Here is a 53273-nt window from a genome sequence, read left to right as displayed (position 1 = left end):
TCGGGTATGAGGGACTGGTCGTTGTTTGAGAACTGCACAGTGGACGCGAGCATCTGTGGCCAAGTTTTTAAGGGCGCACGGTGGATGCCTTGGCACCAGGAACCGATGAAGGACGTGGGAGGCCACGATAGTCCCCGGGGAGCCGTCAACCAGGCTTTGATCCGGGGGTTTCCGAATGGGGAAACCCGGCAGTCGTCATGGGCTGTCACCCATACCTGAACACATAGGGTATGTGGAGGGAACGCGGGGAAGTGAAACATCTCAGTACCCGCAGGAAGAGAAAACAACCGTGATTCCGGGAGTAGTGGCGAGCGAAACCGGATGAGGCTAAACCGTGATGGTGTGAGACCCGGCAGGGGTTGCCGTCACGGGGTCGTGGGATTTTTCTTGACCGGTCTGCCGGCCGGTCGGCGAGTCAGAAACCGTATGGATAGTCGAAGGACATGCGAAAGGTCCGGCGTAGAGGGTAAGACCCCCGTAGGCGAAATCTGTACGGCTCGTTTGAGAAACTCCCAAGTAGCACGGGGCCCGAGAAATCCCGTGTGAATCTGGCGGGACCACCCGCTAAGCCTAAATATTCCCTGGTGACCGATAGCGGATAGTACCGTGAGGGAATGGTGAAAAGTACCGCGGGAGCGGAGTGAAATAGTACCTGAAACCGTGTGCCTACAAGCCGTGGGAGCGTCGGACATGCAGCTTGCTGTGTGTCTCGTGACTGCGTGCCTTTTGAAGAATGAGCCTGCGAGTTTGCGGTGTGTAGCGAGGTTAACCCGTGTGGGGTAGCCGTAGCGAAAGCGAGTCCGAACAGGGCGATACAGTTGCATGCCCAAGACCCGAAGCGGAGTGATCTAGCCATGGGCAGGTTGAAGCGGAGGTAAGACTTCGTGGAGGACCGAACCCACCAGGGTTGAAAACCTGGGGGATGACCTGTGGTTAGGGGTGAAAGGCCAATCAAACTCCGTGATAGCTGGTTCTCCCCGAAATGCATTTAGGTGCAGCGTCACGTGTTTCTTGCCGGAGGTAGAGCACTGGATAGGCGATGGGCCTCACCGGGTTACTGACCTTAGCCAAACTCCGAATGCCGGTAAGTGAGAGCGTGGCAGTGAGACTGTGGGGGATAAGCTCCATGGTCGAGAGGGAAACAGCCCAGAACACCGACTAAGGTCCCTAAGCGTGTGCTAAGTGGGAAAGGATGTGGAGTCGCAGAGACAACCAGGAGGTTGGCTTAGAAGCAGCCACCCTTGAAAGAGTGCGTAATAGCTCACTGGTCAAGTGATTCCGCGCCGACAATGTAGCGGGGCTCAAGCACATCACCGAAGTCGTGTCATTGCAGCATGAAGGGCCAACGCCTGCTGTGATGGGTAGGGGAGCGTCGTGTGCCGGGTGAAGCGGCGGTGGAAACCAGTCGTGGACGGTATACGAGTGAGAATGCAGGCATGAGTAGCGATACAAGAGTGGGAAACTCTTGCGCCGATTGACCAAGGGTTCCTGGGTCAAGCTGATCTGCCCAGGGTAAGTCGGGACCTAAGGCGAGGCCGACAGGCGTAGTCGATGGACAACGGGTTGATATTCCCGTACCCGCTTTGAAGCGCCAACGCTGAACCAGGTGATGCTAAAGCCGTGAAGCCGGCCCGGAGTCTTCGGACAATGGGACGTGGTGGAGCCGCTGAACCAAGTCTGTACTAGGTGAGCGATGGGGTGACGCAGGAAGGTAGTCCAGCCCGGGCGGTGGTTGTCCCGGGGTAAGGGTGTAGGGCGTTGTGTAGGCAAATCCGCACAACAATAGCCTGAGACCTGATGCCGAGCCGATTGTGGTGAAGTGGATGATCCTATGCTGTCGAGAAAAGCCTCTAGCGAGTTTCATGGCGGCCCGTACCCCAAACCGACTCAGGTGGTCAGGTAGAGAATACCGAGGCGTTCGGGTGAACTATGGTTAAGGAACTCGGCAAAATGCCCCCGTAACTTCGGGAGAAGGGGGGCCATTCCTGGTGACGGCACTTGCTGCCAGAGCTGGGGGTGGCCGCAGAGACCAGCGAGAAGCGACTGTTTACTAAAAACACAGGTCCGTGCGAAGCCGTAAGGCGATGTATACGGACTGACGCCTGCCCGGTGCTGGAACGTTAAGGGGACCGGTTAGCTCTGATTCGTCGGGGCGAAGCTGAGAACTTAAGCGCCAGTAAACGGCGGTGGTAACTATAACCATCCTAAGGTAGCGAAATTCCTTGTCGGGTAAGTTCCGACCTGCACGAATGGCGTAACGACTTCTCGACTGTCTCAACCATAGGCCCGGTGAAATTGCATTACGAGTAAAGATGCTCGTTTCGCGCAGCAGGACGGAAAGACCCCGGGACCTTTACTATAGCTTGATATTGGTGTTCGGTTCGGCTTGTGTAGGATAGGTGGGAGACTTTGAAGCCGTGACGCCAGTCATGGTGGAGTCGTCGTTGAAATACCACTCTGGTCGTGCTGGATGTCTAACCTGGGTCCGTGATCCGGATCAGGGACAGTGTCTGGTGGGTAGTTTAACTGGGGCGGTTGCCTCCTAAAGAGTAACGGAGGCGCCCAAAGGTTCCCTCAGCCTGGTTGGCAATCAGGTGTTGAGTGTAAGTGCACAAGGGAGCTTGACTGTGAGACTGACGGGTCGAGCAGGGACGAAAGTCGGGACTAGTGATCCGGCGGTGGCTTGTGGAAGCGCCGTCGCTCAACGGATAAAAGGTACCCCGGGGATAACAGGCTGATCTTCCCCAAGAGTCCATATCGACGGGATGGTTTGGCACCTCGATGTCGGCTCGTCGCATCCTGGGGCTGGAGTAGGTCCCAAGGGTTGGGCTGTTCGCCCATTAAAGCGGTACGCGAGCTGGGTTTAGAACGTCGTGAGACAGTTCGGTCCCTATCCGCTGTGCGCGTAGGAGTGTTGAGAAGGGCTGTCCCTAGTACGAGAGGACCGGGACGGACGAACCTCTGGTGTGCCAGTTGTCCTGCCAAGGGCATGGCTGGTTGGCTACGTTCGGGAGGGATAACCGCTGAAAGCATCTAAGCGGGAAGCCTGCTTCGAGATGAGCACTCCCACCTCCTTGAGAGGGTAAGGCTCCCAGTAGACGACTGGGTTGATAGGCCGGATATGGAAGCCCTGTGAGGGGTGGAGTTGACCGGTACTAATAGGCCGAGGGCTTGTCCTCAGTTGCTCGCGTCCACTGTGTTGTTCTGAAACAACGACCCCCGTGACATGGCCTGTCGTGGGTGCGGTTGACAGTTTCATAGTGTTTCGGTGGTCATAGCGTGAGGGAAACGCCCGGTTACATTCCGAACCCGGAAGCTAAGCCTTACAGCGCCGATGGTACTGCAGGGGGGACCCTGTGGGAGAGTAGGACGCCGCCGAACAATCATTGTGAAGAACCCCCGTCGGGAAACCGGCGGGGGTTCTTTGCGTTCTGCCCGAATTCCGTCAGAGCGCGAGCTTGAAGCCCAGGTGGGAGGGGACGAAGCCGAGGCGTTCGTAGAAGCGGTGCGCGTCGGTGCGGGTGATGTCGGAGGTCAGCTGCACGAGCTGGGCGTCGAGTTCGCGGGAGCGCTCGATCGCCCACTCGATCAGTTCGGTGCCCAGGCCGCTGCCGCGTTCGTCGCCGTGCACCCGCACACCCTCGATGACGGTCCGGGTGGCGCCCTTCCGGGAGAGGCCGGGGACGACGGTCAGCTGCAGGGTGCCGACGGTCCGGCCGGCGCGTTCGGCGACGACGAGGTGCTGGTGCGGGTCGGCGTCGATGCGCTCGAACGCGGCCAGGTAGGGAGTGAGATCGTCGGGGCTTTCGCGGGTCGCGCCCAGGGGGTCGTCGGCGAGCATCGCGACAATGGCCGGCAGGTCGTCGCCGGTCGCCCGGCGGATCGTCAGATCGTTCATGCCCACACCCTAGGAGGGTGGGTTCCGCCGTCAGCCGGGCGGGGCGCTGGTGACGACGGCGAAGGCCGCGCCGTGCGGGTCGACGAGGCGGGCCAGGCGGCCGACGCCGTGGACGTCCTCGGCGGGGAGCCGGACGGCGGCACCGAGCCCCCGGGCGGTGGCGACGGTGGCGTCCACGTCGGGCACCTCGAAGGAGGGGAGCCAGTGCGAGGAGATGCCGGCGGCGGCGTCCTCGGGCGGGATGGGGCAGATCCCGCCGTGCGCGTCCGCCGTGCCGCCGCCGGACGGGGTGAGCACCGTGTAGAGGTCGAGGCCGAGCGGGACGTCCTGCTCCTGCCAGCCGAACACCGTGCGGTAGAACGTCTTGGCGGCCTCGGCGTCGATGCTGAAGCACTCCGTCCAGCAGAGGCTGCCGGGTTCGGTGACGCTTTCCAGGCCGCGGACGTGGTGCGGTTGCCAGAGCGCGAAGTCGGCGCCGGTCGGGTCGGTGCAGCCGGTCGTGCGGCCGCTGGTGAGGACGTCGAAGGGGCCGAAACGGATCCGGCCGCCGGCCTCCCGGACCAGGCCCGCGGTGCGGTCGGAGTCGAGGGTGCGGAAGTGCACGGTCCAGGCGGCGCGGTCGCCGGTGGAGCCGACCGGGCCGAGCGCGGCGACGGTCCGGCCGTCCTGGCGGAAGAGGCTGTGCCGGGTGGCGCCGGGGCCGGAGGCGGAGGTCCAGCCGAACAGCGTGGTGTAGAAGGCGGCCGAGGCCGGGACGTCCGGGCTGGCGAGGTCGAGCCAGTTGGGGGCACCCGGCCGGAAGGCGGTGGTGAGCACGGTGTTCCGCTCCTTCGACGTCGGACCTGGCCCCTCCCCGCTTGCCCCCCAGCCTGGCACCGCAGTCCGGGATGTCGCACCCGGGCGGTACGGTGCGTAGCGGAAGTCCTTCCGCACGGTGACAGGAGGCCCGGTGGCCAGGCAGACGGCGGCGCGCACCGGTACCGGTACCGGCGGCGACCAGGCGGTGCCGCGCCAGCTCGCCCAGGTCGAGGGTGTGCTGGAGCGGATCACCTACGCGAACGAGGAGACCGGCTACACCGTGGCGCGGGTCGACACCGGGCGGGGCGGCAACGACCTGCTGACGGTGGTCGGCGCGCTGCTCGGGGCCCAGCCGGGGGAGTCGCTGCGGCTGCACGGGCGGTGGGGGTCGCACCCGCAGTACGGGCGGCAGTTCGTGGTGGAGAACTACACGACGGTGCTGCCGGCCACGGTGCAGGGCATCCAGCGCTATCTGGGGTCGGGGCTGATCAAGGGGATCGGGCCCCGCTTCGCCGAGCGGATCGTGGAGCGGTTCGGGGCGGACACCCTGGAGGTGATCGAGAAGGAGCCGGGCCGGCTGATCGAGGTGCCGGGGCTGGGGCCGAAGCGGACGAAGAAGATCGCTGCCGCCTGGGAGGAGCAGAAGGCCATCAAGGAGGTGATGGTCTTTCTGCAGGGGGTGGGGGTCTCGACCTCGTTGGCTGTACGGATCTACAAGCAGTACGAGGACGCCTCGATCGGGGTGGTGAAGAACGAGCCGTACCGGCTGGCCTCGGACGTGTGGGGCATCGGCTTCCTCACCGCGGACCGGATCGCGCAGGCCGTGGGCATCCCGCACGACAGTCCGGAGCGGGTGAAGGCGGGTCTGCAGTACGCGCTGTCGCAGAGCAGCGACCAGGGGCACTGCTACCTGCCGGAGGAGCGGCTGATCGCCGACGGGGTGAAGCTGCTCCAGGTGGACGTGGGGCTGGTGATCGACTGCCTGGCGGAGCTGGTGGCCGCGGAGGGGGTGGTGCGCGAGCAGGTGCCGGGGGCGGCGGGGGAGCCCATCACGGCGGTGTACCTGGTGCCGTTCCACCGGGCGGAGATCTCCCTGGCCAATCAGCTGCTGCGGCTGCTGCGGGCGGACAACGACCGGATGCCGTGGTTCGGGGACGTGGACTGGCCGGCGGCGCTGGGCTGGCTGGCGCGGCAGACCGGTGCGGAACTGGCGCCGGAGCAGGAGCAGTCGGTGCGGCTGGCGCTGACGGAGCGGGTCGCGGTGCTGACCGGCGGTCCCGGTTGCGGCAAGTCGTTCACGGTGAAGTCGATCGTGACCCTGGCACTGGCGAAGCGGGCCAAGGTGGTGCTGGCGGCGCCGACCGGGCGGGCGGCGAAGCGGCTGGCGGAGCTGACCGGGGTGGAGGCCTCGACGGTGCACCGGCTGCTGGAGCTGCGGCCGGGCGGCGACGCCGCGTACGACCGGGACCGGCCGCTGGACGCGGACCTGGTGGTGGTCGACGAGGCGTCGATGCTGGACCTGATCCTGGCGAACAAGCTGGTCAAGGCGGTGGCGCCGGGCGCGCACCTGCTGTTCGTGGGGGATGTGGACCAGTTGCCCTCGGTGGGTGCGGGGGAGGTGCTGCGGGACCTGCTCGCGGAGGGCGGGCCGATTCCCTCGGTGCGGCTGACCAGGATCTTCCGGCAGGCGCAGCAGTCGGGTGTGGTGACCAACGCGCACCGGATCAACGAGGGGCTGCCGCCGCGGACCGAGGGGCTGCCGGACTTCTTCCTGTTCGCGGAGGACGACACCGAGCTGGCGGCGGGTCTGACGGTGGACGTGGTGGCCCGGCGGATCCCGCAGAAGTTCGGCTACGACGCCCGGCGGGACGTCCAGGTGCTGGCGCCGATGCACCGGGGCCCGGCGGGTGCGGGGAACCTCAACACGCTGCTCCAGGCGGCGGTCACGCCGGCCCGGGAGGGGCTGGCGGAGCGGCGGTTCGGCGGTCGGACGTTCCGGGTGGGCGACAAGGTCACGCAGATCCGCAACAACTACGACAAGGGGCGGAACGGCGTCTTCAACGGCACAGTGGGAGTGGTGACGGCCCTCAGCGTGGACGACCAGCGGCTGACGGTGCTGACGGACGAGGACGAGGAGGTGCCGTACGACTTCGACGAGTTGGACGAGCTCGCGCACGCCTACGCGGTGACCATCCACCGGTCGCAGGGGAGCGAGTATCCGGTGGTGGTGATTCCGGTCACCATGTCCGCGTGGACGATGCTGCAGCGAAATCTGCTCTACACCGCGGTGACCAGGGCCCGAAAACTGGTTGTGCTGGTGGGGTCACGGAAAGCGATCGCACAGGCGGTTCGCAGTGTCAGTGCAGGTCGGAGGCATGCCGCGCTCGACCACCGGTTGGCGTCTGGATGATTCTCCAAAGGATGCTTGCCTCTATTGTTCTCTTGACGTGAAGAGATTTACGGCAGAGCCTGGTGGGGTGCCGATCTTGTCCGGTTCGTACCGGCTGCGGCGGCAGGTTTTGTAGGGGCGGGCCCTTTCGGGTCACCCCGGGTGCGCGGCTGTCCGCCGGATGGGGGATGGTAGAGACAGTCAGGGCACCTTGGAAGAGGATTCATTTCGTCGGTGAGGAAGACGTGAGCGACAACTCGGTAGTACTGCGGTACCAGGACGGCGAGTACGAGTACCCCGTCGTCGAGAGCACTGCGGGCAACGCCGGCTTCGACATCTCGAAGCTGCTCCCGCAGACCGGCCTGGTCACCCTGGACAACGGCTTCGGCAACACCGCCGCCTACAAGTCCGCGATCACTTTCGTGGACGGCGACAACGGCATCCTGCGGTACCGCGGTTACCCGATCGAGCAGCTCGCCGCCAAGGGTGACTTCATCGAGACCGCCTACCTGCTGATCAACGGCGAGCTGCCGAACGCGGAGCAGCTGGCGGACTTCAACCGCGAGATCACCCAGCACACCCTGCTGCACGAGGACGTCAAGCGCTTCTTCCAGGGCTTCCCCCGGGACGCCCACCCGATGGCCATGCTGTCCTCGGTGGTCGGCGCGCTGTCGACGTTCTACCCGGAGAGCCACAACCCGTTCGACGCGGCCCAGCGCCACCTGTCGACGGTCCGCCTGCTGGCGAAGCTCCCGACCATCGCGGCGTACGCGTACAAGAAGGCGATGGGCCAGCCCTTCGTCTACCCGCGCAACGACCTGAGCTACGTCGAGAACCTCCTGCGGATGACCTTCGCGGTCCCGGCCGAGGACTACGAGCTCAACCCGGTCATCGTCAACGCGCTGGACAAGCTGCTGATCCTGCACGCGGACCACGAGCAGAACTGCTCGACCTCCACCGTGCGCCTGGTCGGCTCCAGCCACGCGAACCTGTTCGCCTCGATCTCGGCGGGCATCTCGGCGCTGTGGGGCCCGCTGCACGGTGGCGCCAACCAGGCCGTGCTGGAGATGCTGGAGAGCATCCAGAAGGACGGCGGCGACGTCGACGCCTTCATCACCAAGGTCAAGAACCGCGAGTCCGGCGTCAAGCTGATGGGCTTCGGCCACCGCGTGTACAAGGCCTTCGACCCGCGCGCCGCGCAGGTCAAGCTGCTCGCCCACGAGGTGCTCGGCCAGCTCGGCAAGTCGGACGAGCTGCTGGAGATCGCGCTCAAGCTGGAGGAGCACGCGCTCAAGGACGACTTCTTCGTCTCGCGCAAGCTCTACCCGAACGTGGACTTCTACACCGGTCTGATCTACCGCGCCATGGGCTTCCCGACCAGCATGTTCACCGTGCTGTTCGCCCTCGGCCGGCTGCCGGGCTGGATCGCCCACTGGCACGAGATGATCAACGACCCGACCAGCCGGATCGGCCGTCCGCGCCAGATCTACACCGGCACCGAGATCCGCGACTACGTCGCGATCGACGCCCGCTGACGCTGACGCCATGCGCACGCCCTGACACCGTGCCACGAGGGCCCGGCCGCACTCCTGCGGCCGGGCCCTCGGTCTTCGCTCCTCCATGTCCGGCGCACGACTCCGGGGGCGGCTGCGGGCCCGGGACGGCCGCTCAAAGCGTCCCCGGCCCCTGCCACACCCCGGCGTCGTGCGCGAAGGCCGCCAACCTCGGCGACCGACCCGGGGCCCGCCGGAGCCCCGTCGGCGACAGTGGTGGCCGCGCGTCGACGTTATGCCGTTCGCCACGTCTTCGCCCACCGGAAAAAACTGCCGCACTACCAACCTAAGACGTATCAGCGTGCGAGAAGTTACGCCCGGGGGGTGTGAGCTGCCTCTCGCCACGCTCCGTGTGCGTGCGGTGCCGCCCCCATACCACACCTTCCGGCGGCGGCGACGTCACCCTCCCCGCAGTCACGGCAACCGAGCGTGATAGGAATCGTGGCATTCCGGTACGGACCGCCCCGCAGCTGGCAGCGTGGCGGCGGAGCTGGGGAGGGAGTGCGCAGATGACCAGGAACGTGGTTGTCACCGGCGGTGGCACGGGGATCGGGTACGAGGTGGCGCGGCGGTTCGCCGAGGCCGGCGAACAGGTCGTGATCGTCGGCCGGCGGCGTGCGGTGCTGGAGGAAGCCGCCGCCACCCTCGGGCCGAACGTGACCCCGCTGGTCTGCGACCTGGCCGATCCGGACGCCGTGGAGTCCGCGCTCGCCGACCTGCCCGAGCGGATCGACGTGCTGGTGAACAACGCCGGCAGCCGGGAGACCGTGATCGGCGCCGGGCCGCACGCCCTGCTGGCCCGCTGGCGGGGCGACTTCGAGCGCAATGTGCTGACCGTGGTGCTGCTCACCGAGTCGATCCGGGACCGGCTGACCCCGGGCGCCGGCCGGGTGGTCACGATCAGCTCGATCGCGGCACTGCGCGGGGCGGGCTCGTACGGGGCGGCGAAGGCCTCGCTGCACGCCTGGAACAACTTCCTGGCCGCCCAGCTCGGCACCTCGGGCATCACGGCCAACATCGTCGCCCCGGGCACGGTGGCGGGCACCGAGTTCTTCGGGCCGAGGCTGGACGAGGCGGAGGTCTCCCGCCGGGCGGCCCGCACGCTGCTCGGGCGGATCGGGGAGACCGGCGAGGTGGCGGCGGCGGTGCAGTTCCTGGCCTCGCCGGAGGCCGGGTTCATCACCGGGGAGATCCTGCACTGCAACGGCGGCGAGCTGCTCGGCCGCTGAGCGCTGTCGAACGGCCGAGGGGCCCGTACCGCGTCCGCGGCACGGGCCCCTCGGGGCGTCTCCGCGGCCCTAGCCGGCCTGGAAGGTGCGCAGGCGGAGGCTGTTGGTGAGCACGAACACCGAGGAGAAGGCCATCGTGGCGCCGGCGATCATGGGGTTGAGGAGTCCGGCGGCGGCGAGGGGTATGGCGGCGACGTTGTAGCCGAAGGCCCAGAAGAGGTTGCCCTTGATGGTGGCGAGGGTCCTGCGGGAGAGGCGGATGGCGTCGGCGGCGGAGCGCAGGTCGCCGCGGACCAGGGTGAGGTCGCTCGCCTCGATGGCGGCGTCGGTGCCGGTGCCCATGGCGAGGCCGAGGTCGGCCTGGGCGAGGGCGGCGGCGTCGTTGACGCCGTCGCCGACCATGGCGACGATCCGGCCCTCGGCCTGGAGGATCTCCACCGTGGCGACCTTGTCCTCGGGCAGTACCTCGGCGTGGACGTCCTCGGCGGGGATGCCGACCTCGGCGGCGACGGCCTCGGCGACGGCGCGGTTGTCGCCGGTGAGCAGGACCGGGCGCAGGCCGAGGGCGCGCAGTGCGGCGACGGCCTCGGCGCTGGTGGGCTTCACGGCGTCGGCGACCTCCAGCACGGCGCGGGCGGCGCCGTCCCAGCCGACCGCGACGGCGGTCCGTCCGGCGGCCTCGGCGGCCCGCTTGGCCTCGGCGAGCGGGGCGGGCAGCGGCTGGTCGTGCCCGGCGAGCAGGGCCTCGCGTCCGGCGACGACCGTGTGGCCGTCCACGACCCCCTGGACGCCGAGGCCGGGGACGTTCTCGAAGTCCTGGACGGGCGGCAGGGTGGTGAGGCGTTCGGCGGCGGCGCCGGCGATCGCGGTGGCGACGGGGTGTTCGGAGGCGTGTTCCAGGGCGCCGGCCAGGCGCAGGACCTCGTCCTCGGTGGTGTCCCCGGTGGTGCGGACGGCGAGCAGGGTCATCCGGCCGGTGGTGACGGTGCCGGTCTTGTCGAGGACGACGGTGTCGACCCGGCGGGTGTTCTCCAGGACCTCGGGGCCCTTGATGAGGATGCCGAGCTGGGCGCCGCGGCCGGTGCCGACCATCAGGGCGGTCGGGGTGGCCAGGCCCAGGGCACACGGGCAAGCGATGATCAGCACCGCCACCGCGGCGGTGAACGCCTCGGTCGCGCTGTCGGTCGCCAGCAGCCAGCCGATCAGGGTGCCGAGTGCGATCAGGATGACAACGGGGACGAAGACGGCGGAGATCCGGTCGGCGAGCCGCTGGGCGGCGGCCTTGCCGTTCTGGGCGTCCTCGACCAGCCGGGCCATCCGGGCGAGCCGGGTGTCCGCGCCGACCCGGGCGGCCTCCACCACGAGCCGGCCGCCGGCGTTCACGGTGGCGCCGGTGACGGTGTCGCCGACGGCGACCTCGACGGGTACGGACTCGCCGGTCAGCATCGAGGCGTCGACGGCGGAGGCGCCCTCGACCACCACCCCGTCGGTGGCGATCTTCTCCCCCGGGCGGACCACGAACCGGTCGCCGACGGCCAGCAGGTCGACCGGCACCCGGACCTCGCGGCCGCCCCGGAGGACGGCGACGTCCTTGGCGCCGAGGTCGAGCAGGGCGTGCAGCGCGGCCCCGGCACGCCGCTTGGAGCGGGCCTCCAGGTAGCGGCCGAGCAGGATCAGCACGGTGACGGCGGAGGCGGTCTCCAGGTAGAGCATGGAAGAGGCGTCGGTGTCGCCGACCGAGAGCGAGAACTCGTGCCGCATCCCGGGCATGCCGGCGTCGCCCCAGAACAGCGCCCAGAAGGACCAGCCGAAGGCGGCCAGGGTGCCGAGCGAGACCAGGGTGTCCATGGTCGCGGCGCCGTGCTTGAGGTTGGTCCAGGCGGCCCGGTGGAACGGCAGGCCGCCGTACACCACGACCGGCCCGGTGAGGGCGAAGGCCAGCCACTGCCAGTTGGTGAACTGGAGGGCCGGGATCATCGACCAGAGGACCACCGGCAGGCTGAGCAGGGCGCTGACGAGCAGCCGGTCGAGCAGGGGGTCGGCGGCCGGTCCGGTGCCGGCGGCGGCTCCGGCGGGTGCCTCGGCCGGGTCGGCGGGCACGGGCGGCGGAGGGAGTTCGGCGGTGTAGCCGGTGTTCTCGACGGTGGCGATGAGGTCGGCCACGCTGACGTCCGGCCCGAAGTCGACTCTGGCCTTCTCGGTGGCGTAGTTGACGGTGGCCTCGACGCCGTCCATCCGGTTGAGCTTCTTCTCGATCCGGGCGGCGCAGGCGGCACAGGTCATGCCGCCGATCGACAGTTCGACGCGTTCGCGGACGGCGGTCGGTCCCGCCGGGTCGGCTATGGCGCCCGTCGCGTCCGGGGATGCGGAGCCCGGGGTGGAGGTGCTCATGTGCTGATCAGCTCCTAGTGAGGGCGCGGCGGGGGCGTGGTCCACGGCCCCCGCCGCACGGCGGGGGCTCTCAGGCCGAGCGGCCGACCAGCTCGTAGCCGGCCTCGTCGACGGCGGCACGGACCAGCTCGTCGTCCAGCTGGTCGCTGGTGGAGACGGTGACGGTGCCGGCCTTGGCGTCGGCGGAGACCTCCGTCACCCCGGCGAGGCCGGAGAGCTCCTTGCTCACCGAGTTCTCGCAGTGTCCGCAGCTCATGCCGGTCACGGTGTAGGTGATGGTGCTGGACATCGGGGCCTCCGGAAGGTCGGTACGGCCGCGAGCGTACGCCCGGGCCCTGCTCTTGGGAACACCATACCCTTGGGGGGTATTCCGTACGAGTGCGGATCGTGTGGTGTGGATCGCATTCCGCTTGTCGCGCCGAGCGCGACCGGAACGCATTCCGAGAGCAGAGCGTAGGCGTCCGGACACGCTGCGCTCGAATCCGCGCCGTGGCTCGGGTGGATTCGAGTGCGACCGGTCCGGTCGTGTGCGCCCGTGGAGCCCCGTTCCGGACGGGTCCCCTCCCAGTAGTCGGACGGCGGGCCGTTCTGGTTCGATCCGGAACGGGGCGGATCGGAGCAGGAGGGGGCGGGCGGTCAGAGCGGGGCGGACGGGAGCTGGGTCGGGATCGGCGAGCGCCGGTCGCCGCGGACCAGCAGTCGCAGCCAGTACAGTCCGCCGAGCGCGACCAGGACCAGTCCGGCGGTGTCGTACAGGGTGTAGAGGTGGACCTGTTCGGTGGTCGGGCTCGGCAGGCGGCCGAGGTCGAACAGGGCGCGCTGCCAGTCGGCGGAGGTGCTCCGGGCCACCAGCCAGACCGCGATCCCGCTCGTCGAGTCCCAGAGCGCGTGCAGCAGCGAGACGCCCAGGTAGGTCAGCAGGACCGGCGGAGCGAGGCGGAACCGGCCGCCGCGCCGCTCGCGGAACAGCACGCCGCCGAGCAGTGCCGTCCACAGGATGTGGCCGACGGGCGCCAGGACGCCGCGCAGGATCTCGGTCTCCACCAGGTTGCGCAGCGAGAGCCCGTCGGTGGTGAGCACGGCGTTGAAGGCGTATCCGGCGCTCTCGAAGGCCGCGAAGCCGGCGCCCACGGTGGCGCCCAGGACCAGCCCGTACCGCAGGCCGCTCACCCGAAGTCGCCGGCTGACCAGGACCAGGGCGGCCAGCTTGGCCGCCTCCTCGATCAGGCCGACGCCGAGGTGGGTCCAGGCCGAGGGGGAGGGCAGGCAGGTCTCCAGGACGGAGGCGCCGAGGACGCCGACGAGGCCGCCGATGCCGAAGCAGCCGAGGATCCGGTCGGCGCCGAGGCCGGCGGCGTGGCGTTCGTACGCCCGGGTCGCCACGGTGACCGGGACGAGGAAGCTGCCGAGCAGGACGATCGTCGGGACCAGATTGCTGTTGCCGGTGAGGAAGGTGACGGCGACGGTCGCGATCCACAGCAGCAGTCCGCCGAGAAGGATCCGGGGCCACTGGGCGGGGCGGGCCGAGGGGCGGACGGACGGGGCGGAGAGGTGGGGGGTGTTGCGGTATCCGGACACCGGTGAGGGCTCCCTTGTGTGATCCGCTTTCGTCGCACTGTATGACGAATTGGGTGCTTTGGTACCTTCTGGCACAGTCCGTGGAGTGACGGGTGCCTGCGTCCGGGGGTGCTCCGCGGTCGGCGGTGCGGGGGTGGGCGGGGTGATCGTCCGTTATGTTCGATATGTGTTCCCGATCCGTCGAGCCCAGTCGCCGTCCGATCCGACCGGCGCCGGGCAGCCGCCGGCCCGGCGGCGCGGCGCGCTGCTCGCCGTCGACCTGCTCGACATCCCGTTCTGGCGCCGGGCCTCACCCGCGCTGCTCGCGATCGTGCTGGTCGGGATCGCCGACCTCTACTCCGGCCGGGACCGCTACCTCGCGCCCCTGATGACCGTCGTCCCGAGCATCGCCGCGCTCACCCTGCGGCCGCTCGAACTGCTCGGTGTCTGCTCGCTCGGCCTGCTCGCCGTCTTCGGCCTCAGCCACTACGACCAGGTCGACACCATCAACGACGCCCGCTTCCTCTGGGGCGCGATGATCAGCTACCTGCTGCTCACGATCTTCTCCGCCTGGGTCGCCAAGATCAGGATGCGCCGGGCCGCCGCCTTCGCCGCGGTCAGTTCCGTCGCGGAGGCCGCGCAGCGGGCCCTGCTGCGGCTGCCCGGCCCGGTCGTCGGGCCGCTGCGCCTCGCCGTCCGGTACGTCTCCGCCGCCGACGCCTCCAAGATCGGCGGGGACCTCTACTCCGTCCTGGAGACCCCGCACGGCACCCGGGTCGCGGTCGGTGACGTGCGGGGCAAGGGACTCGGGGCGGTGCAGACCGCCGCCGTGGTGCTCGGCGCCTTCCGCGAGGCCGCCTACGACGAGTCCGGGCTGCCCGGGGTGGCCGCCAGGATCGAGGCCAGCGTGGAGCGGCACGTACCGGACGGCGAGTTCACCACCGCGCTGTTCGCCGAGTTCCGCCGTCCCGGCGTGGTCGAGCTGCTCCAGTGCGGGCACGTCCCGCCGATCCGGGTGGACCGGGACGGCCGGGCACACGTGCTGGACGCCCCCGACCCCTGGGTGCCGCTCGGCCTCGGCCGGCTGGCGTTCGGCGGGCCGAGCACCTGGGACCAGTCGTTCGGGATCGAGGACGTGCTGGTGCTGTGCACCGACGGGGTGATCGAGGCCAGGCACCGGAAGAACGGCGGGTTCTACCCGCTGGAGGAGCGGGTCGGGCCGCTGGTGCGCGGCGCGGCCCGCTCCGCCGCCGAACTCGAGGCGGCCGTCGGCCGGGTCTACGCCGACCTGCTCGCGCACACCGGGGGCGAGCTGCGGGACGACGCGCTGCTGCTGCTCGTCACCCGCACCGACCCGGTCTGGACCGCGGGTCCCTGAGCCGGACCGCAGGGATTGTCGAGGAAGCGTGCACGCCGCGCACACCCGACCGCGCCGATCGGGCCTGGGTTCGATGCCGCCGGAGTCCGTGCGGGATTCCGGCGCCCGTCCTGGGGCGGCAAGTGCATCGCCAACAAGGGCGGCTCGATGGGTGACGGTGCCTACCTGACCCTGTGGACCTGCTCCAACAGCAGGATCCCCGAGCAGGAATGGTCGGTCTGACCGGCGGCCGTCCCGTCCGTACGGCCGCGTGCGGGCGGGGCGGAGCCGGTGGCGCCCCGCCCCCCGACGGCGGCCTCAGCCCGCGGTGATGTCGGCGAGGGCCCGGAAGATCAGGGCGGTGGAGGCGGCACCGGGGTCGCGGTGGCCGATGCTGCGGGGGCCGAGGTAGGAGGCGCGGCCCTTGCGGGCCTGGAGCGGTTCGGTGTCCCGGGCGCCCCGCTCGGCGCCCGCGGCCGCCGCCGCGGCGGCCTCCGGCAGTCCGGCCCCGGCGGCCACCGCCTCCCGGTAGGCCTCCAGGGCGGGCGTCCAGGCGTCCACGACGGTCTTGTCCCCCGGCGCGGCCCGGCCGAGGTCCCGGACCGCCCGCAGCCCGGCGGCCAGTGCCTCGCCCAGCCCGGCCGCGTCGGCGGGCGGCTGTCCGGGCGGCGGCAGGGCGGCGCCGATCGCGCGGAAGGCCTTGCCGTAGAGCGGGCCGGAGGCGCCGCCGACCTTGGAGATCAGGGTGCTGCCCGTCCTGGTCAGCACCGCGCCGGGGCCGGCGTCCGGTGCGGGCGCGTCCGGGCCGTCCGGGCTGCCCGAGTTGTCCGGGTTGTCCAGGACGGCCAGCACGGCGGCGAAGCCGCGGCGCAGATTGCTGCCGTGGTCGCCGTCGCCGATCGCGGTGTCCAGCTCGGTGAGCCGCTGGTGATCGCGCTCGACCGCCGCGGCGATCGCGCGGACCCAGTCCTCGGCGAGACGGGTGTCGACGTCCATGCGGACGGCTCCTTCGGGTCGTTGGGGCGGGTCCCGCGGTCGGGCCCGTGGCGGAGACTCAGGCGCGCTTGAGGGCCGGGGTGTCCACCGGGGCGTCCCACAGCTCCAGCAACTGCGCGTCGGCCTTGGTGAGGGTGAGCGAGAAGCCCGCCATGTCGAGGCTGGTCACATAGTTGCCGACCAGGCTGCGGGCCACCGTGATGCCGTGCTCGCCGAGCCTCGCGGCGACCTCGCCGAACACGATGTACAGCTCCAGCAGCGGTGTCCCGCCCAGCCCGTTGACCAGGGCGATCACCTCGTCCCCGGCGGTCAGGTGGTGATCGGTGAGGATCGTCGACACCACCTCGGCGACCAGTTCGCGGGCCGGGCGGAGCTTCTCCCGACGGCGGCCCGGCTCGCCGTGGATGCCGACGCCGACCTCGATCTCGTCCTCGGCCAGCTCGAAGCCGGGCCGGCCCGCCGCCGGGACGGTCGCCCCGGTCAGCGCGATCGCGAACGAGCGGGAGGCCGCGTTCACCCGCTCGCCGAGGGCGGCCACCGCGTCCAGCGCCGCGCCGCGTTCGGCCAGCGCGCCCGCGATCTTCTCCACCGCCACCGTCGCCCCGGTGCCGCGCCGGCCGGCGGTCCAGGTGGAGTCCTCCACCGCCACGTCGTCGTCGACCAGCACGGTGCGGACCTCGATGCCCCGCTCGGCGGCCAGCTCCGCGGCGAGCTCGAAGTTCATCACGTCGCCGGTGTAGTTCTTGACCACGAACACCACGCCGGCGCCGGAGTCCACGGCCTCGGCCGCGGCCAGCACCTGGTCCGGGACCGGCGAGGTGAAGACCTCGCCGGGGCAGGCCGCGTCCAGCATGCCGGGGCCGACGAAGCCGCCGTGCAGCGGCTCGTGCCCGGACCCGCCGCCGGACACCAGGGCCACCTTGGGGGCCGGCGGCCGCACCGCCCGGGTGATCACCCGGGCGGCGAGGTCCACCGCCAGCTCCGGATGGGCGGCGGCCACTCCGGCCAGCGCGTCCTCCAGCACGGTGTCCGCGCTGTTGATGAGCTTCTTCACGGTGTACGCGCTCCCCTCGGCCGACGGTGCTGACCCGACGCTACGCCGGAGCGGCGGCCGGTGTCCCGGATCCGGCCCGCCGCCCGCACCCTCACTCGTCCGGAGCAACACGCGAACGGTCCGGCGCGGCTTCGCCGGCACGGCCTAGGGTCGGGGCATGAGTGGACACGTGGGCATCGTCCTGGTCTCGCACAGCGCCGCGCTGGCCGGGGGGTTGAGGGAACTGCTGGGGGAGCTCGCCGCACCGGAGGTCCGGGTGGTGGTGGCCGGCGGTACCGAGGACGGCGGGCTCGGCAGCAGCTACGAGCTGATCGCCCGGGCCGTGGCGGCGGCCGACTCGGGGGCGGGGGCCGTGGTGCTGCCGGACCTCGGGAGCTCGGTGCTGACCGCGGTGACCGTGCTGGAGGACCAGCCCCGCCCCGGGGTCGTACTGGTCGACGCGCCGTTCGTGGAGGGCGCGGTCGCCGCCGCGGTGACCGCGTCGACCGGGGCCGCGCTGGCCGAGGTGGTCGCCGCCGCCGAGGAGGCGCGCGGCTACCGCAAGCTGTGAGCACCGGAAGCGGCAACAGCGGTCACAGCGGTGGTGGCAACAGCGGTGGCAGCGGCTGCGGCAGCGGCAACCGCGGCGGGAGACGCGGCTACTTGGCGTCGGCGTAGCACTCCACCACGGCCGTGCTCAGCGGGAAGCGCACCGGGGTCTCGCCGAAGACCAGCCGGCGGGCCTCGTCCGCCGCCGCGTCGACCGCCGCCGCCACCTCGTCCGCCAGATTGGCCGGGGTGTGCACCATCACCTCGTCGTGCTGGAAGAACACCAGGTGCGGACGGTCCTCCGCCGAGGCCACCGGGAACTCGGCCAGCCGGCGGCGCAGCGCGGCCAGCAGTGCCAGCGCCCAGTCGGCGGCACTGGCCTGGATGACGAAGTTGCGGGTGAACCGGCCCCGGGAGCGGGCCCGGCGCCCGCCCTCCTCGCCGCCGGCCTCGCCCGCCTCGGTCAGGTCGAGGAAGTCGGCCGAGGCGGGCGGGCACGGACGGCCCAGCCGGGAGGCCACCACGCCGCCGTCCTCGCCGGTGCGGGCGGCCGCCTCGACGTAGCCCATCGCGGCCGGGTAGCGGCTGCGCAAGGTCGCCAGCAGCGGGCCGATGTCGCCACTGGTCTGCCCGTACATGGCGCCGAGCAGGCCGAGCTTGGCCTTGTCGCGGTCGCCCTGGAAGGCGGAGGCGGCGAGCGCCTCGTACAGGTCGCCGCCGGCCGCGGTGCGGGCCAGTCCGGTGTCCTGGGAGAGCGCGGCGAGGACCCGGGGCTCCAGCTGGGCGGCGTCGGCGACGACCAGCAGCCGGCCCGGGTCGGCGACCACGGCCCGGCGCAGGATGCGCGGGATCTGGAGCGCCCCGCCGCCGCGGCTGGCCCAGCGGCCGGAGACCACGCCGCCGACCACGTACTCGGGGCGGAACCGGCCGTCGCGCACCCAGGCGTCCTGCCAGGCCCAGCCGTGCGCGACGTGGAGCCGGGACAGCTCCTTGTAGCGGATCAGCAGCCGGGCCGCCGGGTGGTCGATCCGCTTCAGCTCCCACGAGCGGGTGGAGCCGAGCTGGATCCCGGCCTCGGCGAAGGCGCGCAGCACCTGGGCGTGCGAGTCGGGGTTGAACACCCGGCCGCCGAGCGCCTCCCGGAGCTCGGCCGCGAGCTCGGCGAGCAGGCGCGGCTGCGCGCCGGGGACGGTCGGGCGGGGGCCGAGCAGTTCGGTCAGCAGCCGGTCGTGCACCTCCGTCCGCCAGGGCAGGCCGTCGTGGCCCATCTCGGCGGCGGCCAGCGCGCCCGCGGACTCGGCGGCCAGCAGCAGCCGGTACCGGCCCCTGGCCTCCGGCGGCTCGATCGCCGCCAGCCGGCGCTGCTGCTCGGCGTGGACGGCGACCACGGCGGCCAGCGGGTCGGTACCGGGCGGCAGCTGGAGCCGGTCGGGGGCGAACAGCGTGTCCTGGCCGTCGTCGGCCTCCGCGGAGCCCGGCTCGGGCAGGTCGTCGGGGACCGGCAGGCCGCGCAGCCGGGCCCAGGCGGCGCCCAGCGACCGCGGGGCGCCGAACCGGCCCTCGTGGGCGAGCAGCAGCGCCTCGACCAGCCTCAGGTCGTGGCAGCGGGCGAGCCGGCCGGGCAGCCGGGGGAGCAGCGGGTCGTAGCCGGAGTCGGCGGCGGCCCACACCCAGCGCGGGTGCTCGGCGGCCTCCCGCCCGGCGACGGCGGCGGCGAGGTCGGGCACCGGGACGGGCGGACCGAGCGGGGTGCCCGCGTCGTCGAGCGGCTGGAGCCGCCCGCCGCGGCCGTGCGGGTCGGGGGCGAGGGCGATCCTGGGTGCCACGGGGCTCCTCCTCTCGTGCGGACGGTGACCGTCCGGGGGCGTACGGCCGGTCGGTGCCGACGGTAGCGGGAGGGTACGACAACCGGAGCCGCGCCGTTCGGCGGCCGGGCCGGGGCGCGTGCGTCCCGTGCGCGCCGGTGGCCGGGCGGAGGCGTAGGCAGCGCCGATGACACCGCGTAAGGTCGGCGGAATGACCGAGAACCCGTTCTTCACGGCCAGCACCCTGGCCTACGAACTGCCGCCGTTCGCCGAGATCCGGCCGGGGCACTACCTGCCCGCCTTCGAGCGCGGGATGGCCGAGCAGCTGGCCGAGATCGCCGCGATCACCGCCGATCCGGCGCCGGCGACCGTCGAGAACACCCTGGTCGCGCTGGAGCGCTCGGGGGCACTGCTGCGCCGGGTCCGCGGGGTCTTCGACAACCACTCCTCCGCCGACACCACCCCCGAGGTCGACCGGATCGACGCGGAGATCAGCCCCCGGCTGGCCGCGCACCGGGACGCGATCCACCTGGACGCCGCGCTCTTCGCCCGGGTCGAGGAGCTGTACGACCGCCGCGCCGGACTCGGCCTGGACCCGGAGTCGCTGCGACTGCTGGAGCGCCGGTACACCGCGTTCGTCCGGGCCGGGGCCAGGCTGGGTGCCGAGCAGCAGTCCCGGCTGCGCGCGATCAACGCCGAACTGGCGGCCGCAGCATCGGAGTTCCGCCAGAACGTGTCGGCCGACTCGCAGGCCCGCGCGCTGGTGCTGGACTCCGCCGAGCAGCTGGCCGGCCTCTCCCCGGACGCGATCGCGGCGGCCGCCGAGAACGGCCGCGCGCTCGGGCACGACGGCAGCTACGTGCTCAGCCTGAAGAACTTCTCCAACCAGACCGAGCTCGCCTCGCTCACCGACCGCTCGGTGCGCGAGCGGCTGCTCACCGCCTCGCTCGGCCGGGCCGCCGCCACCAACGGGCCGCTGGCGATCCGGATGTCGGCGCTGCGCGCCGAGCGGGCCCGCCTGCTCGGGTACGACACCCACGCCGCCTACGTGGTGGCCGACGAGACGGCCGGCACCGTGGAGGCGGTGGACGCGCTGCTCGCCCGGCTGGTGCCGCCGGCCGTGGCCAACGCCCGCCGGGAGGCCGCCGAGCTGGCCGGGCTCGCCGCCGCCGACGGTGTCGAGGAGATCGCCGCGCACGACTGGGCGTACTACTCGGAGCAGGTCCGGCAGTCCTCGTACCAGGTGGACGCGGCGGCGCTGCGCCCGTACTTCGAGCTGGAGCGGGTGCTGCGGGACGGCGTCTTCTTCGCCGCGAACCTCGCCTACGGGGTGAGCTTCACCGAGCGCCCCGACCTGGTCGGCTACCACCCCGACGTGCGGGTCTTCGAGGTGTTCGACGCGGACGGCACGGCGCTCGGCCTGTTCCTGGGCGACTTCCACGCCCGGGCGTCCAAGCGCGGCGGCGCCTGGATGGACGAACTGGTCAGCCAGTCCGGGCTGCTGGGCCGGCGGCCGGTGGTCTACAACAACCTCAACATCGCCAAGCCGGCGCCCGGCGAGCCGGTGCTGCTGTCCTGGGACGAGGTGCGGACCCTGTTCCACGAGTTCGGCCACGCGCTGCACGGGCTGTTCTCGGACGTGCGCTTCCCGTACTTCGCGGGCACCGCCGTGCCGCGGGACTTCGTGGAGTTCCCGTCCCAGGTCAACGAGATGTGGATGGTGTGGCCGGAGGTCCTGGCCAACTACGCCCGGCACCACGCCACGGGCGAGCCGCTGCCGGCCGAGCTGGTCGGGCGGATCGAGGCGGCGGAGTCCTTCGGGCAGGGCTTCCGGACCGTCGAGTACCTGGCGGCGGCGCTGCTGGACTGGGCCTGGCACACCCTGCCGGAGGGCCAGCAGGTCGCGGACGCCGAGGAGTTCGAGGCGGCGGCGCTGGCGAAGGCCGGGCTGGCGCTGGCGGCGGTCCCGCCGCGGTACCGGACCACCTACTTCGGGCACATCTTCGCCGGCGGGTACAGCGCGGGCTACTACGCCTACATCTGGTCGGAGGTCCTGGACGCCGACACGGTGGAGTGGTTCAAGGACGGCGGGCGGAGCGTGCGCGAGAGCGGTGAGCTGTTCCGGCGCGAGCTGCTGGCGCGCGGCGACAGCCGGGACGCGCTGGACTCCTTCCGCGCGGTGGTCGGGCGCGACCCGGAGACCGCCCCGCTGCTGGCCCGGCGCGGGCTGCTGTAGCGGGAAGCACGGCCGGGCGGTGCGGAGCGTCCCGCGCCGCCCGGCCGTCGCTCATCGGGGTTCGAGGACGACGGTGACCGGGGTGCCGGGGCGGGCGTGCGGGAGCCGGATCCGGGCGTGGCCGGCCCGGTCGCCGCTCGGCTGGTCGAGCTCGACCAGGACGCCGGACGGGCGTGCCGTGACGCGTACGCCGGTGGGGAACGCGGCGGCCGGCAGCGCGAGTTCGGTGCTCCGGCCGGTGCCGTCGGCGGTCCAGCGGACGGTGTGCCGCGTGCCGTCGGAGGTGGTGCGGGCGCCCGTGCCGGCGGTCGCGACCGGGTACGGGCCGAAGGCCGGTTCCTCGCCCGGGGCGGGCCGGCCGGCCGGGTCGAGCGCGCAGTAGCCGCCGTGGCCCCGGCACCAGTACCACATCGTCCAGCCGCCCGCGAAGCCGTCCATCGCTTCGACCTGGCGGCGGACCAGCAGGGTGTTGCCGGGCGTACGGGAGTCCGGCGGGCCCCACTCGCCGACCAGGACCGGAAGCCGGCGGGCGGTCGGGTAGGCGGTGATCGCGGCGCTGTAGCGCTCGACGAAGCCGCCGGCCGGGTCCCAGTCGGCGCCGGACTCGACGGCGGTGTCGTAGAAGTGCGGCGCGTAGCCGAGCCGGGCCGCGCCGGGGCGGGGGTCGGTGAAGCCGGGCAGCCGGGTGGGGACGCCCTGGCCGACCAGGACGGTCGGTTCGACGAACAGCCAGGCGCGGGTGTCGGCCCGGCGCACGGCGGCGATCAGCCGCCGGTACATGCCGGCCAGCCGGCCCTGTTCCAGCTCGGCGGCGGCGCGGGCGAGCACCTCCGGGTCGGCCGGGTCGCCGTCCACCGGGCCGAACGGCTCGTTGAACAGGTCGTAGCCCAGCAGTGAGCGGTGGCCGCGCAGTTCGCGGGCCAGCCGGGTGTAGAAGTCGGCCTGCCAGGCGCGCAGGTCGGGGTCGTCGTAGAGGTGCCGGAAGGCGGCCTGGACGCCGGGCTGGAAGTAGCCGGCGAACCAGTCGTCGGGGTCGGGCTCGAACGGCAGGCCGTCGTCGCGGGTGGCCCAGGGCGGGATGCCGCGGTCCCCGCCGCCGAAGTACGGGCCGTAGACGTCCTGGTGGAGGTCGACCAGGACGAGCAGGCCGGAGCGGTCGGCCGCGTCCAGGAGCCGGTGCAGCCGCCGCAGTTCGGCCGGGTCGAGGCGGCCCCTGGTCGGCTCCAGCCTGGTCCAGGAGACCGGCAGGCGGACCAGGGTGAAGCCCTGGGCGGCGATCGATCCGAGGTCCCGCTCGGTGGCCTCGGCGTACTTGTCGAGGTTGAAGCCGCGCAGCTGGAGCCGGCGGCCGGCGGCGTCGGTGAGGTCGGTGCGGCCGTCCGGGGCGGTGGCGGTGCCGGTGGGGAACGCCGGTGCGCGGGACGGGGAGTGGGCCCGGGCCGGAGCGGCGGGCAGGGCGAGGGCGGCGGTGATCAGGAGGGCAACGGCGGTGCGGGGCGGGCGCATCGGGACCTCCGGGGCGGGCGGGGGTGGGGCCCGATGATGCCCGCCGGGTCCGCGCCGCGCAAGGGAGCGGTGCGGGACCGCAGCGGAACACGCCTGTGGGGAAGCGCTGTTGGCGGTCGGTCTCGGCCGGTTAGCCGGTCGGCCGGTCAGCCGGTGGGGCGGTCCGGGGGCTCCGCCGCCGGGGCCGGGGCCGGCGCGGCTCCGCCGGGCAGGGCGGCGGTCGGCAGGTCGGCGGCGGCGGCGAGCCGCCCCCAGAGCAGGTCGGCGAGCGCCTGCACCATCCGGGTGCGCGAGCAGGGGCGGGACTCCAGCCACCAGTCGCCGGCCGCCAGCACCATGCCGGTGATCCCCCGCCCCCAGGCCTCGGCGAGCAGTTCGCGGTCGGCGCCGAGGTCGACCTGCCCGGCGACGGCCCGGGTGATCTCCTCGGCGATCTGCCGCAGGGCCGGCGCGAGCGCGTTGCCCGCGCCGCTGGGGTCACCGGGTTCGGGGTGGGTGAGCAGCCGGTAGACCTGGGGGCGGGACTCGATCCCGGCGAGATAGGTGTCCAGGACGTGCTCGACCCGGTCGCGGCGCTCCAGCGGTTCGGCCAGCGCGGCCCGGACGGCGGCCAGCAGTCCACCGGTGTGGCGCTCGGTCAGGGCCCGGATCAGGCCGTTCCGGTCACCGAAGTGCCGGTAGAGGATCGGCTTGGTGATGCCGGCCTCGGCGGCGATGGCGTTCATGCTCGCGGCCGGCCCCTCGCGCTGGATGACCCGGTCGGCGGCGTTGAGCAACTGCTCGCGGCGGGGCTCTGGGTCCATGCGCTGTTCCTTCGCTTCCGTGCCGGGGTTCCGGCACCGGCGTTGACACCGGTTACCAAGCAGTAGCAGACTCCGACGATGTTACCGGTGGTAACACCCCGGTCGGTCGCACTTTCGGTCGAATCCTCGGACGCGCCCCTCTGGGGTCGCACCCATCTTCGGAGGCCCCCACCATGAGCACCTTCTCGCTGGACCCGGGTCCGGACCAGATCGCCGTCCGCGACTGGCTGCACGGCTTCGCCGCGGACGTGGTGCGGCCCGCCGCCGCGGAGTGGGACGAGCGCGAGGAGACCCCCTGGCCGATCATCCAGGAGGCCGCCAAGCTCGGCATCTACTCGCTGGACTTCTACGCCCAGCAGTACTTCGACCCCTCCGGCGTCGGCATCCCGATCGCCATGGAGGAGCTGTTCTGGGGCGACGCGGGCATCGGCCTGTCCATCGTCGGCACCACCCTCGCCGCCGTCGCCGTCCTCGCCAACGGGACGGACGAGCAGATCGGCACCTGGGCGCCGCAGATGTTCGGCACCCCGGACGACGTCAAGGTCGCGGCGTTCTGCTCCTCCGAGCCCGACGCCGGCTCCGACGTGTCCGCGCTGCGCACCCGGGCGGTGTACGAGGAGGCCACCGACGAGTGGGTGCTGAACGGCACCAAGACCTGGGCCACCAACGGCGGGATCGCCGCCGTCCACGTGGTGGTGGCCGCCGTCGACCCGGCGCTCGGCGCGCGCGGGCAGGCGTCCTTCGTGGTGCCGCCGGGAACGCCGGGGCTGAGCCAGGGCCAGAAGTTCAAGAAGCACGGCATCCGGGCCTCGCACACCGCCGAGGTGGTGCTGGACTCCGTCCGGCTGCCCGGGCACTGCCTGCTCGGTGGCAAGGAGAAGCTGGACGAGCGCCTCGCCCGGGCCCGCGAGGGCGTCCGCAAGTCCGGGCGGAACGCCGCGATGGCCACCTTCGAGGCCTCCCGGCCGGCCGTCGGCGCGCAGGCGATCGGGATCGCCCGGGCCGCCTACGAGGTCGCGCTCGACTACGCGAAGACCCGGGTGCAGTTCGGCCGTCCGATCATCGACAACCAGGGCGTCGCGTTCCAGCTGGCCGACATGAAGACCCGGATCGACGCGGCCAGGCTGCTGGTCTGGCGGGCCTCCTGGATGGCCGCCACCAACCAGCCGTTCACCTCGGCCGAGGGTTCGATGTCCAAGCTCTACGCGGGCGAGACCGCCAAGTGGGTCACCGCGCAGGCGATGCAGATCCTCGGCGGCAACGGTTTCACCCGGGAGTACCCGGTCGAGCGGATGCACCGGGACAGCGCTATCTACTCGATCTTCGAGGGGACCAGCGAGATCCAGCGGCTGGTGATCGCCCGGGCCGTCTCGGGGCTGCCGATCCGCTGACGGCCGGCGGCCGGGCCGGGGCCGGCGGGGGCCGACGGGGCCGACGGGCGGGCCCGGGCGGACCCGGGCGGGCCGGAGGGTCAGCGGGCGGCCCAGAAGGTGAGCCCGGCCGACAGGGCGCCCACCACCGTGCCGGCGACCGTCTGCGCGGTGGTGTGGTCCCGCAGCACCACCCGGGACCAGCCGATCGCCGCGACCGTCGGGTACAGCAGCAGCCACCAGGGCGAGAGCGCGACGGCCAGGCAGACCGTCGCGCCGCTCGCCACGGCGGTGTGCACGGAGATCTTCCACCAGACGGTGATCACCAGGATCGGTACCAGCGAGGCGAGCATCGCCACCACCGTCGCGGTCAGGTCGCGCGGGGCGTCCGCGGCGAGCATCACCACCAGTCCGGCCGCGACCGAGATCATGATCAGCGGGAAGAGCGTCAGCCGCCGCTGCCGGTGGCCGACGTGGCGGTCGCCGACGGTTCCCCTGCGCATGCCGTAGTGGATGAACAGGGTCGGGAGCACGGCGGTGAACACGGCCGCGAACGCCGCCCAGGCGAGGCCGGTCCAGCCGTAGCGGAGGCCGCCGAGCAGGAGCAGCATCGCGATGATGACGTTCTTCGGCTCCAGGCCGTCGGTGATCCGGCGGGCCCGGGTCGTCGTGGGCGTGTCGGTGGTGGTCGCGGCGGTCATCGCGGTGGCGCTCCGGGCTGGTTCGGCTGCGGATCGGTCGCATGATCGTATCCGTCGGTCCGGTGCCGCTCCGGTCCGGTGCCGCTCCGGTCCGGTGCCGCTCCGGCCCGGTGCCGCCCCGGTCCGGTGCCGGCCCGCCCCGGCCCCGGGACCCGTCCGGTCAGAACCGGGGCGGGCGGCGTTCGAGGAAGGCGGCGAGCCCCTCGCGGACGTCCGGGGCCTCGCGGGAGCGGCGCTCCCAGGGAGCGAGGGCCTCGGCCGCCCGTTCCGGCGGCACCGCCAGCGCCGCCTTGACCGCGCCGATGGTCTGCGGCGAGCGGGTGGTCAGCAGCCGGGCGAACTCCAGTGCCGCGGCGTCAAGTTCGGCGGCCGGCAGGACGCGCTCGGCCAGTCCGAGGGCGGCCGCCTCCGGCGCGGACAGCAACTCGCCCGAGAACAGCAGGTACTTGGCGCGGGCCGGACCCACCAGCCGGGCCAGCCGCAGGGTGGGCACCGCCGGGTACACCACGCCCAGCTTGGCCGGGGTGATGCCGAGCCGGGCGTCCGCGGCGACGAAGCGCAGGTCGCAGGCGACCGCCAGCTGGCAGCCGCCGCCGACGCAGGCGCCGTGCACCACGGCGATGGTCGGGTGCGGGAACGCCGCCAGGGCCTCCTCGGCGGCGACGTTGATCGCGTGGTAGGCGTCGGCACGGTCCGGATCGCCGTAGACCCCGGCCAGTTCGTCGATGTCGGCACCGGCGCTGAAGGTGCCGCCCGCGCCGGTGACCAGCAACGCGCGCACACCCGGCTCCTCGGCCAGCCGCTTCAGCACCTGCGGCAGGGCCTGCCAGATCGCCAGGGTGACGGCGTTGCGCCGGTGCGGGCGGTCGAACTCCAGTACCGCGACGCCGTCCTCGCCGACGTGGGCGTTGAGGCCCTCGGTCTCGGTGGGCAGCGGGGCGCGGTCGCGTGTGAGCGGCGGCCGGGTGGCCATGGGCACCTCCGGGAGGGTGTGGGTGCGGCCACTCTCGCAGAGTCCGGTCTCCCGGAGTCCGGCGGTGCCGCCCGGGGTGCCGCTCAGGACCGGGTGGCGCCGTAGTCGCCGAGACCGTCGGCGGCCAGGCCGAAGGCGCGGTCGGCGTTGGCCAGGGCCTCGGGCAGGACGTCCGCCGCCCGGTCGCCGGCCATCATCCGGCGCTGGTTCTCCTCCGTCAGCGTCAGCCGGGTGCCGAGCAGCTGGGCGGCGGCGACCCGGGCGAGCAGCGGGTCGTGCTCCGGGTCCCGGGCGAGCAGTTCGGCGGCGAGCGCCGTCCGGGCCCCGGCGCCGAACCCGGCCTGCGCCCGCTGCGCCAGTACGGGGGTGCTGTGGACGAGGCGGATCACGTCGACCACCTGCTGCTGGTCGCTCAGACCGGACGCCGGGTCGAACGCGGCGAGCGCGGCGACGTACTGGGAGTGCAGCGCGGTGACCGCCGCGACGTCCGGGGCGGCTTCGCGGACCACCCGGGCGGGCTCGTCGATGTGCTGCTCCATCGGCCCGAGGACGAGGTCCTCCTTGGTCGCGAAGTAGTTGAAGACGGTCATCTTGGACACCTCGGCGGCGGCGGCGATCTCGGCCACCGAGACCTCGTCGAAGCCGCGTTCGGCGAACAGGGCGACGGCGGTCCGCCAGATCCGGATCGCGGTCTGCAGCTTCTTGCGTTCCCGCAGGCCCAGTCCGGCCATGTCGGCCCCGGGGTCGACCTCGATTCTCGTCATGCCATGACTGTACCAGGATCAAAGATGTATCCGGACGAAGAATTGACCGAGTCAAAAAAGCCTGTCATGGTGGTGCCGCGCCGCCGGGTCGGACCGGTCCGGCGCCGGGCGTCCCGTCGCCCCAACTCCGCGATCCCAGGGGGACTTCCGATGGCCGTGACCGCATCACCGACCGTTCCGGTGCCGACCGCGCCGGTAATGACCGCACCGACGTCGACCGCTCCGACGTCGACCGCACCGGCGCCGACCGGGTCCGGGCCGACCGCACCGGCCCTGATGACCGAGCCGCAGCGCAAGCTGGGCATGCTGCTCTGCCTGGTCACGATCGTGCTGGCGGTGCTCGACACGAACATCGTGTCGGCGGCCACCGTGCCGATCGTCCGCGACCTCGACCCGGTGCACGGCGTCGACCGGCTGCCCTGGCTGGTCACCGCGTTCGCGCTGGCCGCCACCGCGCTGCTGCCGCTCTACGGCAAACTCTGCGACCTCTACGGGGCGAAGCGGGTGCTGATCGGCGCGGTCGGCACCTTCCTGGTCGGCTCGGCGCTGTGCGGCGCCGCCGGCTCGATGGAGCAGCTCATCGCCTTCCGGGCGGTCCAGGGCATCGGGGGCGGCGGGCTGATGAGCGTGACCATGGTGGTGATGGCCCAGCTGAGGAACCCGGACGAGGCCGGCGGCGGCGGTGGCGCGGGCGGGATCGTCGCCGGTGGCGGTATGGCCGTCGGCCCGCTGATCGGCGCGCTGCTCGCGGAGCACCTGGACTGGCGCTGGATCTTCTACGTCAACCTGCCGGTCGGCCTGCTGCTCCTGGTGGGGGCCGCGCTGGTGCTGCGGCTGCCCGCAGGGTCCGGCCGGCGCGGGCTGGACTTCCTCGGTGCCACCCTGGCCGCCGCCTCCGTCACGGGTCTGCTGCTGGTCGCCGAGTGGGGCGGCCGGACCTTCGGCTGGACCTCCCCGCAGCTGCTCGGCCTGGCCGCGGCCACCGTGCTGGTGTTCCTGCTCTTCCTCCGCCGTCAGGCCACCGCCGCCGACCCGGTGCTGCCGCTGTCGCTGTTCCGGATTCCGGAGATCCGGATCGGCTTCGCACTGCAGGGCCTGGTCGGCATGGGGATGATGGGCGCGATCATGTACGTGATGCTCTACCTCCAGATCGCCCGGGGTGTCGCCGCGACCTCGGCGAGCCTCTACCTGATCCCGATGGCGGTCGGCATGACCGCGATCGGCCTGGTGGTCAACCGGCTGGAGGCGCGGGGGGTGTCGGTGCGCGCCGTGCTGGCCGCGGGCGCCGTCTGCTCCGCCACCGCGCTGCTGCTGCTCGGGCTGAGCGGGCCGGGGACCTCGCTGTGGCTGGTCCGGGCCGAACTGCTGCTGCTCGGCGTCGGTCTGGGCCAGCTGATCGGGCACCTGATCACGGTGGTCCAGCTCGCCGCCCCGGCGCACCAGCTGGGGGTGGCCACCACCGGCGTCCGGTTCTTCCAGACCATGGGCAGCGCGCTGGGCGCGGCGGTCTTCGGCACGGTGCTGGCCCGGGTGTTCACCGCGAACGAGCCCGGTGTGCCGCTGGGCGCGGTCGGCCGGCTGTCCGGCGCGGCCAGGGAGCACGCGGTGGCGGGCTTCGTGGACGCGGTGGACACGGTCTTCCTCTCGGCGGCCGGCGTGATGGTGCTGGCCCTGCTGCTGGCGCTGCGGCTGCGGCCGGGCGGGGCCGCGGCGGGCGGGGAGCGGGAGCGGGCCGCCTGAGGGCGGACGCGGCGCGGGGCCCGGTGGATCCGTCCACCGGGCCCCGCCGGTCTGCGCGTGCTCAGCCGGTGGGGGCGCCCTGGGGCTTCCACTCGTGGGTGAGCAGGGACCAGACCTCACCGTCCTGGTGCACCCCGTTGTGCAGGTAGCTCTCGCGCAGCACGCCCTCCAGGGTGAAGCCCATCCGCTGGGCCACGGCCCGGCTGCGGAGGTTGTCCGGCTTGTTGTGCCACTCGATCCGGTGCATGCCGCGGACGGTGAAGGCGTAGTCGATCAGGTGCCGGACGGCGGTGCCGACCAGGCCCCGCCCCTGGCCGGCGGGCTCGGTCCAGACGCCGATCTCGCAGGTGCCGGCCTTGGCGTCGAACTGGACGAACATCACCCCGCCGACCAGGGTGCCGTCCAGCCAGATCCCGTACAGCCGGGCGGCGTCGGCGGCCTGCCGGTCGGCGTAGCGCTGGAGGACGGCGCGGGCCGAGTCGAGGTCGGTGGCGAGGGCGGCCCAGTTGATCCAGGCGTCGATGTGGGCCCGGCCGCGCTCGATGTGCTCCAGGTACTCGGGGGCCTGCCACGGCTCCAGCGGGCGGAGCTCGGCGTTCTCGGAGAGGGGGACGGCGAACATGGGCGTGCCTTTCGCGACGAGGGTCGGTCGGACCGGTGCGTCATGCGTAACAAACGTTTGGTACGTAAGATACTCGCATGACACCCGCCCGTGGAGACCACGAAGCCCGCCGCACCGAAGTCTCGGAGGCGGTGTGGCGAGTGCTGTCCACCCGGGGCTTCGAGGCGCTGACCCTGCGTGCGGTGGCCGCCGAGATGGGGGCCACCACCGGGCTGCTGACGCACTACTTCCCGAGCAAGAAGGCGCTCCTGGCGCACGCGCTGGAACTCCTGGACCGGCGCTCGCAGGAGCGGCCGCGACGGCTGGTGCCGACGGACGGCGGGCCGCCGCCGGCGGCGGGGGCGGCCCGGCTGCGGGCGGCGCTGCTGGACATCCTGCCGCTGGACGGGCCGGGTCTGGCGGGGAACCGGATCTGGGTGGGTTCGTGGGACGTGGCGCTGGCCGACCCCGAGCTGGCGGCGGCGCACGCGGCACGCTACGCGCGCTCGCGCCGGGTGCTGGCGGAGTGCGTCGCGGACGCCCAGCGCCTGGGGGAGCTGCCGGCCCGACCCGCGGCGGATCCGGTCGCGGCGGGCGCGCTGGGTTTCGTGCTGGGGCTGGTGGTGCAGGTGCTGTTCGCCCCGGAGGAGTTTCCGGCGGAGCGGCAGGTGGAACTGCTGGACACCTATCTCGCGGGACTGGCCGCGCCCTGACGGAGGGGTGCCGACCGAGGGGTGCCGACGGCGGATGCGGCCGGGTGCGCGGCGGGCGATCGCCGGTGGTGTTTACAGCGCCGGAATTCCCGGGCGGGGACTTTTCGGAGAGGGCATGACACGCATGGTCACGGGTTATGCGCACTGGGTGCCGATGAGCGGTGGGCCGCTCGGCGGGGCGCCGCAATTGACCGGTACGGGTAATACGCGAACTGCCCGGTGGGACGACGTCGCGAGGCGCGTGGTGCCCCCAGCAGGATTCGAACCTGCGACCTACCGCTTAGAAGGCGGGTGCTCTATCCGCTGAGCTATGGGGGCGGGACGGGCGGCGCCCGCGAGGGCGTGACCGTTGCCGGGATCGGGCGGTGGGCGCGCGGCGCCCGCTGTCCGTCCCCGTACCGTGAGGATGGGGTGTGGGGGGTGGCGGGTCCCTGCCCTGTCAGGGGACAGGATAAGGGTGCTCCGTTCCTCGGCCGGGCGTTACGACACCGCCGTTGGTGTGTCGGCCTAGGTGGAGCGGTCCGATAATCGCAGGTGAACGCCGTGTGTGCAGCGGTCTGGCGGCCTTCGGCGCCGGACGTTGTGCACTCGTTACGGGGCTGTCTGCCCACCCGTTATGGATTCGGCACGGAGAAAGCACCGCGGCCGGGGGCGGCATCGACGCGGGTGGGGGGCCGTATTCGGGTTCCTTCGGTCGGATGACGTGCGCGGACGGTCGCTACGGCCACCCCCGGGGGTGGCCGGGGCCCGGAGTCGGCCCCGGGATTGTTGTCATGGCCCCGCAGAACGAGGGTTCGGCGGTCGTACAAAGGCCGAAATTCACCCCTGCGGGCGACAGCGGTTTTCCACAGGCCCGATTTGTCCACAGGATTTCCGAACTCTGCTGCGCGTATTTCCCGAGAAGCGCACTCTGCGGGTGTGCCGGTCGATTCCGTACGGTGCAACAAGGGGAACGGAGTGTGGCTGTGAACGGTACGCAGGTGACGGTGATCGGGAATGTCGCCACGGAGGTGACGTACGCCCTGACCCCCGGTGGGGTGCCGGTGGCGAACTTCCGGCTGGCCTCGACCGAGCGGCGCTTCGACCGGGCGCGGGAGGCCTGGGTCGACGGCGAGACGCAGTGGCTGACGGTGACGGCGTGGCGGTCGCTGGCGGGGCATCTGATCGACTCGCTGGCGAAGGGCGACCCGGTGGTGGTGAGCGGGCGGTTGAGGGTGCGCGAGTGGGCCGAGGGGGAGGTGAAGCGCAGTCGGGTCGAGATCGACGCCCGGTCGGTCGGGCACGATCTGAGCCGCGGTACGGCCAGGTTCAGCTGGGCGCCGGGGGGTCGGGGCGGGGTGCCGGAGGAGGCGGGCGGCGGCGCCGGGGCCGCCTTCGGCGAGGCCGTGCCCGGGTGGATCGTGGACGCCCTGCGGGGGCGGCGGGCGGTGGAGGGTGACGACGGGCCGGCGACGGAGGGGGAAAGCGGGGGTGACACCTAGCGGCCCACGAGGTGTCCGACGGGTCGTCCGACTGTCGACAAATATGTGAATCGAGACGGCCGTTGCGCCCGCACGCGCAATCCTGTTCCGGTTAGCGGAATGATCCGCTAATTCTGGCTGTCCGTCAGCTTGTGTGGATAGTGGGAGGGTTGATAACGATCCAGATACGGAATCGTCCTAATTTCGCATGGGGGTTTCCGGGCCTCCGGGGCTCCATAGGATTCGTCTGGTTCACATCGTGAAGCTGCGCCACAGGGGGCGCGGCAAGCAAGGCGGGCTGCCCACCGGCATGGCCCGGCCCGAAGGGATCCCAAGATGTTCCAGAGGCAGGGGCGGGCGCTTCCCCGCATAACCACTGTCATGCTCGCGACCAGCACCGCGCTGGCCGGGGGCCTGTTCGCGGCCGGTGCGGCGACTGCGGCCGACGAGCCCGGCGGCGGTGTCACGGCGGTGGTCCAGCCGACCCTGATGAGCGAGGAGATCGCCATCGAGGGGAGCCACTCGATCCAGGGCGGGCTGTTCACCCTCAAGACGGCCGACGGCGAGATCAAGACGTACTGCATCGACATCGACCACCCGGTCGACATCACCAAGGCCATCGAGTACCGCGAGTCCGACTGGAAGTCCAGCTCGCTCGGCCGCCCGGAGAAGGCCCAGGACGCCTCCAAGATCCGCTGGATCCTGGAGAACTCCTACCCGCAGGTGACGGACCTCAAGAAGCTGGCCGCCGACGCCGGCGTCAAGGGCGAGCTCACCAAGGAGGACGCCGCCGCCGGCACCCAGGCCGCGATCTGGAAGTTCTCCGACGGCAAGAACGCCGTGCCGGTGGACGCCGAGGCCAAGCAGCTCCGCGACTACCTGGTCAGCGAGAAGAACAAGGGCATCGCCGCCGAGCCCAAGCCCTCGCTGAGCCTCACCCCGGACTCGGTGTCGGGCAAGCCGGGCACCAAGCTCGGCCCGTTCACCCTCAACTCCAGCGCCAACGAGGTGAAGCTGGCGCTCGCCGGCGACGCCGCCGACAAGGTCAAGCTGGTCGACAAGGACAACAAGCCGGTCTCCGACCTGGCCGGTCCGATCGCCAAGGACACCCAGCTGTGGCTGGACGTCCCGGCCGGCACCCCGGACGGCACCGCCAGCATCAACGCCAACGCCGAGACGGTCGTGCCCAGCGGTCGCGTCTTCCTCAGCAAGGGCTACACCCCGGAGAAGCACAGCCAGACCATGATCCTGGCGGGCTCCACCAAGCTCGCGGTCAAGGACACCGCCAAGGCGACCTGGAAGGCCGCCAAGGGCCCGCTGGTCGACAGCACCGCCGTGGTGGAGTGCGTCTCCAACGGCGTCAAGGTCTCCGTGGCCAACGGCGGCGACGAGGCCGCCACCGTCTCGGTGAAGCCGGGCAAGGACATCACCGTCCAGCCGGGCAAGATCGAGACCGTGATCGTCCCGGTCGCCGAGGACACCGCCTACGACATCACGGTCACCGGCCCGAACGGCTTCAGCAAGAACTTCAAGGGCATCCTGGACTGCAAGAACACCAGCGTGACCACGCCGACCCCGACCCCGTCGGCCACCACCCCGAGCACCAAGCCGTCGACCCCGGCGCCGACCACCGCGGCCCCGACCACCAAGGCCCCGGTCGTCACCCCGAGCGCGACCCCGTCCGCCTCGGCCACCACCACGGCCGCCCACCCGGCGCCGACCAGCACCGCCCCCGGCACCACCGGCGGTCTGGCCCAGACCGGTGGTAGCGACGCCACCCCGGTCATCGCCGCCGTCGCCGGCGGTCTGGTCGTGGCCGGTGGCGCCGCGGTCTTCCTGCTGCGCCGTCGCCGCCAGGGCAACGCCGCCTGAGGCACCGGCCCGAGGCCGATCCGGTAGGACCGGGGCACTGACCCGGGAGCACCGGGCGCCGAACCGCCCGTAACGGCCCGGCTCCCCGCACCACGTGTGCGGGGAGCCGGGCCGTCGCGCGTTCCGGCAGCGGCACTGCGCGGCACTGCGCGGCACCGGGCGGGGCCGGACCGTGCCGGGCGGGCGCCGGCCGGCGGCCGAGGGGGAGCAGCCGTTCGGGGCTCCCGTTCCGGTGCGGCACAATGGAAGGCTGCAAGCCGAATAACTCCCGACGACGCCGGAGCGATCTCACGTGGCGGAATACATCTACACGATGCGCAAGGTGCGCAAGGCGCACGGCGACAAGGTCATCCTTGACGACGTGACGCTCAGCTTCCTCCCCGGGGCGAAGATCGGCGTCGTGGGTCCCAACGGTGCCGGTAAGTCCACCGTGCTGAAGATGATGGCCGGCCTGGAGCAGCCCTCCAACGGCGACGCCTTCCTCTCGCCCGGTTTCACCGTCGGCATGCTGCTCCAGGAGCCGCCGCTCGACGAGTCCAAGACCGTCCTGGAGAACGTCGAGGACGGCGTCAAGGAGATCAAGGGGAAGCTCAACCGCTTCAACGAGATCGCCGAGCTGATGGCGACCGACTACTCGGACGCCCTGCTGGACGAGATGGGCAAGCTCCAGGAGGACCTCGACCACGCCGAGGCCTGGGACCTGGACGCCCAGCTGGAGCAGGCCATGGACGCCCTGGGCTGCCCGCCCGGCGACTGGCCGGTCACCAAGCTCTCCGGTGGCGAGAAGCGCCGGGTCGCGCTCTGCAAGCTGCTGCTCGAGGCCCCCGACCTGCTGCTGCTCGACGAGCCCACCAACCACCTGGACGCCGAGTCGGTGAACTGGCTGGAGCAGCACCTCGAGAAGTACAAGGGCACCGTCGTCGCCGTCACCCACGACCGGTACTTCCTGGACAACGTCGCCGAGTGGATCCTCGAGCTCGACCGCGGCCGCGCCTACCCGTACGAGGGCAACTACTCCACGTACCTCGAGACCAAGCAGTCCCGTCTCAAGGTCGAGGGCCAGAAGGACGCCAAGCGCGCCAAGCGGCTCAAGGAAGAGCTGGAGTGGGTCCGCTCCAACGCCAAGGGCCGCCAGGCCAAGTCCAAGGCGCGTCTGGCCCGCTACGAGGAGATGGCGGCCGAGGCCGACAAGATGCGGAAGCTGGACTTCGAGGAGATCCAGATCCCGCCGGGCCCGCGTCTGGGCAGCGTCGTCATCGAGGTCGAGAACCTCAACAAGGCCTTCGGCGAGAAGGTCCTGATCGACGACCTCAGCTTCACCCTGCCGCGCAACGGCATCGTCGGCATCATCGGCCCGAACGGCGCCGGCAAGACCACCCTGTTCAAGATGCTCCAGGACCTGGAGACCCCGGACAGCGGCTCGGTCAAGGTCGGCGAGACGGTCAAGATCAGCTACGTCGACCAGTCGCGCGCCAACATCGACCCGAAGAAGACCCTCTGGGAGGTCGTGTCCGACGGTCTGGACTGGATCAACGTCGGCCAGGTCGAGATGCCGTCCCGCGCCTACGTCTCGGCGTTCGGCTTCAAGGGCCCGGACCAGCAGAAGCCGGCCGGCGTGCTCTCCGGCGGTGAGCGCAACCGCCTGAACCTGGCGCTCACCCTGAAGCAGGGTGGCAACCTGCTGCTCCTCGACGAGCCCACCAACGACCTCGACGTCGAGACCCTCTCCTCGCTGGAGAACGCGCTGCTGGAGTTCCCGGGCTGCGCCGTGGTCATCTCCCACGACCGCTGGTTCCTGGACCGGGTCGCCACCCACATCCTCGCCTACGAGGGCGAGAGCAAGTGGTTCTGGTTCGAGGGCAACTTCGAGTCGTACGAGAAGAACAAGGTCGAGCGACTGGGCGCCGACGCGGCCCGTCCGCACCGTGCCACCTACAAGAAGCTGACCCGCGGCTGACAGTCAGCCATGACGACGGCCCGGCAGATCCGCCCCACCGGGGGCGGGCCTGCCGGGCCGCGGCCCGACCGGCCCGACCGGCACCCAACACCGGCGGGCACCGGACGTCGAGGAGAACACCCGTGTCACGCCACATCTACGCCTGCCCGCTCCGCTGGTCCGACATGGACGCCTTCGGGCACGTCAACAACGTGGTCTTCCTGCGCTACCTGGAGGAGGCCCGGATCGACTTCATGTTCACCCAGGCCGCCGAGGCCGGTGCCGGCGAGTTCGCGGGCGGTTCGGTGGTGGCGCGCCACGAGATCGACTACAAGCGCCCGCTGGTGCACCGGCCCGAGCCGGTCACCATCGAGACCTGGGTGACCCGGATCGGCGGCGCCTCGCTGACGGTCTCCTACGAGATCAAGGACACCGCCGACGACGGCACCGAGACGGTCTACGTCCGGGCCTCGACCGTGGTCGTGCCCTACGACCTGGCCGAGGGCCGGCCGCGCCGGATAAGCCCGGTGGAGCGGGAGTTCCTGTCGCGGTTCGTGGACGAGGAGCCGGCCGTCGCGGTCTGACCGCACCCGGTGGGCCGCATCCCCGCGTAACCCGCCGGCCGACCGCCCCCGGGCGTCCCCGCCGACCGACCGTTCCGCCCGCCCGAAGCCCCGGATGTGAGCCGCCGCGTTGAACAGCACCGCCACCCTCGCCCTCGCCGACGCCGGGGAGGCCGCCGACCTGGCCGCCTTCCTGGTCCGACTGCTCCGCTTCGACCGGGCGGCGGCGGTCCGGTCGCAAGGAGTGCCGCAACCGGACGGCAGCGGTGTGCTGGCGGTCTTCGGGCGGCTGCCGCTGGGTGGTTCGGGTGTGCTGGCGGTGCGCACCGCCCGGCTGGCCGGGCTGGACGGGCCGGTCGACCTGACCGTCTCGGCCGGTCAGCTGCTGGAGGGCGTCGACACCGCGGCGAACACCCTCGCCCTGCCCGGACCGGTCACCGGCCCGGCCTGGGCCGGGCTGCTGCCGCCGCGCACCGGCTGGCGGCCGGTCGGCGAGCCGCCCGCCGCCCAGGTGTACGGCGAAGTGATGGCCGCGGTACGGGAGTTCCGTGCGCGCAGCGAGGCCGTCCCGGAGCACCACCGGACCCGGTCGGTGCTCGACGCGCTGGCCGACGAGATCTGGTCCCGCCCGCTCACCGCACTGCCCGCACTGCCGCTGCGCGCCGCCCACGCGGCCCGGGTGATCGGTTTCCTGGACCCGGTGGCCCCGCTCACGGTGCACCGGGCGGGCGGCTGGCTGAGGCTCTCCGCCCCGGCGGGCTCGGTGGCCCTCCGCACGGCGGCCGCGCCGGGCGCGGGCCTGGGCCTCAGTCCGGTCCGCCCCGCGTAGTCGCACCGGCGCACTGCCGGGGCGCGGTTCCGAGGTCCTCGTCGGCCCGGGCGGCCCCGCGCGGCCCCGGCTGTGGCACCCGGGTCAGCCCTCGGTGTTGATCATCGAGGCGGCGGCGTAGGTGAGGTAGTCCCAGAGCTGCTGCTCGGCCTCCGCCGGCAGCGCCAGCTCGTCCACGGCCACCCGCATGTGCTTCAGCCAGGCGTCGTGCGCGGCGCGGTCCACCTTGAAGGGCACGTGCCGCATCCGCAGCCGGGGGTGGCCGCGCTGCTCGCTGTACGTGCGCGGGCCGCCCCAGTACTGCATGAGGAAGAGCGTGAACCGCTCCTCGGCCGGCCCGAGGTCCTCCTCGGGGTACATCGGCCGGAGCAACTCGTCCTCCGCGACGCCCTGGTAGAACCGGTGGACCAGCCGCCGGAAGGTCGGTTCGCCACCGACCTGCTCGAAGAAGGTCTCCTCGCTGGGCGTGCCACGCCGGATCTCGTTCACCGGACCATGGTCGCAGACGGCGGCGGGGCCGTACACCGGGACCTGGGGACCAGGACCCGAGGCGTACGACCCCGCGCGGGCCGGCCGGGGGAGGGGCGGACGGTCAGTCCTCCCAGCGGAACAGCTTCCAGGAGATGCCGGTCAGCACGGCCGCGAACAGCAGCAGGCCGCCCATGGTCGGCAGCGCGTCCATCACGCCGCCGCCCCGGGAGAGCACCGACTGCGAGGCGGTGACCAGGTGCCGCAGCGGCAGCGCCCGGGAGATCGCGTCCAGCCAGCCCGGCATGCCGTCGGTGGGGAAGAACGAGCCGGACAGGAACGACATCGGCAGCACGATGATCTGCGAGATGCCGTTCGCCGCCTCCTCGGTCTTGGCGACCGAACCGGCCAGCAGGCCGATCGACATGAAGGCGATGGTCGCGCAGACCACCAGCGGGACGATCAGCCACCAGTCGCCGGTGAGCTTGAGCCCGAAGAACGGCGTGGTGGCGACCACCAGGAAGACGGCGGTCTGGGTCAGCGCGGTGAGGACGGAGACCGCGACCCGGGAGGCGATGACCGACCCGGCGCTCACCGGGGCGAGCCGCAGCCGGCGCAGCACCTTCTTCTGCCGCCAGCCGACCAGGGTCAGCGCGGCGCCGAACACCGCACCGGTGGCCACCGCCCAGCCGAGCAGGCCGGGGGTGAGGAACTGGATCGGCTTGAGCGATCCGTCCTCGACCTGGCTGCTCTCCATGACGAAGGCCGGGGGCTTGCCGGTGGCGGCCTGGTTGGCCTGCTGGACCACGGAGTTGACGATGCCCTGGACGGAGCCGGAGCGGACCTGGTCGGCGGCGCTGTAGCGGACCACCACCTTGCCGTCCGGGCCCTCCTTGATCATGGCGTCGAGGTCGCCCTTGCGAACCTTCTCCAGGGCGGCGGCCTCGTCGTCGCCCCTGGTGATGGTCAGCACCTGCTCCAGGCCGCTCCGGGCCTCGCCCTGGACCGAGTCCAGCACCCGGACCGCGCCGACCTGTTCGACCTTGGCGTGCGGGCTGGAGGCGCCCTTGAGCAGGGTGCCGAACAGCAGCAGGAACATCAGCGGGAACAGCAGCACGAAGAACAGCGCGCTGCGGTCGCGGACGAAGGCGACGATCATCACCCGGGAGAGGCTGGCGAAGGCGGAGACCCGCTCGCGCTCGGCCGGGGGAGCGCTGTCCGGTGCGGGGGCCTGCGCGGGCGCGGCCGTGGTGGGCTCGGCGGTCATGCGCGGTACTCCCGTCCGGTGAGCTGGAGGAAGACGTCCTCCAGGGTGGCGCCGCGGACTTCCAGGCCCCGGAGGGCGCCCCGGTCGGCCAGTACGGACAGCACCGGCGCGGGCAGTCGGGTCGAGAGCGAGAGCGAGACGCCGTCGTCCTCCAGCGAGGTGGTCTCCGCCCCGGCGGCGGTGAGCAGTTCGCGCGCGGTGTCGACGGCGAGCTGCCCGGACTCCACGCTGATCCGGACGGTGTCGTCGATCTCGCGGATGAGCGCGGCGGGTGCCCCGGTCCGCAGGATCCGGCCGTGGTCCATCACCGAGACCCGGTCGCAGAGCACCTCGGCCTCGTCCAGGTAGTGGGTGGTCAGGACGACGGTGCGGCCCTCGGAGTTGATGTCGCGCAGCAGGTCCCAGAGGTTGCGGCGGGCCTGCGGGTCGAGGCCGGTGGTGGGTTCGTCGAGGAACACCAGCTCCGGTCCGTGCACCAGGGCGCAGGCGATCGAGAGCCGCTGGGCCTGGCCGCCGGACATCTTGTCGGTCATCACCCCGGCCGACTCGGTCAGGCCGACCCGCTCCAGCATCGCGTCCGCGCGCTTGGGGCCGACGCCGTAGAAGGAGCCGAAGGTGCGGATGGTCTCCCGGGCGGTGAGCCGGTTGAAGAAGGCGGAGGCCTGGAACTGGACGCCGATGCGGCGCAGCAGCTGGGGGTTGCGTGGCCAGGGCGTCAGGCCCAGCAGCTCGATCCGGCCCTCGTCGGGCTTGCGGATCCCCTCCAGGATCTCCAGTGTGGTGGTCTTCCCGGCGCCGTTCGGGCCCAGGATTCCGTAGAATTCGCCGGTTTCGACGGTGAGTGACACTCCGTCGACGGCTTGTACGTCCCCGTACCGCTGACGGATGCCGTCGGCGGATATTGCAGCAGTCATAGCGACTGAGGGTAGGGCTGCGGGGGCACCGTGGGGAGATGCAGAACCACCATTTGATGATCATTTTTACAAGGTGCCGCTGAGCCGTGACCCCTGGGACGGCCGGTGCGGTCCGGGAGATCCCGGACCGCACCGGCGCACCGCCGTTCGTACCCGCTCAGGCGCGGTGCAGGGTGATCGTGGTCCAGGCGCCGATGTGGACGCGGTCGCCGTCGCCCAGCGGGATCGCGGTGTGCGGGGAGATCGGCTCCGCGCCGCCGTTCACCGTGGTGCCGTTGGTGGAGTCCTGGTCGACCAGCACCCAGGTGCCGTCCGGCTGTTCGGCCAGCAGGGCGTGCTGGTGCGAGGCGCCCGGGTCCTCCGGCGCGACCGAGAGGTCGATCTCCGGCACGGTGCCGCGGTGCTGGCTGCGTCGGCCGATCCGCAGCTGGCCGCGCCCGGTCAGCGGGATCCGCCGCTCGGGGCAGTACGGCGGGAAGAACAGCCCGGCCGCCTCCGGACCGCTGCGGGCCATCATGTCGGTGAAGTACTGGCGGTCGGCCGCGATCACCGCGAACCAGGTGGTCCGGACCGGCTCGGCAACCGGGCCCGGCGGCTGCTCGGCCTGCGGGGGCACCGGCGGGGCCAGGTGGAACGAGGTGCCGAACTCGTCGCCGCGCCGGGCCGGTCCGGGCTGGGCGTAGACCGGGCCGGAGTCCTCGCGCGGGACCGGCGGCCGCTGCGGCTCCGGGGGAGCCGGCGGCAGCCCGTACGGCGCCTCGGCGGGAGGTCCGTACGGTGCCTCGGCCGGCGGGCCGTAGGGCGCCTCGGCGGGAGGTCCGTACGGCGGCGCCTCGACCGGGCCGGGCGCCGCGGCCTGCTGCCCGTGCGCGGGCGGCGGGTAGCCGTAGCCGGCGGGCGCGCCGTGCTGCTGGTGCTGCGGTGGCAGCGGCGGGGCCTCGGCGAGCTGCGGCGCCGGCGGGGCCGCCGGGGCACCGCCGTACGCCGCCGGGATGTTCAGCGGGGCGGGGCCGGGCGGCGGGGCCGGGGCCGGGAACGGCGGCTGCTGGGCACGCTGCGGCGAGGACAGGTCGTAGTCGTACCCGCACTCCTCGCAGAACCGCCCGGTCTGCGGGCTGCGGCAGATCGGGCAGATCACCAGGCCCTCGGTGAGGTCGGGGAAGCCCTGCGGGGCCGGCGGCGGCGGCACCGGACCCGGTGCCGGCATCGAGCCGGGCGGCGGCGGGGGGTACGCGCCCGGGGGGAGCGTGGCACCGTACGGCGCGCCGGGAGCCCCGTGCGCCCCCGGGGCGCCGGGGTGCGCTCCGGGCGGCGGCGGCGGCAGCGGCTGCGGCGGTGTCATCGGGAATCCGCAGAAGTCGCACCAGTCCTCGGCCTGCGACTCGTGGCCCCTCGGGCAGATCGGCATCAGGTCCCCCCTCAATTCCAGCTCGGCCGGGGCTGGGCCCGGCCGGTTCGCGGCCCGGTCGGCGCTTCGGCGGTCACTTCTTCACACGGACGGTTTTGGTCGACCGGGTCTCGACGATCATCGAGTCGGCCTCGCTCACGTTCTTACGGAACCGAACGGTACCCTCCTTCGGGTCCACCACGTCCACCACCTTCTGCAGCAGCTTGAAGGTGCCGTCGTTCCCGGTCGCGTGGGCGATCCGGACGGCGGTGCCCAGCCTGGCGGTGGCGAGGTGGACGTTCCCGGCGCGGTGCGCCTCCATGCCTTCCTGGACCGCCGCGGCCAGTTCCGCCTGTCCGGTGTAGTGGGCGACCTGCGGGCTGATCCGGGTGGAGGAGGCGAGGTCGTCGGTCCAGACCGCCTTGACCAGACCCTGGGACAGCACCTCGGGCGTCCCCCCGGCGACCGGGGGCGGCAGCACCAGGCTGATCCGGGCGGCCAGCATCTCGTTGCCGACGGCTGCGGCCGGGACCTCCACGCAGACGTGGTAGTCGCGGCTCTCGTCGCCCCACGAGCCGGTCGGGTAGTCGCCGGCCCTCGGCCCGGCCTCGGCCCGGCGGCCGGTGAGGTCCTCCAGGGCGGGGGCGACCTGCTTGACGAACTTCACCACCGCGTTGGCGGGCGTCCAGATCCGCAGCGCGACATCGGCGACCTGCTTGCCCATCGCGCCGGCCATCATCGAGCGGAAGTCCTCGGCCAGGCCGGAGGGCTCGGGGACGATGTCGACGGTGCCGAGCAGCGCGGAGGCGATCTTGCGCAGCTCCTCGACCTTCCAGTCGGTGCCGACGCCCCGGCAGTCGGCGGTGAAGTGGCCGCTGACCCGCCCGATCGCGCGCTCCAGCTCGGCGGCGGTCTCGTGCTCGTTGTTGCCGTCGGTGAGCAGGATGGCGTGCCGGATCGGGATGTCCCGGCGGGTGAGGAAGAGCTGGTCGGCCTTGGTCAGCCAGCTGCCCATGGCGGTGCCGCCGGCCGCGGTGAGCCGGCGCAGCGACTCCCGGGCCCGGGCCCGGGTCTCCGGCGAGGCGATGGCGAGGGTGCCGTCGCCGGGGAAGACCTCGCGGGCCTCGTGGGTGCCGGCGACCACGGCGAACGCCACGCCGTCGCGGACGGTGTCGACGGCGGCGGCGGTGGCCTCGCGGGCGCCGCGCATCTTGCTGGACGGGTAGTCCATCGAGCCGGAGCAGTCCACCAGGATCACCACGGCGGCGGACTGCCCGTCGCCGCCGGCCGGGGCGTCGGTGACGCCGAGCGGGCGGCCGCCGGAGGTGCCGCCGCCGGTCGCGGTGACGGTGACGATGGCGTTCACCTCGCGGGCGCCGTCCGCGAGGTACTCGTTCTGGAAGATCTCCACATCGAACCTGGGCAGGTTCGGCTTCGCCAGTGTTGCCATGGGCCGGTGGCTCCCGTCGGATCGTCGGATGGTGCGCGGGGTGGTGGCCGCGCCGGTGGGACGGGGCGCGGGTGGTCGCTCGGTGCTTGCGGCCCGGGCGGGTGGCCCGGTGCGTCGGGGTCCGGTGCGTGGGGGTCCGGTGCGTCGGGGTGCGGTGCGTCGGGGTGCGGTGCCTGCGGCCTGTCGCGGACCGCGCGCTGCGGACCGCGCGCCGGGGCCCGCGCCGTGGGGGCGCGGGCCCCGGTGGCGCGGGCGGTTCAGCGGGCCGGAGGCACCTGGGGCGCCGGCGGCACGGGCGGGCGGGGCGGCACGGCGGGCGGCGGCGGGACGGGGGGCAGCGGGGCGGCGGGCGAGCCGATCACCGGGATGTCCGGCAGGGTCGGCGCGTGGTCCTCGTCCTCGTCCTGGTCGGCCGCGCCGCCGCCGAACGCCGCTCCGGTCGCGGTGATCACCGGCAGGTCCAGCGCGGTCGCGGTCCGGGCGTCCTCCCCGGTGGCCGCGGCCGCCGGGGGCGGGTCGATCGGCAGCACGGCGACGGTGATGTTGTCGTGCCCGCCGGCCGCGACGGCGAACTTCACCAGCGACTGCGCGGCGGCCAGCGGTTCGGTCCGGGCGTCCGGCCGGACGTAGTACGCCAGGTCGGTGGCGGCCTCGGCGTAGTTCCACAGGCCGTCGGTGCAGACCAGCAGCACCCCGGGCACGTGCGGGGTGAAGTCGAGGGTGTGCGGCACGACCTCCTCGGCGTCGGCGCCGAGCCAGCCGGTGATGGCGTGGGCGCGCGGGTCGGCGTACGCCTCGGCCTCGCCCATCAGCCCCGCCTCGACCATCCGGGCCGCCCAGGAGTCGTCCTGGGTGAGCCGGAACGGTTCGGCGGCGACCCGGTCGTCGGGGATCCAGTAGGCCCGGGTGTCGCCGACCCAGCCGATGGTGATCCGGCCGCCGGAGGCGATCGCGCTGACGTAGGTGCAGGCCGGGGCGTTGACGTCGGGCCGGAGCGGCCGGGTGCCGTCGGTGGCGAGGGCGGCCACCGCGTCGGCCGCGTCGGCGATCGCCCGGCGCATCGCCCGGGCCGGGTCGGTGCCCGCCTCGAGCGAGCTGAGCAGCGACTCGGAGGCGGCGTCGACCGCGGTCTCGGAGGCCTCGTCGGGCCGGTCGGAGGAGGAGACGCCGTCGCAGACCACGGCCACCACGACCGGTTCGCCGCCGGGCAGCGAGGAGGCGGCGACGGTGAAGGAGTCCTCGTTGCGGTGGTGCCGCAGGCCCCGGTCGCTGACGCCGGCGACGCCGGCCAGTGCCTTCTCCATGTGGTCGCGGGGGCGCGGCTGGGCGCGGCCGCAGGCCTCGCAGTAGCCGTCGGGGGTCACCTGGTGGAGCCCGCAGTGCGCGCAGGCGACCGCGCTCCGGTCGGCCTGCGCGGGCACGGAGGGGGTGTTGGGCAGGGTCGGCGGGTGGTCGTCCCCGGCGCCGGCCCGGGCGGCGGACCAGCCGGCCGGCATCGCGCCGGGGGCGGGACGGCCGTCCCGGCCGGCCCCGCAGGACCCGCAGAAGACGTCCTCCGGGTCCATCGGCTCGGCACAGCTCTGGCACACGGTCTGCTGCGGCATCAGTTACACCCACGTCCTGGGACGGGCCCGGTTGGCCCGTTCCACCATCTCGATCCTGGTCTCGGCCCGGTCGGCCAACCGGGCGAGTACCCGGTAGGACTGCTCCAGGGCGAACCGCAGTTCCCTTTCCACCGCGGGCCGTCCCAGCACGCTGACCTCGCCCGTTGCCGGGCCCGCGCCGGGCCCCCCGGGGGAGCCGGCCGTGACCCAGCCGAGCGCCGCGCCGAGCACCTCGACGGCGAGCTCCTCGCGGCGGCGGTCGTCCAGGCGCAGCGCGGTCAGTTGCTCGGAGCTCGCGCCGAGGTCGGCGCCGAGCGGGTCGGTGGTGGGCCGCTCGCGCAGCCGGGCCCGGACGGCGGCGATCCGGGCGGCGGTGTACTGGCTGGAGGTGGCCGGGACGGTCTCCAGGGCGGCGACGGCGCCGGCCCGGTCGTCCTCGGCGAGCCGGACCCGGGCCAGCCCGAAGGCGGCGCTCAGGTAGCTCTGGTCGGTGCTCCACACCAGGCGGTAGAACTCGGCCGCGTCGCCGCCGTCGCCGAGGAGTTCGGCGCAGACGGCGAGGGCCAGCTTGGGGGCGGCCTCGCCGGGGAAGGCGTCGTAGACGGCGTCGAAGGCCTCGGCGGCAGCGCGCAGGGCCTGTTCGCGGGCCGGGGCTCCGGCTCCGGCCCCGCCACCGGTCCCGGGGTCGGGGTCGGGGTCGGCGGCGGCGACCAGGGAGGCCAGGCCCCGGTACCAGACCACCCGCCAGTCGTCCGGGTGGTCCTTCTCCAGCGCGGCCAGCGCCTCGGCGGACTGGTGCGGCCGGCCGAGTTCGAGCAGGGCGCGCAGGGCCCGCAGCCGCCGTTCGACCGAGTCGGTGGGGGCGCCGTCCAGCGCGGTGAGCGCCTCGCCGGGGTCGGCGGCCAGCAGGGTGGCGAGGAAGCCGGCGTTCGGGTCGGCCGGGTCGACCCGGGGGACGGGCAGCGCGAGCGCGGCGGCGGCCGGGTCGACGGCGGTGAGCCGCAGTTGGCCGGGGCGCACCGTGGCGGCCACCAGTTCGGTGTCGACGACCCGGAGTTCGGGGCCGAACAGGGTGGACTGCGCGGGCCGGGCCCTGCCGTCCTGGAGCGCGAGCACCTCGCGCAGCACGCCGGTGAGCTGGTCGGCCATCTCCTCGGCGGAGCCGAACCGGCGGGCCGGGTCCGGGTCGGTGGCGCGGACCAGCAGGCGGTAGTAGGACTCGTAGGCCGCGAAGACCGGGACCGACTCGGGGCCGGGCAGGGTGTCCCGGTAGGTGGTGGAGTAGCCCTGGAAGTCGAAGCTGAGGACGGCCAGGGTGCGGGCCACCGTGTAGAGGTCGGAGGCGGGGGACGGGCCGTCGGTGGCGATCTCGGGCGCCTGGTAGCCGATGGTGCCGTAGATCGGGCCGTCGTCGTCGAGGCGGCGGACGGCGCCCATGTCGATGATCTTGAGCGCGTCGCCGCTCTGCAGCACGTTGTCGATCTTGAAATCGCAGTAGACCAGGCCCCGGGAGTGCAGGTAGCCCAGCGCGGGCAGCGCCTCCAGCCCGTACGCGATCGCCTGCTCGACCGGCAGCGGGTCGCGCCGGCCGTCCGGGAGGCGGCGCTCGTTGGCGATGTCCTTCAGGGACTTGCCGCCGACGTACTCCATCACGATGTAGCCGTCGGTGGCGCCGGTCCGCAGGTCCGGGTGCTCGACGAAGTTGATGATGCGGACGATGTTCGGGTGGTCCACCTCGGCGAGGAAGCGGCGTTCGGCGACGGCCACCGCCAGCGCGTCCTCGTCCCCGGTGTCCAGCAGGCCCTTGAGCACCACCCACTTGTCGTTGACCCGCCGGTCGACCGCCAGGTAGATCCAGCCGAGCCCGCCGTGCGCCAGGCAGCCGACCACCTCGTACTGCCCGCCGACCAGGTCGCCGCGGCGCAGCTTGGGGGTGAACGAGTACGGGGTGCCGCACTTGGTGCAGAAACCGTCCGGGCGGCCGGGCCGGCCGTTCCGGTCCCGGCCGACCGGGGTGTCGCACTTGGAGCAGAACCGCTTGCGCTCCGGCACCTCCGGGTTCTCCAGGACCGCCAGCGACGGGTCGGCGGCCGGGACGCTGGGCACCGTCACCAGGCCGGCGCCCAGCCGGTGCCGGCCGGTGGAGCTGCTGCCTCGGCTGCTGCGCACCGAGACCGAACGGCCGCTGCCGGTGCGGGTGGAGCGGTGCGAGCGGGACCGGCCGGACAGCGAACGGGCCGAACCGCTGCGGACGGAGGAACTGCGGACGGAGGAACTGTGGGCCGAGGTGCCGCGGACCGAGGAGCTGTGGGCCGGGCCGGTGTCCCGGCCGCCGGTCAGGGGGGCCGAGGCGGCGCCGAGGCCGCACTCGTCGCAGTAGCCGTCGGGGTCGACCGTCCCGGCGCAGTCGCGCGGGCAGGGGTCACCCGGTCCGGCGACGGACCTCCGGCCCGCGGCCGTTCCGCCGCCGGTCCCGGTCGCCGTGCCGGTCCCGGTCCGGCTCGACCCGGTGCCGACGGGTGTCGACCCGGTGCCCGCCCGCGTCGAGGTGGCGCTCGCCGGGGCGAGGCCGCACTCGTCGCAGTAGCCGTCCGCGTCGATCGTCCCGGTGCCGCACTCCGGTCGTACGCACGTCTCGCCCATCACCGTCAGCCCCCCTGTACCCGTCCGTCGACAGCCTGTCCGTCGGCCGGCTCCCCGCCGGCCGCCGCCCCGCCCCGCCCGATCCCGTCCTGCCCGATCCCGTTCCGTTCGATCGCGTCCTGCACCGCACCGTCGTACCCGGTGCCGTCGTACCCGGCACCGCCCGGCTCCGCCGCGACCGCGCCCGACCCGGGCTCGCCCGGTGCCGGTCGCAGTGCCTGCTGGAACCGGGCCACCGCGCCGGCCGCCGCCCGCAGGTCGCACGGCGCGCTCCACAGCAGCCAGCGCGCCTTCTCGTAGCGCTCCACCACCACCGGGTCCTCGGCCACCCGGAGCCGGGCCGCCATCGCCTTGTACGCGTCCAGGCGCCCGCGCAGTTCGGCCCGGACGGCCAGCGGCTGGGTCACCTCGGTGAGCGACTGCCGGGCCCGGGCCAGCTCCTTGGCGGCGGCGTCCTCCAGCGCGTCGAGCAGCGGGGCCAGCCGGTACCACTGCCCGTTCTGGCGCAGGTCCAGCGCCAGCACGATCCGTTCCCGCAGCGCCGAGGCCGGTCCGGGGACGGCCGGCACCTCGGTGGCGGCGATCTTCGCCAGCACCTCGCCGCGCGCCCGGCGGGCCTCGGCCAGGGTGGCGTCGGCCCGCTGGAGCAGGTCGCCGACGCCCTGCAGTCGCTCCTCGGCGTCGTCGCGCAGCCGCAGCAGGTTCTCCAGCTCCTGCCGGACGCCGTCCAGCGCCCGACCGGCCCGGTCGAAGCGCTCGGTGTCCACCACCCCGGAGGGCAGGGCCGCCGCGCCGCCGTCCGGCACCGCGCCGCGCTGGGCCGGGACCCGGGCGGGCCGCCAGAGGGCGAGCGGGTCGGCGCGGACCTCGGTCCGCAGCCCGTCCAGGTCGGCGTCCAGCGCCTCCAGGTCGTCGCCGAGCGGGTGGGTGCCGGAGCGCACGCCGAGCGAGGCCGCCAGGGTCTGCACCCGGCGCAGTTCGGCGATCAGCAGGTCGATCCGGGCCGGCAGCGCCGTCCAGACCGCGTCGGCGGCCGAGACCACCTCCAGCACGGTGGCGTACCAGGAGTTCATCCGCTCCATGAGCTCGTCCAGGCTGACCCGCTCGACCAGCCGGGCGGGGGCGCCCAGCCGCTGCGGGCCGTCCGGCGCGCCGCCGGGCACGGTGACCGCGTCGCCGGTCAGCAGCTCGCTGAGCTCGGCGAGTTCGGGGCCGCCGGGCCGGGCCTTGCGGGCCCGGACCGCGCGGGCCGAGGCGAGCGCCTCCGAGTAGCGGTCGAACAGCGCCCAGAGCAGCGGCAGGCCCTGTCCGACGACGGACCAGCGCTCCTGGGTCCGCCCGGTCAGTCCGGCGCCGTCGAGCAGGCGCAGGCCCGGGTGGTCCTGGAGCGAGAGCAGCGCGGACTCGACCGCGTCGCGTTCCGCGCCGAGGCGCGCCAGCGCGCGGTCCACCTCCTCCCGGCTCAGTACCGGGCCGGCCGAAGCCGCCATCGTTCCCTCCCCTCCTCCGCCTGCCGTGTGCGGTGCTCTGCTGTGTCGTGCTCTGCTGTGCGGTGCCCTGGTGGGCGGTGCTCCGCCGCGCCGTGTCCGGTGCTTCCGGGCCCGGCCGTTCCGGTTCCCCGGGAGTCCGCCCCGACCCTAGCGCGCGCCCCCGGCAGCGGGCCGGGCCCGGTCACCGGGGAACCGTCGGTGCGGCCCGTCGGGCCCGTCACCGGGGCGTCGGCCAGTGCCGGTCGGCGTCGTCCAGCAGGTAGGGCTTCAGCCAGGTGTCGTACGCCCGCCGCCAGCTGCCGCCGGTGTAGTAGTCGTTGAGCACCTGGTTCACCCGGGCCGTCAGATCGGTGCTGGTCTTCAGCATCGCGACGCCCATCACGCCCGGCCGGACCTCGCCGTCGAGCACCCGGACGGTCTGGTCCTGCGCGGCCTGGCTGGCCGCGAGCCCGTCGTCGGTCATGGTGGCGTCGACCTTGCCCAGCTGCATCAGCACCAGGCAGTCGAGGTGGTTCTGCACGGTGACGAGCTGCTTGACCGGACGGGTCTTCAGCTCCTCCTCGGCCGAGGAGCCGGAGGCGGCGCAGGCGGTGGTGCCGTTCAGCGCCTCGTCCAGGGTCTTCGCGGGGGAGGACTTCGGCACCACGACCCGCTGGCTGGTGGTGAAGTAGGGGCGGGAGAACGCCACCTGCTCCATCCGCTCGCAGGTGATCGACATGGTCCGGACGATGATGTCGACCCGGCCCTCCTGGATGAACTTGATCCGGTCGGCGGTCGGTACCGCCTTCAGCACGACCTTGTCCGGGTCCCCCATGATCGCGGTGCCGATCGCCCGGGCGAGGTCGATGTCGAAGCCCTCCACCTGACCGGTGTTGGGGTTGCGCGAGCCCCACCGGTAGCTGTTCAGGTCGATGCCGACGACCAGGCTGCGCTTGGCCTTGACGGCCTTCACCGCCGGGCCGTCCTCGGTGCTCGGCGGGACGCTGCGGTACAGGTCGCAGTCGGCCTGCCCGCTCTGCTCCGACAGTCCGGCCTGCTCCTGCTGCGCCGCCAGCGGTACCTGGCGCGGCGCGCCGGCCGCGGGGGAGGACTCCCGGGGCCCGCCCGCGCCCAGGACCAGGGCGCCGCTCGCCAGCAGGGCCAGCGCCACCGCCGTCCGTGCCCCGCGCAGCGCGGCCGCCCGGCCCCGGCCCCGGTCCGTGCCCGTGTGCGCGCTCGTGTCCGTGTCCGTGTCCATGCTTCCGTCCCCCCTCTACCGGTACTCGGCCAGTCGGCGGCCGAGGCCGCGCAGGGCCGCGGCGGCGGCCAGCAGGCCGAGCACCGCGATCGCCGCGGCCGCGGTGCGCAGATCCTTGTCGACGCCCAGTGCGGCGCCCCGGAACTCGCCCTCCTCCAGCGTCGACGCGAGGACGAGCTCCCGGTCGGCGGCGGCGAACGCGGCCTCGGCCGTCCCCGGCGCGTCCGCCTCCCGGGCCGTCACGGTGGCGTCCAGTGCCGCCTGGTAGTCGCCGTCGTTCTCCAGCTTGGTCGCCGCGGTGTGCCGCTCGCGCCACTGCTGGTAGTCCGCCAGCGCCCGGTCGATGGCGGACCGGGCCAACGGCGGTGCCAGCGACCGGGCCTGCACCAGGGTGCCGGGCCCGGTGTCGCGCCCGGGATCGGTCGTGAACAGGTGCTCCGTGGTCTTCGACCACAGGTCGGCGTAGACGCCGCTGGAGCCGCGCGCGACGTAGTGGAGGTTCTCCGCGAGGCGGGCCGTCAGCACGTCCACCCGGGCCGCGTTGAGCGCCCGCAGCGGAACTCCGCCCTCGCGGTCGCCGCGCGCCAGGGCCGAGGCGGCGCCGTTCGCGGCCACCGTCAGCCACAGCACCGCGGCCAGCACGGCGGCGGTGGCGGCCACCAGCCCGATGTTGAAGACCCGGTTGGTCCGCCGGAACAGCGCCATCTGGACCCAGAGCAGTCCGGTCAGCGCCAGCAGCCCCAGCGCGTACCCGGCCCACGGCGTGGCCCGGGCCGCCTTCATGTCCTCGGCCAGCAGCGCGTTCTCGGCGGCCGAGAACTGCGCGGCGGCCGGCAGCAGCACGGTGCGCATCTGCTCGGAGGCGTACCGCTGGTAGGCGCCGCCGAGCGGGTAGCCCTGCCGGTTGTTGGCCCGGGCGGTCTCCACCAGACCGGCGTAGACCGGCACCTGCTGGTTCAGCTTGGAGAGCACTTCCCGCAGCGGCGACGCGGCGGGGGTGCGGGAGGCGGACTCGGAGATCAGCTGGGAGGCCGTCCTGAGGTCCTGCTCGTAGCGGTCCCGTACGTACCGCGGTTCGGCGCCCGCCAGCAGGAAGCCGGTGGCGGCGGTGGCGTCCGCGTCGGCCAGCGAGCGGTTGATGTCGGCGGCGGCCTGGCTCAGCGGGTGGCTGTTGTCGACCACCCGCTCCGCCGCCGCGGCCCGGGAGTTCACCTGGACGGCGGTGAGCGCGCCGAACGCCAGGGTCAGTACCGCGAGCAGCGCTCCGGCCAGCCGCAGCCGCCCCGGCGCCGTCCGGGTGGCCCGTCCCAGCCGGGCGAGCGGCCCGTTCGGCAGGGCCACCGCCCCCGTGCCGCCGGCCCGTCGCTGGGCCGGCACCGTACCCGTGGGCCGTCCCGGCGTGTCCGGGCCCGGCCCCTCCGTGCGTACCGGTGTCGCCACCAGCCACCCCCTCCCCTGTGGCCCGCCCCCCGTCTCGGGGGCCCGGCCGTTGCCAGCAGTATGGCCGTCACTCCCCGCGGCCACACCCGAGTTGCGCGGATCTTGAGCTGTCCGTCCCTGCTTCGCCCGCCCGGCCCGGGTCCCCCCTCGGGCCGTGCGGCGAACGGGTCGACGCGGCACGCACCCTACGCGGTTCCCGAGCTGACCGGAGGATCGGGGTCCGGTTGTGTGGAGGCCGCGTCCGCGGCGGCGCTCCGGCCGACGTGTCCCGGCGGGCACGCGCCCCCGGCCGGGGCGGTGCGGGTCCGGTCCGGCGGCCCGCCGGCCCGGTCCTTCGTACGATGACGCCATGCGCCTTCTGGGAACGATCTCCGCCGACCGTCCGCTGCTCGTCGTCGCTGTCCGGGAGGAGGCCGCCCACCTCGGCGACCGCCTTCCGGTGCTGCTCACCGGCATCGGCAAGGTCAACGCCGCGGCTGCGCTGGCCACCGTCCTCGCCGGGGGGCGGCACCCCTCCGAGGTGGTGAACCTCGGCACCGCCGGCGCCCTGCGGCCCGGCTGGGAGGGCACCCACACCGTCACCCAGGTGATCCAGCACGACCTGGACACCCCCACCCTGTACGCCCTCACCGGCCGCACCTACGGCGCGCCGCTGGTCGTCGGCAAGGGCGGCGACGGGCCGGTGCTGGCCACCGGCGACCTCTTCGTCTCCGACCCGGCCGCCCGCGACCGCCTCGCCGAGCACGCGGACCTGGTGGACATGGAGGGCTACGCCGTCGCCACGGTCGCCCACCGGGCCGGTCTGCCGGTCCGCCTGGTCAAGCACGTCAGCGACGAGGCGGGCGACGGCGCCGCCCGTGCCTGGCGGGAGTCGGTCGACGACTGCGCCCGTCACCTGGCCGACTGGCTGCACGCCCAGGGGTGGTGACGGTCCGGGGACCTCGCTGTGGGCGGTGACCCCTAGGGTGACCCGGTGACCGAGAACACCGACGCCCCCGCGCCCGAGCGGGCCGACCTCCGGCCGCCGGGGCTGAACGCCGACGAGCACACCACGCTGCTCACCTTCCTCGAGTACCTGCGCACCTGTGTGATCGCCAAGACCGACGGGCTGTCCGACGAGGACGCCCGCCGGCCCGGCGTCGCCTCCGGGACGAGCCTGCTGTGGCTGGTGCGCCACCTCACGGCCGTCGAACTCAACTGGTTCCTCTGGGCCTACCGCGGCGACGACGTCGAACCGTGGGACGACGACGCGCCCTCGCCCGGCGACGAGACGGTGGCCGGGTCGGTGGCCGCGTACCGGGAGGCGATCGCCCGGGCCAACGAGGTGATCGTCTCCGCGGCGGCCTGGCCGGACCGGCCGGGCGTGCGCTCGCTGCGGCCCAACGCCGAGGCGCCGTCGATGCGTTGGCTGCTCGTCCACATGATCGAGGAGACCGGCCGGCATGCCGGGCACGCCGACATCCTGCGGGAATTGCTGGACGGTTCGGTCGGCCGCTGACGGGGGCGGGTGGCCGCGGCCCTGACGGACAGTGGAATACTCCCCCGCGCAGTACCCGGCGCCGCTCCGGCGGCGCCGGGTGTTTTTCACACAGGGGGAATACAAGTTCATGTCTTTTTCTGACAGAAGCAGCGGGCGCCGTCGCACCGCGCACGCCGCCAGGACGGCGCTCGGCGCCTCGGCGCTCGTGCTGACGCTGCTCACCACCGCGGCCTGCGGCCCGGACAACAGCTCGGCCGACACCGCCGTCACC

Annotated in this window: 41 protein-coding genes, 1 tRNA gene and 2 rRNA genes (1 of these 44 cut by a window edge); 19 read left to right on the top strand and 25 right to left on the bottom strand. The window is 72.9% G+C overall.

What is annotated here, in order from left to right; genetic code table 11:
- Nucleotides 1-57: 57 nt before the first annotated feature.
- Nucleotides 58-3179 (top strand): 23S ribosomal RNA (locus BLU95_RS13285).
- Between the two features lie 85 nt (nt 3180-3264).
- Nucleotides 3265-3381, top strand: a 5S ribosomal RNA gene (rrf, locus tag BLU95_RS13280).
- Between the two features lie 64 nt (nt 3382-3445).
- Here rrf and BLU95_RS13275 read toward each other — a convergent pair.
- Both BLU95_RS13275 and BLU95_RS13270 read right to left on the bottom strand, forming a co-directional pair.
- The gene (locus BLU95_RS13275; protein WP_093860212.1) at nt 3446-3898 is read right to left on the bottom strand and encodes a GNAT family N-acetyltransferase; all 453 of its coding nucleotides are present in this window, start codon (nt 3896-3898) and stop codon (nt 3446-3448) included.
- Nucleotides 3899-3928: 30 nt separating this feature from the next.
- Nucleotides 3929-4714 (bottom strand): VOC family protein, encoded by a 786-nt coding sequence (locus BLU95_RS13270; protein WP_093860211.1) that lies wholly within the window; start codon nt 4712-4714, stop codon nt 3929-3931.
- A gap of 187 nt (nt 4715-4901) precedes the next feature.
- Here BLU95_RS13270 and recD2 point away from each other — a divergent pair, with 187 nt between their 5' ends.
- The 3 genes from recD2 (at nt 4902) to BLU95_RS13255 (ending at nt 9867) form a co-directional block, all read left to right on the top strand.
- Nucleotides 4902-7106, top strand: coding sequence for an SF1B family DNA helicase RecD2 (recD2, locus tag BLU95_RS13265; protein WP_093864849.1), 2205 nt, complete (start codon nt 4902-4904; stop codon nt 7104-7106).
- Between the two features lie 224 nt (nt 7107-7330).
- Nucleotides 7331-8620 (top strand): citrate synthase, encoded by a 1290-nt coding sequence (locus tag BLU95_RS13260; RefSeq protein WP_093860210.1) that lies wholly within the window; start codon nt 7331-7333, stop codon nt 8618-8620.
- A gap of 527 nt (nt 8621-9147) precedes the next feature.
- The gene (locus BLU95_RS13255; RefSeq protein ID WP_093860209.1) at nt 9148-9867 is read left to right on the top strand and encodes an SDR family NAD(P)-dependent oxidoreductase; all 720 of its coding nucleotides are present in this window, start codon (nt 9148-9150) and stop codon (nt 9865-9867) included.
- A 69-nt stretch (nt 9868-9936) separates the two neighbouring features.
- On the opposite strand, the gene BLU95_RS13250 is transcribed toward BLU95_RS13255, so the two are convergent.
- From BLU95_RS13250 to BLU95_RS13240, 3 genes are all read right to left on the bottom strand, one after another.
- A complete protein-coding gene (locus tag BLU95_RS13250; protein ID WP_093860208.1) occupies nt 9937-12258 on the bottom strand; it encodes a heavy metal translocating P-type ATPase in 2322 nt (773 codons plus the stop codon).
- A 70-nt stretch (nt 12259-12328) separates the two neighbouring features.
- Nucleotides 12329-12547, bottom strand: a complete 219-nt coding sequence (locus tag BLU95_RS13245; RefSeq protein ID WP_030395102.1) for a heavy-metal-associated domain-containing protein — start codon at nt 12545-12547, stop codon at nt 12329-12331.
- 347 nt (nt 12548-12894) lie between these two features.
- A complete protein-coding gene (locus BLU95_RS13240; RefSeq protein WP_093860207.1) occupies nt 12895-13836 on the bottom strand; it encodes a PrsW family glutamic-type intramembrane protease in 942 nt (313 codons plus the stop codon).
- Nucleotides 13837-14002: 166 nt separating this feature from the next.
- On the opposite strand from BLU95_RS13240, the gene BLU95_RS13235 reads away from it, so the two are divergent.
- The gene (locus BLU95_RS13235; RefSeq protein ID WP_231978548.1) at nt 14003-15193 is read left to right on the top strand and encodes a PP2C family protein-serine/threonine phosphatase; all 1191 of its coding nucleotides are present in this window, start codon (nt 14003-14005) and stop codon (nt 15191-15193) included.
- A gap of 297 nt (nt 15194-15490) precedes the next feature.
- Here the strand turns inward: BLU95_RS13235 and dhaL are convergent, their stop codons facing one another.
- Nucleotides 15491-16168 carry a dihydroxyacetone kinase subunit DhaL gene (gene dhaL, locus BLU95_RS13230; protein ID WP_093860206.1) on the bottom strand — a complete coding sequence of 226 codons (678 nt, stop codon included), beginning with the start codon at nt 16166-16168 and terminating at the stop codon, nt 15491-15493.
- 58 nt (nt 16169-16226) lie between these two features.
- Nucleotides 16227-17222: a dihydroxyacetone kinase subunit DhaK gene (gene dhaK / locus BLU95_RS13225; RefSeq protein WP_093860205.1), complete on the bottom strand. Its 996-nt coding sequence runs from the start codon at nt 17220-17222 to the stop codon at nt 16227-16229.
- Between the two features lie 157 nt (nt 17223-17379).
- Here dhaK and dhaM point away from each other — a divergent pair, with 157 nt between their 5' ends.
- Nucleotides 17380-17772: a dihydroxyacetone kinase phosphoryl donor subunit DhaM gene (gene dhaM, locus BLU95_RS13220; RefSeq protein ID WP_093860204.1), complete on the top strand. Its 393-nt coding sequence runs from the start codon at nt 17380-17382 to the stop codon at nt 17770-17772.
- An 88-nt stretch (nt 17773-17860) separates the two neighbouring features.
- Here the strand turns inward: dhaM and BLU95_RS13215 are convergent, their stop codons facing one another.
- Nucleotides 17861-19576 carry a bifunctional 3'-5' exonuclease/DNA polymerase gene (locus BLU95_RS13215; protein WP_093860203.1) on the bottom strand — a complete coding sequence of 572 codons (1716 nt, stop codon included), beginning with the start codon at nt 19574-19576 and terminating at the stop codon, nt 17861-17863.
- A 190-nt stretch (nt 19577-19766) separates the two neighbouring features.
- On the opposite strand from BLU95_RS13215, the gene BLU95_RS13210 reads away from it, so the two are divergent.
- Nucleotides 19767-21791, top strand: coding sequence for a M3 family metallopeptidase (locus tag BLU95_RS13210; RefSeq protein WP_093860202.1), 2025 nt, complete (start codon nt 19767-19769; stop codon nt 21789-21791).
- Between the two features lie 51 nt (nt 21792-21842).
- On the opposite strand, the gene BLU95_RS13205 is transcribed toward BLU95_RS13210, so the two are convergent.
- Complete coding sequence (locus BLU95_RS13205) at nt 21843-23297, bottom strand: cellulase family glycosylhydrolase (protein ID WP_093860201.1); 1455 nt, start codon at nt 23295-23297, stop codon at nt 21843-21845.
- A gap of 146 nt (nt 23298-23443) precedes the next feature.
- Nucleotides 23444-24100: a TetR family transcriptional regulator gene (locus tag BLU95_RS13200; RefSeq protein WP_093860200.1), complete on the bottom strand. Its 657-nt coding sequence runs from the start codon at nt 24098-24100 to the stop codon at nt 23444-23446.
- A 173-nt stretch (nt 24101-24273) separates the two neighbouring features.
- On the opposite strand from BLU95_RS13200, the gene BLU95_RS13195 reads away from it, so the two are divergent.
- Entirely contained in the window at nt 24274-25491 is a 1218-nt protein-coding gene (locus BLU95_RS13195; protein WP_093860199.1) for an acyl-CoA dehydrogenase family protein, read from the top strand.
- 80 nt (nt 25492-25571) lie between these two features.
- On the opposite strand, the gene BLU95_RS13190 is transcribed toward BLU95_RS13195, so the two are convergent.
- The 3 genes from BLU95_RS13190 to BLU95_RS13180 all read right to left on the bottom strand — a co-directional run bounded on the left by BLU95_RS13190 (nt 25572) and on the right by BLU95_RS13180 (nt 27908).
- On the bottom strand, nt 25572-26171 hold the full coding sequence (locus BLU95_RS13190; RefSeq protein ID WP_093860198.1) for a hypothetical protein: 600 nt from the start codon (nt 26169-26171) through the stop codon (nt 25572-25574).
- 160 nt (nt 26172-26331) lie between these two features.
- A complete protein-coding gene (locus BLU95_RS13185) occupies nt 26332-27144 on the bottom strand; it encodes an enoyl-CoA hydratase/isomerase family protein (RefSeq protein WP_093860197.1) in 813 nt (270 codons plus the stop codon).
- 83 nt (nt 27145-27227) lie between these two features.
- Nucleotides 27228-27908, bottom strand: a complete 681-nt coding sequence (locus tag BLU95_RS13180) for a TetR/AcrR family transcriptional regulator (RefSeq protein WP_231978547.1) — start codon at nt 27906-27908, stop codon at nt 27228-27230.
- A 276-nt stretch (nt 27909-28184) separates the two neighbouring features.
- Here BLU95_RS13180 and BLU95_RS13175 point away from each other — a divergent pair, with 276 nt between their 5' ends.
- Nucleotides 28185-29648, top strand: coding sequence for an MFS transporter (locus tag BLU95_RS13175; protein WP_173862048.1), 1464 nt, complete (start codon nt 28185-28187; stop codon nt 29646-29648).
- Between the two features lie 61 nt (nt 29649-29709).
- Here BLU95_RS13175 and BLU95_RS13170 read toward each other — a convergent pair whose 3' ends face one another.
- Nucleotides 29710-30270 carry a GNAT family N-acetyltransferase gene (locus BLU95_RS13170; RefSeq protein ID WP_093860196.1) on the bottom strand — a complete coding sequence of 187 codons (561 nt, stop codon included), beginning with the start codon at nt 30268-30270 and terminating at the stop codon, nt 29710-29712.
- A 77-nt stretch (nt 30271-30347) separates the two neighbouring features.
- Here BLU95_RS13170 and BLU95_RS13165 point away from each other — a divergent pair, with 77 nt between their 5' ends.
- Nucleotides 30348-30962, top strand: coding sequence for a TetR/AcrR family transcriptional regulator (locus tag BLU95_RS13165; protein ID WP_173862046.1), 615 nt, complete (start codon nt 30348-30350; stop codon nt 30960-30962).
- Between the two features lie 242 nt (nt 30963-31204).
- Here BLU95_RS13165 and BLU95_RS13160 read toward each other — a convergent pair.
- Nucleotides 31205-31280: transfer RNA gene (locus BLU95_RS13160), tRNA-Arg, on the bottom strand.
- 647 nt (nt 31281-31927) lie between these two features.
- Here BLU95_RS13160 and BLU95_RS13155 point away from each other — a divergent pair.
- From BLU95_RS13155 to BLU95_RS13135, 5 genes are all read left to right on the top strand, one after another.
- Nucleotides 31928-32443 (top strand): single-stranded DNA-binding protein, encoded by a 516-nt coding sequence (locus BLU95_RS13155; RefSeq protein ID WP_231978546.1) that lies wholly within the window; start codon nt 31928-31930, stop codon nt 32441-32443.
- Nucleotides 32444-32803: 360 nt separating this feature from the next.
- Nucleotides 32804-34294 carry a Cys-Gln thioester bond-forming surface protein gene (locus BLU95_RS13150; RefSeq protein ID WP_159424881.1) on the top strand — a complete coding sequence of 497 codons (1491 nt, stop codon included), beginning with the start codon at nt 32804-32806 and terminating at the stop codon, nt 34292-34294.
- A 292-nt stretch (nt 34295-34586) separates the two neighbouring features.
- Nucleotides 34587-36251 carry an energy-dependent translational throttle protein EttA gene (gene ettA, locus BLU95_RS13145; protein ID WP_093860192.1) on the top strand — a complete coding sequence of 555 codons (1665 nt, stop codon included), beginning with the start codon at nt 34587-34589 and terminating at the stop codon, nt 36249-36251.
- A 122-nt stretch (nt 36252-36373) separates the two neighbouring features.
- Complete coding sequence (locus BLU95_RS13140) at nt 36374-36814, top strand: acyl-CoA thioesterase (protein WP_093860191.1); 441 nt, start codon at nt 36374-36376, stop codon at nt 36812-36814.
- Nucleotides 36815-36923: 109 nt separating this feature from the next.
- Nucleotides 36924-37622 (top strand): DUF8010 domain-containing protein, encoded by a 699-nt coding sequence (locus tag BLU95_RS13135; RefSeq protein WP_093860190.1) that lies wholly within the window; start codon nt 36924-36926, stop codon nt 37620-37622.
- A gap of 84 nt (nt 37623-37706) precedes the next feature.
- Here the strand turns inward: BLU95_RS13135 and BLU95_RS13130 are convergent, their stop codons facing one another.
- The 10 genes from BLU95_RS13130 to BLU95_RS13085 all read right to left on the bottom strand — a co-directional run bounded on the left by BLU95_RS13130 (nt 37707) and on the right by BLU95_RS13085 (nt 51459).
- The gene (locus BLU95_RS13130; RefSeq protein WP_093864845.1) at nt 37707-38111 is read right to left on the bottom strand and encodes a globin; all 405 of its coding nucleotides are present in this window, start codon (nt 38109-38111) and stop codon (nt 37707-37709) included.
- A 103-nt stretch (nt 38112-38214) separates the two neighbouring features.
- Nucleotides 38215-39357 carry an ABC transporter permease gene (locus tag BLU95_RS13125; protein ID WP_093860189.1) on the bottom strand — a complete coding sequence of 381 codons (1143 nt, stop codon included), beginning with the start codon at nt 39355-39357 and terminating at the stop codon, nt 38215-38217.
- Nucleotides 39354-40271, bottom strand: a complete 918-nt coding sequence (locus BLU95_RS13120; protein WP_093860188.1) for an ABC transporter ATP-binding protein — start codon at nt 40269-40271, stop codon at nt 39354-39356. The genes BLU95_RS13125 and BLU95_RS13120 overlap by 4 nt, the downstream gene beginning before the upstream one ends.
- Before the next feature lie 157 nt (nt 40272-40428).
- Nucleotides 40429-41679 (bottom strand): FHA domain-containing protein, encoded by a 1251-nt coding sequence (locus BLU95_RS45080; RefSeq protein ID WP_093860187.1) that lies wholly within the window; start codon nt 41677-41679, stop codon nt 40429-40431.
- Nucleotides 41680-41752: 73 nt separating this feature from the next.
- Nucleotides 41753-43108: a VWA domain-containing protein gene (locus BLU95_RS13110; RefSeq protein ID WP_093864844.1), complete on the bottom strand. Its 1356-nt coding sequence runs from the start codon at nt 43106-43108 to the stop codon at nt 41753-41755.
- Nucleotides 43109-43365: 257 nt separating this feature from the next.
- Nucleotides 43366-44712 (bottom strand): PP2C family protein-serine/threonine phosphatase, encoded by a 1347-nt coding sequence (locus BLU95_RS13105; protein WP_107452545.1) that lies wholly within the window; start codon nt 44710-44712, stop codon nt 43366-43368.
- A gap of 3 nt (nt 44713-44715) precedes the next feature.
- Nucleotides 44716-47355, bottom strand: a complete 2640-nt coding sequence (locus BLU95_RS13100) for a serine/threonine-protein kinase (protein WP_093860186.1) — start codon at nt 47353-47355, stop codon at nt 44716-44718.
- Nucleotides 47356-47360: 5 nt separating this feature from the next.
- Complete coding sequence (locus BLU95_RS13095) at nt 47361-48845, bottom strand: hypothetical protein (protein WP_231978545.1); 1485 nt, start codon at nt 48843-48845, stop codon at nt 47361-47363.
- A 217-nt stretch (nt 48846-49062) separates the two neighbouring features.
- Nucleotides 49063-50082 (bottom strand): glutamate ABC transporter substrate-binding protein, encoded by a 1020-nt coding sequence (locus BLU95_RS13090; protein WP_093860185.1) that lies wholly within the window; start codon nt 50080-50082, stop codon nt 49063-49065.
- Between the two features lie 15 nt (nt 50083-50097).
- Nucleotides 50098-51459 (bottom strand): GlnX family signal transduction membrane protein, encoded by a 1362-nt coding sequence (locus tag BLU95_RS13085; protein WP_159424880.1) that lies wholly within the window; start codon nt 51457-51459, stop codon nt 50098-50100.
- A gap of 412 nt (nt 51460-51871) precedes the next feature.
- Between BLU95_RS13085 and BLU95_RS13080 the strand changes: the two genes are divergently transcribed.
- The 3 genes from BLU95_RS13080 to BLU95_RS13070 form a co-directional block, all read left to right on the top strand.
- Nucleotides 51872-52450 (top strand): nucleosidase, encoded by a 579-nt coding sequence (locus BLU95_RS13080; protein ID WP_093860183.1) that lies wholly within the window; start codon nt 51872-51874, stop codon nt 52448-52450.
- Nucleotides 52451-52495: 45 nt separating this feature from the next.
- A complete protein-coding gene (locus BLU95_RS13075; RefSeq protein WP_093860182.1) occupies nt 52496-53020 on the top strand; it encodes a DinB family protein in 525 nt (174 codons plus the stop codon).
- A gap of 109 nt (nt 53021-53129) precedes the next feature.
- On the top strand, nt 53130-53273 hold the 5' end (the start) of the coding sequence (locus BLU95_RS13070; protein ID WP_159424879.1) for a trypsin-like serine peptidase. It continues 1404 nt past the right edge of the window; only the first 144 of its 1548 coding nucleotides appear in the window; it begins with the start codon at nt 53130-53132; the stop codon falls past the right edge of the window.

Source organism: Streptomyces sp. TLI_053 (assembly GCF_900105395.1).
In the GTDB taxonomy this organism is placed as follows: Bacteria; Actinomycetota; Actinomycetes; order Streptomycetales; family Streptomycetaceae; genus Kitasatospora.
Note: the sequence above shows the minus strand (reverse complement) of the source record. Positions and strands in the feature narration are given on the sequence as shown.

Excerpts from the sequence above, each read along its gene's own strand:
- BLU95_RS13275 (WP_093860212.1), bottom strand. The coding sequence starts at position 3,898 with ATGAACGATCTGACGATCCGCCGGGCGACCGGCGACGACCTGCCGGCC.
- BLU95_RS13255 (WP_093860209.1), top strand. The coding sequence starts at position 9,148 with ATGACCAGGAACGTGGTTGTCACCGGCGGTGGCACGGGGATCGGGTAC.
- BLU95_RS13250 (WP_093860208.1), bottom strand. The coding sequence starts at position 12,258 with ATGAGCACCTCCACCCCGGGCTCCGCATCCCCGGACGCGACGGGCGCC.
- BLU95_RS13245 (WP_030395102.1), bottom strand. The coding sequence starts at position 12,547 with ATGTCCAGCACCATCACCTACACCGTGACCGGCATGAGCTGCGGACAC.
- dhaL (WP_093860206.1), bottom strand. The coding sequence starts at position 16,168 with ATGGACGTCGACACCCGTCTCGCCGAGGACTGGGTCCGCGCGATCGCC.
- dhaM (WP_093860204.1), top strand. The coding sequence starts at position 17,380 with ATGAGTGGACACGTGGGCATCGTCCTGGTCTCGCACAGCGCCGCGCTG.
- BLU95_RS13210 (WP_093860202.1), top strand. The coding sequence starts at position 19,767 with ATGACCGAGAACCCGTTCTTCACGGCCAGCACCCTGGCCTACGAACTG.
- BLU95_RS13205 (WP_093860201.1), bottom strand. The coding sequence starts at position 23,297 with ATGCGCCCGCCCCGCACCGCCGTTGCCCTCCTGATCACCGCCGCCCTC.
- BLU95_RS13200 (WP_093860200.1), bottom strand. The coding sequence starts at position 24,100 with ATGGACCCAGAGCCCCGCCGCGAGCAGTTGCTCAACGCCGCCGACCGG.
- BLU95_RS13195 (WP_093860199.1), top strand. The coding sequence starts at position 24,274 with ATGAGCACCTTCTCGCTGGACCCGGGTCCGGACCAGATCGCCGTCCGC.
- BLU95_RS13190 (WP_093860198.1), bottom strand. The coding sequence starts at position 26,171 with ATGACCGCCGCGACCACCACCGACACGCCCACGACGACCCGGGCCCGC.
- BLU95_RS13185 (WP_093860197.1), bottom strand. The coding sequence starts at position 27,144 with ATGGCCACCCGGCCGCCGCTCACACGCGACCGCGCCCCGCTGCCCACC.
- BLU95_RS13180 (WP_231978547.1), bottom strand. The coding sequence starts at position 27,908 with ATGACGAGAATCGAGGTCGACCCCGGGGCCGACATGGCCGGACTGGGC.
- BLU95_RS13175 (WP_173862048.1), top strand. The coding sequence starts at position 28,185 with ATGACCGAGCCGCAGCGCAAGCTGGGCATGCTGCTCTGCCTGGTCACG.
- BLU95_RS13170 (WP_093860196.1), bottom strand. The coding sequence starts at position 30,270 with ATGTTCGCCGTCCCCCTCTCCGAGAACGCCGAGCTCCGCCCGCTGGAG.
- BLU95_RS13165 (WP_173862046.1), top strand. The coding sequence starts at position 30,348 with ATGACACCCGCCCGTGGAGACCACGAAGCCCGCCGCACCGAAGTCTCG.
- BLU95_RS13150 (WP_159424881.1), top strand. The coding sequence starts at position 32,804 with ATGCTCGCGACCAGCACCGCGCTGGCCGGGGGCCTGTTCGCGGCCGGT.
- BLU95_RS13125 (WP_093860189.1), bottom strand. The coding sequence starts at position 39,357 with ATGACCGCCGAGCCCACCACGGCCGCGCCCGCGCAGGCCCCCGCACCG.
- BLU95_RS13120 (WP_093860188.1), bottom strand. The coding sequence starts at position 40,271 with ATGACTGCTGCAATATCCGCCGACGGCATCCGTCAGCGGTACGGGGAC.
- BLU95_RS45080 (WP_093860187.1), bottom strand. The coding sequence starts at position 41,679 with ATGCCGATCTGCCCGAGGGGCCACGAGTCGCAGGCCGAGGACTGGTGC.
- BLU95_RS13110 (WP_093864844.1), bottom strand. The coding sequence starts at position 43,108 with ATGGCAACACTGGCGAAGCCGAACCTGCCCAGGTTCGATGTGGAGATC.
- BLU95_RS13105 (WP_107452545.1), bottom strand. The coding sequence starts at position 44,712 with ATGCCGCAGCAGACCGTGTGCCAGAGCTGTGCCGAGCCGATGGACCCG.
- BLU95_RS13100 (WP_093860186.1), bottom strand. The coding sequence starts at position 47,355 with ATGGGCGAGACGTGCGTACGACCGGAGTGCGGCACCGGGACGATCGAC.
- BLU95_RS13095 (WP_231978545.1), bottom strand. The coding sequence starts at position 48,845 with ATGGCGGCTTCGGCCGGCCCGGTACTGAGCCGGGAGGAGGTGGACCGC.
- BLU95_RS13090 (WP_093860185.1), bottom strand. The coding sequence starts at position 50,082 with ATGGACACGGACACGGACACGAGCGCGCACACGGGCACGGACCGGGGC.
- BLU95_RS13080 (WP_093860183.1), top strand. The coding sequence starts at position 51,872 with ATGCGCCTTCTGGGAACGATCTCCGCCGACCGTCCGCTGCTCGTCGTC.